The sequence below is a fragment of the Enterococcus sp. DIV1316a genome, from assembly GCF_050536915.1.
Classification (GTDB): domain Bacteria; phylum Bacillota; class Bacilli; order Lactobacillales; family Enterococcaceae; genus Enterococcus; species Enterococcus faecalis.
This window is the reverse complement of record NZ_CP172913.1, coordinates 977,229-1,034,899: the sequence shown is the minus strand read 5'-3', so window position 1 is coordinate 1,034,899 and position 57,671 is coordinate 977,229. Positions and strand designations below refer to the sequence as shown.

At 36.9% G+C, this 57,671-nt stretch carries 52 protein-coding genes and 1 pseudogene (2 of these 53 cut by a window edge); 11 read left to right on the top strand and 42 right to left on the bottom strand.

The annotated features are described in order from the left end of the window. The 3 genes from IGL56_RS05075 to IGL56_RS05065 all read right to left on the bottom strand — a co-directional run. Positions 1-87: the beginning of an ABC transporter permease gene (locus IGL56_RS05075; protein ID WP_065813898.1), read on the bottom strand. The gene continues 801 nt to the left of window position 1, outside the view; 87 of the gene's 888 nt are visible here — the first part of the coding sequence; the start codon lies at positions 85-87; its stop codon lies off the left edge, out of view. 24 nt (positions 88-111) lie between these two features. Then, complete coding sequence (gene trpX / locus IGL56_RS05070; RefSeq protein WP_002357880.1) at positions 112-1,101, bottom strand: tryptophan ABC transporter substrate-binding protein; 990 nt, start codon at positions 1,099-1,101, stop codon at positions 112-114. Between the two features lie 1,080 nt (positions 1,102-2,181). Then, on the bottom strand, positions 2,182-2,841 hold the full coding sequence (locus IGL56_RS05065; RefSeq protein ID WP_002386659.1) for a hypothetical protein: 660 nt from the start codon (positions 2,839-2,841) through the stop codon (positions 2,182-2,184). A gap of 219 nt (positions 2,842-3,060) precedes the next feature. Between IGL56_RS05065 and efbA the strand changes: the two genes are divergently transcribed. The 3 genes from efbA (at position 3,061) to IGL56_RS05050 (ending at position 5,607) form a co-directional block, all read left to right on the top strand. Beyond that, entirely contained in the window at positions 3,061-4,773 is a 1,713-nt protein-coding gene (efbA, locus tag IGL56_RS05060; protein ID WP_002357882.1) for a fibronectin-binding protein EfbA, read from the top strand. Between the two features lie 155 nt (positions 4,774-4,928). After that, positions 4,929-5,192, top strand: coding sequence for a hypothetical protein (locus tag IGL56_RS05055; protein ID WP_002381957.1), 264 nt, complete (start codon positions 4,929-4,931; stop codon positions 5,190-5,192). Between the two features lie 73 nt (positions 5,193-5,265). Beyond that, positions 5,266-5,607 carry an iron-sulfur cluster biosynthesis family protein gene (locus tag IGL56_RS05050; RefSeq protein ID WP_002388927.1) on the top strand — a complete coding sequence of 114 codons (342 nt, stop codon included), beginning with the start codon at positions 5,266-5,268 and terminating at the stop codon, positions 5,605-5,607. A 38-nt stretch (positions 5,608-5,645) separates the two neighbouring features. Here the strand turns inward: IGL56_RS05050 and IGL56_RS05045 are convergent, their stop codons facing one another. From IGL56_RS05045 to IGL56_RS05035, 3 genes are all read right to left on the bottom strand, one after another. After that, complete coding sequence (locus tag IGL56_RS05045) at positions 5,646-6,104, bottom strand: DUF441 domain-containing protein (protein WP_002357887.1); 459 nt, start codon at positions 6,102-6,104, stop codon at positions 5,646-5,648. Positions 6,105-6,577: 473 nt separating this feature from the next. Further along, positions 6,578-7,627: an oxidoreductase gene (locus IGL56_RS05040; RefSeq protein ID WP_002385973.1), complete on the bottom strand. Its 1,050-nt coding sequence runs from the start codon at positions 7,625-7,627 to the stop codon at positions 6,578-6,580. Positions 7,628-7,651: 24 nt separating this feature from the next. Then, positions 7,652-9,085, bottom strand: coding sequence for a glycoside hydrolase family 1 protein (locus tag IGL56_RS05035; protein ID WP_002357890.1), 1,434 nt, complete (start codon positions 9,083-9,085; stop codon positions 7,652-7,654). A 242-nt stretch (positions 9,086-9,327) separates the two neighbouring features. Here IGL56_RS05035 and IGL56_RS05030 point away from each other — a divergent pair, with 242 nt between their 5' ends. Further along, entirely contained in the window at positions 9,328-10,041 is a 714-nt protein-coding gene (locus IGL56_RS05030) for a GntR family transcriptional regulator (RefSeq protein ID WP_002366529.1), read from the top strand. A gap of 270 nt (positions 10,042-10,311) precedes the next feature. Continuing rightward, a complete protein-coding gene (locus IGL56_RS05025) occupies positions 10,312-10,842 on the top strand; it encodes a DUF5067 domain-containing protein (protein WP_429861330.1) in 531 nt (176 codons plus the stop codon). Positions 10,843-10,874: 32 nt separating this feature from the next. On the opposite strand, the gene IGL56_RS05020 is transcribed toward IGL56_RS05025, so the two are convergent. From IGL56_RS05020 to IGL56_RS04910, 23 genes and pseudogenes are all read right to left on the bottom strand, one after another. Then, positions 10,875-11,840: a LacI family DNA-binding transcriptional regulator gene (locus IGL56_RS05020; RefSeq protein ID WP_002357893.1), complete on the bottom strand. Its 966-nt coding sequence runs from the start codon at positions 11,838-11,840 to the stop codon at positions 10,875-10,877. 15 nt (positions 11,841-11,855) lie between these two features. After that, a complete protein-coding gene (locus IGL56_RS05015) occupies positions 11,856-15,131 on the bottom strand; it encodes a GH36-type glycosyl hydrolase domain-containing protein (RefSeq protein ID WP_002378227.1) in 3,276 nt (1,091 codons plus the stop codon). Between the two features lie 17 nt (positions 15,132-15,148). Further along, positions 15,149-17,299 carry a glycoside hydrolase family 3 N-terminal domain-containing protein gene (locus IGL56_RS05010; protein ID WP_002388949.1) on the bottom strand — a complete coding sequence of 717 codons (2,151 nt, stop codon included), beginning with the start codon at positions 17,297-17,299 and terminating at the stop codon, positions 15,149-15,151. Positions 17,300-17,303: 4 nt separating this feature from the next. Continuing rightward, the gene (locus tag IGL56_RS05005; protein WP_429861287.1) at positions 17,304-18,068 is read right to left on the bottom strand and encodes an endonuclease/exonuclease/phosphatase family protein; all 765 of its coding nucleotides are present in this window, start codon (positions 18,066-18,068) and stop codon (positions 17,304-17,306) included. After that, positions 18,049-18,966, bottom strand: coding sequence for an acetylxylan esterase (locus IGL56_RS05000; RefSeq protein WP_002385975.1), 918 nt, complete (start codon positions 18,964-18,966; stop codon positions 18,049-18,051). The genes IGL56_RS05005 and IGL56_RS05000 overlap by 20 nt, the downstream gene beginning before the upstream one ends. Continuing rightward, positions 18,959-19,552: a DUF624 domain-containing protein gene (locus IGL56_RS04995; RefSeq protein WP_002357898.1), complete on the bottom strand. Its 594-nt coding sequence runs from the start codon at positions 19,550-19,552 to the stop codon at positions 18,959-18,961. Before IGL56_RS04995 ends, IGL56_RS05000 begins: the two co-directional genes overlap by 8 nt. 56 nt (positions 19,553-19,608) lie before the next feature. Beyond that, positions 19,609-21,207: an ABC transporter substrate-binding protein gene (locus tag IGL56_RS04990; RefSeq protein ID WP_002357899.1), complete on the bottom strand. Its 1,599-nt coding sequence runs from the start codon at positions 21,205-21,207 to the stop codon at positions 19,609-19,611. A gap of 17 nt (positions 21,208-21,224) precedes the next feature. After that, the gene (locus IGL56_RS04985; RefSeq protein ID WP_010815963.1) at positions 21,225-22,106 is read right to left on the bottom strand and encodes a carbohydrate ABC transporter permease; all 882 of its coding nucleotides are present in this window, start codon (positions 22,104-22,106) and stop codon (positions 21,225-21,227) included. Positions 22,107-22,120: 14 nt separating this feature from the next. Further along, the gene (locus tag IGL56_RS04980) at positions 22,121-23,032 is read right to left on the bottom strand and encodes an ABC transporter permease (protein ID WP_002382199.1); all 912 of its coding nucleotides are present in this window, start codon (positions 23,030-23,032) and stop codon (positions 22,121-22,123) included. Positions 23,033-23,323: 291 nt separating this feature from the next. Beyond that, positions 23,324-24,214, bottom strand: a complete 891-nt coding sequence (locus IGL56_RS04975) for a metallophosphoesterase (protein WP_002384670.1) — start codon at positions 24,212-24,214, stop codon at positions 23,324-23,326. A gap of 257 nt (positions 24,215-24,471) precedes the next feature. Further along, the gene (locus IGL56_RS04970) at positions 24,472-25,146 is read right to left on the bottom strand and encodes an AP2 domain-containing protein (protein WP_002397195.1); all 675 of its coding nucleotides are present in this window, start codon (positions 25,144-25,146) and stop codon (positions 24,472-24,474) included. Continuing rightward, positions 25,097-26,587 (bottom strand): helix-turn-helix domain-containing protein, encoded by a 1,491-nt coding sequence (locus tag IGL56_RS04965; RefSeq protein ID WP_002357905.1) that lies wholly within the window; start codon positions 26,585-26,587, stop codon positions 25,097-25,099. Before IGL56_RS04965 ends, IGL56_RS04970 begins: the two co-directional genes overlap by 50 nt. 411 nt (positions 26,588-26,998) lie before the next feature. After that, positions 26,999-28,255, bottom strand: a complete 1,257-nt coding sequence (locus tag IGL56_RS04960; protein ID WP_002360528.1) for an NADPH-dependent oxidoreductase — start codon at positions 28,253-28,255, stop codon at positions 26,999-27,001. An 18-nt stretch (positions 28,256-28,273) separates the two neighbouring features. Next, positions 28,274-28,882: an NADPH-dependent FMN reductase gene (locus IGL56_RS04955; protein ID WP_002357907.1), complete on the bottom strand. Its 609-nt coding sequence runs from the start codon at positions 28,880-28,882 to the stop codon at positions 28,274-28,276. A 26-nt stretch (positions 28,883-28,908) separates the two neighbouring features. Next, positions 28,909-29,844 carry an FAD:protein FMN transferase gene (locus IGL56_RS04950; RefSeq protein WP_429861288.1) on the bottom strand — a complete coding sequence of 312 codons (936 nt, stop codon included), beginning with the start codon at positions 29,842-29,844 and terminating at the stop codon, positions 28,909-28,911. 222 nt (positions 29,845-30,066) lie between these two features. Next, positions 30,067-30,957, bottom strand: coding sequence for a helix-turn-helix domain-containing protein (locus tag IGL56_RS04945; protein ID WP_002382193.1), 891 nt, complete (start codon positions 30,955-30,957; stop codon positions 30,067-30,069). A 184-nt stretch (positions 30,958-31,141) separates the two neighbouring features. After that, on the bottom strand, positions 31,142-32,470 hold the full coding sequence (locus IGL56_RS04940; protein WP_002391613.1) for an amidohydrolase: 1,329 nt from the start codon (positions 32,468-32,470) through the stop codon (positions 31,142-31,144). Further along, positions 32,454-34,238 carry an adenine deaminase gene (locus IGL56_RS04935; RefSeq protein ID WP_002399327.1) on the bottom strand — a complete coding sequence of 595 codons (1,785 nt, stop codon included), beginning with the start codon at positions 34,236-34,238 and terminating at the stop codon, positions 32,454-32,456. Before IGL56_RS04935 ends, IGL56_RS04940 begins: the two co-directional genes overlap by 17 nt. Beyond that, complete coding sequence (locus tag IGL56_RS04930; protein ID WP_002357914.1) at positions 34,214-35,278, bottom strand: ABC transporter substrate-binding protein; 1,065 nt, start codon at positions 35,276-35,278, stop codon at positions 34,214-34,216. Before IGL56_RS04930 ends, IGL56_RS04935 begins: the two co-directional genes overlap by 25 nt. Positions 35,279-35,304: 26 nt before the next feature. After that, on the bottom strand, positions 35,305-36,345 hold the full coding sequence (locus tag IGL56_RS04925) for an ABC transporter ATP-binding protein (protein ID WP_002384674.1): 1,041 nt from the start codon (positions 36,343-36,345) through the stop codon (positions 35,305-35,307). A gap of 38 nt (positions 36,346-36,383) precedes the next feature. Next, positions 36,384-37,163 carry an ABC transporter permease gene (locus tag IGL56_RS04920; RefSeq protein ID WP_002357916.1) on the bottom strand — a complete coding sequence of 260 codons (780 nt, stop codon included), beginning with the start codon at positions 37,161-37,163 and terminating at the stop codon, positions 36,384-36,386. After that, positions 37,156-37,992, bottom strand: coding sequence for an ABC transporter permease (locus tag IGL56_RS04915; protein ID WP_002382189.1), 837 nt, complete (start codon positions 37,990-37,992; stop codon positions 37,156-37,158). The genes IGL56_RS04920 and IGL56_RS04915 overlap by 8 nt, the downstream gene beginning before the upstream one ends. A 207-nt stretch (positions 37,993-38,199) precedes the next feature. Beyond that, positions 38,200-38,581: pseudogene (locus IGL56_RS04910) on the bottom strand (hypothetical protein). A 230-nt stretch (positions 38,582-38,811) separates the two neighbouring features. Between IGL56_RS04910 and IGL56_RS04905 the strand changes: the two are divergent. Next, positions 38,812-39,573 carry a WxL domain-containing protein gene (locus tag IGL56_RS04905; RefSeq protein WP_002361651.1) on the top strand — a complete coding sequence of 254 codons (762 nt, stop codon included), beginning with the start codon at positions 38,812-38,814 and terminating at the stop codon, positions 39,571-39,573. Positions 39,574-39,686: 113 nt separating this feature from the next. On the opposite strand, the gene IGL56_RS04900 is transcribed toward IGL56_RS04905, so the two are convergent. The 3 genes from IGL56_RS04900 to alsS form a co-directional block, all read right to left on the bottom strand. After that, positions 39,687-40,769, bottom strand: coding sequence for a PA2928 family protein (locus tag IGL56_RS04900; protein ID WP_002357921.1), 1,083 nt, complete (start codon positions 40,767-40,769; stop codon positions 39,687-39,689). 157 nt (positions 40,770-40,926) lie between these two features. Next, positions 40,927-41,631: an acetolactate decarboxylase gene (gene budA / locus IGL56_RS04895; protein ID WP_002357922.1), complete on the bottom strand. Its 705-nt coding sequence runs from the start codon at positions 41,629-41,631 to the stop codon at positions 40,927-40,929. A gap of 11 nt (positions 41,632-41,642) precedes the next feature. Then, positions 41,643-43,295: an acetolactate synthase AlsS gene (alsS, locus tag IGL56_RS04890; RefSeq protein WP_010815960.1), complete on the bottom strand. Its 1,653-nt coding sequence runs from the start codon at positions 43,293-43,295 to the stop codon at positions 41,643-41,645. Positions 43,296-43,572: 277 nt separating this feature from the next. On the opposite strand from alsS, the gene IGL56_RS04885 reads away from it, so the two are divergent. Then, entirely contained in the window at positions 43,573-44,484 is a 912-nt protein-coding gene (locus IGL56_RS04885) for an LCP family protein (RefSeq protein ID WP_002385983.1), read from the top strand. Positions 44,485-44,536: 52 nt separating this feature from the next. On the opposite strand, the gene IGL56_RS04880 is transcribed toward IGL56_RS04885, so the two are convergent. From IGL56_RS04880 to IGL56_RS04870, 3 genes are all read right to left on the bottom strand, one after another. Continuing rightward, positions 44,537-45,880, bottom strand: a complete 1,344-nt coding sequence (locus tag IGL56_RS04880; protein WP_002357926.1) for an NADH peroxidase — start codon at positions 45,878-45,880, stop codon at positions 44,537-44,539. A 185-nt stretch (positions 45,881-46,065) separates the two neighbouring features. Beyond that, the gene (locus IGL56_RS04875) at positions 46,066-46,758 is read right to left on the bottom strand and encodes a response regulator (RefSeq protein WP_002357928.1); all 693 of its coding nucleotides are present in this window, start codon (positions 46,756-46,758) and stop codon (positions 46,066-46,068) included. Beyond that, positions 46,739-48,289 carry a Spo0B domain-containing protein gene (locus IGL56_RS04870; RefSeq protein ID WP_010815959.1) on the bottom strand — a complete coding sequence of 517 codons (1,551 nt, stop codon included), beginning with the start codon at positions 48,287-48,289 and terminating at the stop codon, positions 46,739-46,741. Before IGL56_RS04870 ends, IGL56_RS04875 begins: the two co-directional genes overlap by 20 nt. 147 nt (positions 48,290-48,436) lie before the next feature. On the opposite strand from IGL56_RS04870, the gene IGL56_RS04865 reads away from it, so the two are divergent. Both IGL56_RS04865 and IGL56_RS04860 read left to right on the top strand, forming a co-directional pair. Then, positions 48,437-49,762 carry a 2-hydroxycarboxylate transporter family protein gene (locus IGL56_RS04865; RefSeq protein ID WP_002357930.1) on the top strand — a complete coding sequence of 442 codons (1,326 nt, stop codon included), beginning with the start codon at positions 48,437-48,439 and terminating at the stop codon, positions 49,760-49,762. A 31-nt stretch (positions 49,763-49,793) separates the two neighbouring features. After that, positions 49,794-50,963 carry an NAD(P)-dependent malic enzyme gene (locus IGL56_RS04860; protein WP_002365520.1) on the top strand — a complete coding sequence of 390 codons (1,170 nt, stop codon included), beginning with the start codon at positions 49,794-49,796 and terminating at the stop codon, positions 50,961-50,963. A gap of 72 nt (positions 50,964-51,035) precedes the next feature. On the opposite strand, the gene IGL56_RS04855 is transcribed toward IGL56_RS04860, so the two are convergent. The 4 genes from IGL56_RS04855 to ireB all read right to left on the bottom strand — a co-directional run bounded on the left by IGL56_RS04855 (position 51,036) and on the right by ireB (position 53,416). Beyond that, positions 51,036-51,884, bottom strand: a complete 849-nt coding sequence (locus IGL56_RS04855; protein ID WP_002385984.1) for a helix-turn-helix domain-containing protein — start codon at positions 51,882-51,884, stop codon at positions 51,036-51,038. A gap of 500 nt (positions 51,885-52,384) precedes the next feature. Continuing rightward, positions 52,385-52,690, bottom strand: a complete 306-nt coding sequence (locus IGL56_RS04850; RefSeq protein WP_002357933.1) for a DUF1292 domain-containing protein — start codon at positions 52,688-52,690, stop codon at positions 52,385-52,387. A gap of 37 nt (positions 52,691-52,727) precedes the next feature. After that, positions 52,728-53,150, bottom strand: a complete 423-nt coding sequence (gene ruvX, locus IGL56_RS04845; protein WP_002357936.1) for a Holliday junction resolvase RuvX — start codon at positions 53,148-53,150, stop codon at positions 52,728-52,730. Beyond that, positions 53,147-53,416 carry a regulatory phosphoprotein IreB gene (gene ireB, locus IGL56_RS04840; RefSeq protein ID WP_002357937.1) on the bottom strand — a complete coding sequence of 90 codons (270 nt, stop codon included), beginning with the start codon at positions 53,414-53,416 and terminating at the stop codon, positions 53,147-53,149. Before ireB ends, ruvX begins: the two co-directional genes overlap by 4 nt. A 435-nt stretch (positions 53,417-53,851) precedes the next feature. Here ireB and IGL56_RS04835 point away from each other — a divergent pair, with 435 nt between their 5' ends. Both IGL56_RS04835 and IGL56_RS04830 read left to right on the top strand, forming a co-directional pair. Beyond that, positions 53,852-54,604 carry a threonine/serine exporter family protein gene (locus IGL56_RS04835; protein WP_002357938.1) on the top strand — a complete coding sequence of 251 codons (753 nt, stop codon included), beginning with the start codon at positions 53,852-53,854 and terminating at the stop codon, positions 54,602-54,604. Positions 54,605-54,609: 5 nt separating this feature from the next. After that, entirely contained in the window at positions 54,610-55,113 is a 504-nt protein-coding gene (locus tag IGL56_RS04830; RefSeq protein WP_065813835.1) for a threonine/serine exporter family protein, read from the top strand. Between the two features lie 51 nt (positions 55,114-55,164). On the opposite strand, the gene IGL56_RS04825 is transcribed toward IGL56_RS04830, so the two are convergent. From IGL56_RS04825 to IGL56_RS04815, 3 genes are all read right to left on the bottom strand, one after another. Next, positions 55,165-56,031: a TIGR03943 family putative permease subunit gene (locus IGL56_RS04825; RefSeq protein ID WP_002357940.1), complete on the bottom strand. Its 867-nt coding sequence runs from the start codon at positions 56,029-56,031 to the stop codon at positions 55,165-55,167. Positions 56,032-56,049: 18 nt separating this feature from the next. Next, on the bottom strand, positions 56,050-56,964 hold the full coding sequence (locus tag IGL56_RS04820; RefSeq protein ID WP_002357942.1) for a permease: 915 nt from the start codon (positions 56,962-56,964) through the stop codon (positions 56,050-56,052). A gap of 210 nt (positions 56,965-57,174) precedes the next feature. After that, a protein-coding gene (locus tag IGL56_RS04815) for an MBL fold metallo-hydrolase (RefSeq protein WP_002357943.1) crosses the window boundary here: on the bottom strand, positions 57,175-57,671 show its 3' portion. The gene runs 310 nt beyond the window's last position; 497 of the gene's 807 nt are visible here — the last part of the coding sequence; the start codon falls outside the window, past its right edge; its stop codon occupies positions 57,175-57,177.

Genomic DNA, 57,671 nt, shown 5'->3' with positions numbered 1-57,671 from the left:
TGGAAAATTTAAAATACGATAAGTCATAAAAATACCTAGTCCTAACAAGGCCCATAACATTCCTTGTCCAATTGCTGAAACAATCATCGCTTCTCCTACTTTCTTTGATAATTAGTTAATCAATTTCGATTTTTTTGCTAACTCTGCGGGAATCGTAATTCCTAACTTTTGAGCTTGTTTTTCATTGATAATTGTGTCGCCTGTATTAAAGGTATAAATGGGTGTAGTTGCTGGTTGACTTTTTCCAGACAGAACCTCTGCTGCCATTTTGCCGGCTTGTACCCCCAATGCATATTGATTAATCCCTACAGTTGCTAAACCGCCTTGTTCTACCATTGTATCCACCGAAGGAATAATCGGCGTCTTGGTTCGATTTGCTTCTCCGACTACCGTTTGCATGGCATTAGCAATCGTATTATCAGTTGGTATATAAATCACATCTGTTTCCTTAGTCATCACTTGAACCGTTTGTGCAATTTCATTACTTGATGGCACAGCATATGTTTTCACTGTCAATCCTTTGGCTTCAGCTGCTTTCTGCACTTCAGCTACTTGGTATCGAGAGTTTTCTTCTGAGGAAGCATAGAGAATACCTATTTTTTTGGCAGCTGGTATCAATTCTTTTAGTAAATCCATCTGGGCTGACAAAGGTGATTGATCACTAACACCCGTGATGTTACCGCCTGGCTTTTGATTGTCTTTCACCAATCCAGCACTAACAGGGTCCGTAATGGCGCCTAAAATGATCGGGATTTCTTGGGTAGTGTTGGCTAACGCTTGCGCAGCTGGCGTGGCGATACCAATTAAAACGTCTGCCTTTTTTTGTACTAATTGTTGACTCATGATTGCTAACTTACTCTGGTCGGCTTGACCATTTTGAAAAATAATTTCTAAGTTTTTGCCTTTGTCATAGCCATTTTCCTTTAACCCTTCCTCAACACCTTTATAAATTTCATCCAATGCGGGGTGACTGACAAACTGCAGAACCCCTACAGTAACTGTTTCTTTCTTTGAATTCGTCACTTTTTGATTCACAAAAAAAGCACCAATTAAATAAATAGCTAATAAAGACACGACAAACGTTAAACGTTTATTTTTCATTTTGCATTCTCCTAACTGCCCTTTTGTTTGGCAACTTTTTCTTTTTAATAATAAAACCATTATCTATAGGGCGTTTCTTCCGTTGAAAGTGAAACTGAGATTCGTAATCCTCTGCTTAGTCAAAATCCTAGGAACACTTTTTTACAAATGTCAGGATTTAGCTGCGACGAGGATCGCAACTTTGGTGAGAATCGCAGGAGCACTTTTTCTACGATTGGGACAACGTTCTCTTCGTTCACCTTGTACTACTCATCACTCTTGAAGGCCAAACTGCGGCGAGTATACGCAGCCTGCATCTACTCTGTCACTTTGTGCCAATCGTAGTGCTTGTCAGGATTTAACTGCGACGAGGATCGCAACTTTGGTGAGAATCGCAGGAGTACTTTTTCTACGAATGGGACAACGTTCTCTTCGTTCACCTTGTGCTACTCATCACTCTTGAAGGCCAAACTGCGGCGAGTATACGCAGCCTGCATCTACTCTGTCACTTCGTGCCAATCGTAGTGATTCGTAGCAAAAAAACAACGACTTATCCTAAGTGTTTAGGAGTGGTCGTTGTTTTTATGCAAAACAAAAACCACATAGATGGGTCCTCTATGTGGTCGTTTTTTCTTCTTGAATATAACCAGCATAGATACACTTTTTAGAATAAGTCTTCTAAAGTTGTATCTATGAAAGAATCATACATACAACTATCTACGCCAGTTTTGCCATGATTGGTGCATTTCTTTTACGTTAGATAATTGTGTCATGTATTTTCCCTCCTAGTTATGTTGTTAAAGGTAGTCTACACTATATTGATTTTGTTCGTCAAGAAAAAGTTTTTATTTTCTTGCATTTCTTTTACTTCTAAAAAACGAGCCACTCTTATGAGAGGCTCGTTTTTCTTTATTTCAGCATATTTACCACTTAATTGTTTCGGTTTCTTTCAATTTTCACGGGAACTTTAACTGCTTGTTTTTGCGATTGAATCAGCCATAAACTTACTAAAATCGTCATTGAAATTACTAATGCCATCGAAAATCCCCTCTTTCTAATTCCTTAAAACTTTCTACAGTCTAAGTTTAACATAGCTAGCTATTATTCACCAGTTTCTGGTACTGTATCAGTGCTTTCTGTCGTCGTTTCAGTAGATTGAGCAACGCCAGTCGTGCTGGTCGTCGTCTGTGTTTCAGCGGTCTTTGCTGCTTCTTTTTCAGCTTCTTGCGCCGCTTTTTGCTGGTCTTTCAAAACGCCAGCCATTGGTAATCGATTTAATTCTGGTATTAATTGTGTTTTTAAATCCATAGATTTTTCGACAACCGTCCGTGTCTTTTCTTTGCCGTTTTCAAAGAAAACAAGCGTAATCTCATCGCCGCTAACATTGTATTGCTCTTGTGCTTTGCCAGCATTATAAATTAACGGATAGATATACAGCGATCGATGAAATTCATTCATTTTATCTGAATTAAACAGCTTCACCATTTGATCGTATTGCTTGCCAGATGGTTTAGCAAACATGACTGACATGGCTCCTGTTTCTTGGATTTTCTTGTCTGCTGTTTTGTAATCTAAGACACTGACTTTCTCTGATTTGATGGGTCCTGCGACTAACGATTCAACTTGAGCAGCTCGAATATTTTTTTGCATCGTTGGAATAAAAATGATTGAGCCAATTATTAATACTAATGCTACAATAGCGGTAATCATTAACAGTTTTCTTTGTCTTAATTCATAAAGTGCCTCTTTTAGTTCTTCCATAAAATTATTCAACTTCTAATCGCTCCTCGCTTTTAGTTCTTATCTATTATACTAATCATTTTCTTTCTTGCCTACCCTTGCGCTTTAATTACTAAAAAAACCAGCAAACTTCCCCAGCTTTCTAAGGAAAACCCAACTCCTTTTTAACAAGCTTCTTTCTTAAATTCAAAAACTCCGCTATAATAAAGCTATTAGTCGGAAAGAAACGAGGGATTTATTATGTCATTTGATGGCGTATTTACTCATAGCATGGTTCATGAGTTGACAGAAACACTCGTAAGTGGCCGGATTTCAAAAATCCATCAGCCTTATGAAAACGAAGTCGTTTTAGTCATTCGTGCGAAAGGTAAAAACCATAAATTATTATTATCAGCACATCCTAGTTATGCGCGCATACAACTATCTACAATTACCTATAGCAATCCGGAAACACCTCCTAATTTTGTGATGATGTTACGAAAATTTCTGGACGGTGCCATTTTAGAAACGATTCAACAAATAGAAAATGATCGCGTGATTCACTTCACCTTTTCAAAAAGAGATGAACTAGGTGACTTACAAAATATTGTTTTGATTGTTGAATTAATGGGACGTCACAGTACAATCGTTTTAGTTAACCAATCTTCTGGAAAAATCTTAGATGCGATAAAACACATTGGAATGAGCCAAAATAGTTATCGTTCGTTGCTTCCTGGAGCAACTTATATTGAACCGCCAAAACCAATGGGGCTTAATCCGCTCACGGCCGCAAAAGAAGAAGTCTTTGCGCTTCTTTCTACAGCTCCTGAATTAAACGGACGCTATTTACAACAACATTTCCAAGGTCTAGGCAAAGATACAGCAGACGAATTAAGTGCCCGTTTACTTGCACAACCAAATGAAAAAATGGCCATCTGGACGGAATTTTGGTCCTCAGTCACTGAAGCTGTTGTACCGACATTAACAGTTACTGAAAAAAAAGAATATTTTACGCCCATTCCTTATCAATCATTAGTTGGTGAACAAACAACGTATGCGACACTCAGTGAATTACTAGATGCCTTTTATTCTGGTAAAGCAGAGAAAGACCGTGTCAAACAACAAGGCGGCGAACTAATTCGCAAAATTGAAAATGAACTAAAAAGAAATCAAAAGAAACTTAAAAAATTACAACAAACCTTAGCCGATACAGAAAACGCTGAAAATTACCGTCGCGACGGAGAACTATTAACAACCTTCATGGCACAAGTCCCAAAAGGAGCCACCGAGGTGGAATTACCAAATTATTATGAAGAAAATGCACCGTTGCGTATCTCGCTAAATCCTGCACTTTCACCTAATCAAAATGCACAAAAATATTTTCAAAAATATCAAAAATTGAAAAATGCTGTCCGAGTTGTTAAGACACAAATTCAGCAAACGCAACAAGAAATTTCTTATTTAGAGTCAGTTGTGGCACAACTTGAAATTGCGACACCAATGGACATTGAAGTGATTCGTGAAGAACTGATTGAGCAAGGCTATTTAAAACGTAAAAAAAATAAAAAACAAAAACAGCCGAAAAAAAGCCAACCCGATCTTTTTTATGCCACAGATAGCACACCTATTCTCGTTGGAAAAAACAATTTGCAAAATGATCAATTGACTTTACGAACCGCTAAAAAAACTGATTATTGGCTCCATGCCAAAGATATTCCTGGATCTCATGTAATTATTCGTGACGCACATCCTAGCGAAGAAACCCTTACTGAAGCCGCACTTCTAGCAGCTTATTTTTCAAAATATCGACTTTCTTCACAAGTGCCTGTCGACTATGTCCAAGTAAAACATGTGCACAAACCCAATGGAGCAAAACCAGGTTATGTGATTTATGAAAACCAACGAACGTTATATGTGACGCCAACAGAAGAATCGATCAAAAAAATCCAGCAAAATAAGGCTTCTGCTTCCTAATTATATTAAACTAAAAAACAACGTACTGCCGATTGATCGTACGTTGTTTTTTTGCATTGGCAAAGACATTTATCAAGTGATAAATAACACAAGTAAGCTCAATTAGTTTACAAACTAGCCATTTCTCTCTATACTGACTGTTGGAGGTGAAATTCATGGTCTTTTTACACATTATTTTTGGGATGTTTGCCTTTATTGGCGCTTTAGGTTTAGGTGTCGCCTTCCGCGATAGCTTTACAGAACTTTCAACACCAAAGAAAGCAGCGATTATTTTATCTTACGTAGGTGCGATTGGTTCAACAGTCCTAGGGTTCACATCAGCAACAAAAAATCCATTTGTTTTAGCTGCAACAGTTGTCTTAGTTGTCGCCTTTTCTATTGCTCTTTTCAAAAAAAGCAGTAAAGAAACAAGCAAATAATAAAACCTTTGAAGAGCGGCATAGCGACAAGCTACCCTCTTCCTTTTACATACTATTTAAAGGAGTGAGGCAAATGTCTCTGACTATTTCTGAAGAAGTAAAACAACGTTTAGCCCCTTTCTTAACTGAAACGAACACCTTCTTGTTGGTAGCAAATGACGGCTCTAATCCTTATTCTTCCGCAGAAGGTTGTTGTATGATTGGCGATCGTTTCATTATCGTTCCTGTTGATCAAGCAGAAGCGCCTTATACCAAAACAATTGCTAATGATTCTTTTCACGTCTATACTTCGACGTATGACCAAATGTTTTTAACAGGGCATTTACAGCTAGTGATTCATCCGAATGCGGGAACCATTACTTTAAAAAATGAAAGTGGCATATTAGATAGTAATGTGGACATTTATCAACACTAAAAAAGCAAACAAAACGTTTACGCGTTTTGTTTGCTTTTTTAGTGTTGAAAGGCTTGAAAGGTAGTAATGATTACGTACATCATCCCCGATGCAATAATCGGACCAGCTGCAATTCCTTTTAAAAAAACGACGCCAAGAATCGTTCCAAAAACTAAGGCCACCGTAATCTCTGGTGATTGATTAATTAAACCTACTCCTTTTGAGGATAAAACAGCTACCAGAATTCCACAAAGTATCCCCAGCCATCCCATCGGTGTTTTGAATGATTGGATTAAATCCTTTAAGCCAATTTGTCCTGTAGCAATCGGGACTAAAATGGTAATTGAAATAATTGTGACCCCTAAATTAATGCCTTTATCTGACAACCACGACATGATTTTCGCACTATTTGGTAAAGCTTTTAAAGCAAGCACAACAACTGACGCAATTAATAAACTTTGATTTTTTGCAACAAACGCAATCAAGGCAATCAGTAGTAAAAAAAGCCAACTTTCCACTGGTTGTCCTCCTTTCTGATTTGGTTCTTTCGTTAACCAAACTTTCTTGTCTTTCCTATTTTAGCAAAGAACCTCTTTAATTACCATTCAGCTTCAGTAATTATTGTCTTTTTCACACGAATCTTGCTTAGAAAAAACGAGTTAAAAATTAATTTTTTCTCATAACAAGCCTTTTTCTCTTTGAAAAATTATTTTATGAAGTATACTAATATTAACTATAAAGTAGTTTACTTGCATTTATACTGGATATTCGATATCCTATTTAAGGCTCTTCAATTGAGCGAGCATCACAAAAGACATTTTAGTAGCAATTCTTGGGGAAGTAGTGCTACTAAGATGTCTTTCCTTTTTTTATTTTCACTAACGATATACGTTTCTTATATTAAAATTCACAACTCTTTATAAATAAAAGCGCCTGCCCCACAGTTGTCTGGACTGTGGGGCAGGCGCTTTTCAAGTCATTTAAACAAGCTTTAGTTTTCTTTCAAGCGATAAATACTTGGACTTGGGTTAAGAAAACCTGCTTCTAAAATTTCGATGTTAGTTAATGCTTGCTCTTTAGTTACTAGTTGCGGTGCACCATTTTTCAACGTTTCATAGACGGCATCATAATAACGACCGTAATCACCTACAGGCGTTTTAATTTGTTTTTTAATCCAGTCGCCATTGCCATTACGGTAGGTCACTTCTCCATAATACATTGGTGAATCTTCTCCAAAGCCTGGTGCATCCGGCATGATTCCGGCTTTTAAATCATTTTCTTGTTGATCTTCGCCATATTTGATGAACGAGCCATTGCTGCCATGAACAATAAAACGTGGATACGGACTAGCGACAGAATGATTCGTTTTAACTTTTACTTTTAATTTTGAACCATAATGTAAATCAACGTCAAAATAATTATCGACTGCCTCGCTCACTTCATTATTACGAATATCATAAGTGACTTGATCTGGACGCCCGAAAAGAGCAATCATGCGATCCATTAAATGAATGCCTAGTCCGTAAAACGAACCATTTTCTTTAGGTCCTTGTTCCGTGATACTTCCTGGTCGATAATAATCAATATGCGTTTCCACTTCATTGATTTCTCCTAAAAAGCCTTGCTCTACTACTTGCTTCATCGCTAGGTAATCGCCGTCGAAACGTCGATTTTGATAAGGCATCACTACTACCCCTTTTTCTTGCCCTAAAGCAAATAATTCCTCTGCATGTTCTAACGTATCACAGAATGGTTTTTCCACAATCACTGATTTACCAGCTAAAATGGCTTGTTTGGCTAAATCATAATGTGTATGCGCAGGCGTACAGATTGTGACCAATTCAATTTCTGGATCCGTCAATAATTCATTAAGGTCAGTGGTAAAATTTACGCCTTTTTCTTTAAAGGGCGCTGCTGCTTTTTCATTAACATGTAAATCGAAAATCGTTTTCACTTCTAGTGTTTCTCGAATCATTACGTAAGGTAAATGGTAGCGGTTGGCACTTTTACCAAATCCAATAAACCCCATTTTTACTGTCATATTTTCCACACTCTTTTCTTATAATTAGATAAGTCCATTTGTTTCAATGACTTTTTGATACCAATAATAACTGTCTTTCGGGATTCTTTCTAAGGAACCTTTTTGTGTTTCATCTTGATCCACATAGACAAAACCATAACGCTTTTGATAGCCGTTGAGCCACGACAGTAAATCGGTGTAACTCCATGTACAATAACCAATAACTGAAACGCCATCCGTAATCGCCTCTTGAATCGCTTGGATATGGCTTCGCAAATAATCAATACGATACGTATCATGAATTTGTTTATCTTCTGTTAAGGTATCATATTCGCCTAACCCATTTTCAGTAATTAAAATAGGGACTTGATAGCGACTAGCTAATCGTCGTAAGGCAATTCTCAAACCTTGCGGGTCAATGGCCCAATCCCAGTTCGTTCGTTCAACATATGGATTATTTACTTTTTTAAATAAACCCGGTACCCCAGATTCCGTTTCAGACCCCTTTTCACCCGTTGTATTCATCTTCCCTATTCCAACGCCATCTAATGGATTAGCAGCAACCGTATCCGTCCGATAATAATTAATACCTAGAAAATCAGGTTTGGCTGAACGTAGTAACGCTAAATCGCCCTCTTTTATCGTTGGGGCCACACCTTGCTCCTTTAAGTAATTTAATGCGGCAATTGGGTATTCTCCCCAAAGATAGACATCTAACCAAAAATGCGACAGCAAATCTTCTGCATTTTCAGCCGCTAAAACATTGGCAGGATGCGCATCAACGGCATAAACAGGCGTATAAGCAAAGCTAGGGCCAATTTTGCCAGGCATTTCTAATTCATGAAACGCATTAATCACTGCTGCATTGGCTAAATTAGCAATATGATTGGCCTCATACATCCGTTTATTGTCTGTTACGCCGGGAGGATGCACGGCTAATTGATAACCTAACGAAGTAAACACATTTTGTTCGTTTAAACTAATCCAATAGCGAACTTTGCCACGGAAAGCGTCAAATAAAATTTTCGCATAGGCCACAAAATCAGCAATAATTTTTCTTGATTCCCAGCCACCATATTCTTTTTGCAAAACAGCTGGCAAATCCCAATGATATAAAGTTACCATTGGTTCAATTCCTGCCGCTAATAACTCATCAATTAAATCTGAATAAAATTTCAGTCCCGCTTGATTTACTTGACCACGCCCTTCAGGTAAAATTCGTGTCCATGCAATCGAGAAACGATATGCTTTTAAACCTTGTTGTTTCATTAAAGCCACATCTTCTTTGAAACGATGATAATGATCGACGGCTAAATCACCAGTTGTCTCTTTGAACGTTTTTCCTGGTAGCCGAACAAATTCATCCCAAACAGATGCGCCTTTGCCATCTTCATTCCAAGCACCTTCTACTTGATAAGCGGCCGAAGCAGAGCCCCATAAAAAATCTTGCGGAAATGCTTTTAGTTGGTGATGTTCCATTGTCATTCCTCCCTCTTTTCTGTGCTGCCCTTTTATTGTAAAAGGTTTTCACAAAAAGTACCAATCAGATCAATAAGTTCTTCTGTTTACTTTTAAAACTATATAGTTTTAAAAAGAATAAGTCAACTACTTTTATTTAAGTACTTGATTATTAAGTGGTTACGTTAAAAATAAATATATAGTTTCAACATGTTAAATTCATGGTATAATGAGAGAAATACTGGTGATAAAGGAGGACTCTGATGCGGACAAATACACGTTATAAAGAAATTTATGCAGCTATAAAACAGGATATTGAAGCAGGTGTTTATCCAATTAATCAAAAGTTACCCCAAGGTCGTCTTCTTGCAGAAAAATATCAAGTCAGCGAACTAACCATTACAAAAGCCTTACATTTGCTTGTGCAAGAAGGTTATGTTGTCAGACGACGTGGCTCGGGCAGCTTTGTTCAAGACTTTCAAAATCGAACCATTACTAAATTTTCTCCGTTAACCGGCACTTACTCAACCTACGATGGAAAAGTTGAATCCGTGGTTTTAGGCTTTGCAACAGAAGTACCTGAGCCTTGGGTGACTGAAAAATTAAGTATTACAGAAGAAGAGTTAGTCTACAAGATTATTCGCTTACGGATTATCGAAGATGTGCCCTCAATTATTGAATATACTTGGATGCCCGTTGCCCTAATTCCGAACTTGACAATGAAAGAATTGAAAGTCTCCATTTATCAATATATTTCGGAACAATTGCATCAAAAAATTCAAAGTGCGCGGGTCAGCATTTCTGGGATCCGTCCTTCTGCGTTGGAAAAAAAATATCTAAACTTAACCGATAATGATTTCCTGATGCGTGCAGAACAAATTGCTTACCTAGGCAATGGGCATATTTTTGAATACTCAATTGCGAATCATATTCCTAGTGAATTCACTTTTGAAACTGTCTTAATTGCAGAAAAATAGAAAACTTTTATGTTGCCATTTCTCATTTCTAACAAAACGATCTCTTTACTTTGAGCCAATACTTTTTGTTAGAAATGTTTTTCTACTAGTTAAAAATATTTTTCAAATTATATTTCCAAACATGAATTTTGATAAAAGTATTGCTATTTACTAGAACTACGATTAAAATATTGCTTGTAGCACTCTTTTTAATATAGATACAAGCAATTTGTTTTTTACATAGTCAATCAACCAAAGTGAGGACTTTATATGAGGAAACCCTACATTTTAATGAGCTTACTCGTTCTAAGTACCTTATTAAGTGCTTGTTCAACTGTAAGTGGCAGCCCAGCAAGTCAAAGTGCGCCCGCACCTGATGAAGTCTTGGCGACAAGTATTGGGACGTATGAAAATCGAACATTGTTGGTTCCAGATGGGCGTTTAGCCTTAACTGCCTTGCATAAAGGGAAAGATTATCAAGGCAAACCAATGTTTTATGTCCTGTTTGAATTAACCAATACAACCGAAAAAACACAAAATATTCAGCTAATGATTCAAAGTTTTATGGAAGTTAGTCAAACTGTCCACGGAAAAGCCCAAAATTTACAATATGCAGTCTTAACAGATTCACCTTTCCAAGACAAATTAGATCGTTTAGCAGATGAAATCAATCCTGGTGAAACAATCCAAGGCGCTTATCCGTATGAATTTATTAATGAGAACAAGCCGGTCAATTTTAAATTTAGAGATCGCCTTCTCAGTCTGGATGAACCCATTGCATCAGAAGAAATTACCATTACAGAAAAAAGTTTGGTCCGCTAGCTTAGCTAGCATTGGACCAAACTTTTTATTTATTATTCAGATGGAAAAGATTCTCCTTCTATAAAACGTGTGTAAATGTGTTCGCTCTCAGCAAGTTCTCCCCGCATTAAATGAATAATTTTCTCTGCAGCCACCATGCCCCATCGATGTTTAGAATAGGCAATTGTTGCTAATCGCGGTTGCACAAACGCACCTAGTTCAGAATTATCAAAACCAATAATCCGAATGTCTTTCCCCATTTGGTAATTTGTTTCTGCAACATATTTATAGACACCGATCGCCATTTCATCATTAAAAGCAAAAACATCGACTGGTTCTGTCTGTGGTTGACTCAAAATTTTTTTAGCAGCAGCATAACCAGAAGGTTCGGTAAAATCGCCTTGGATAATTTCATAAGGTATCCCAAAACGAGTTAATTCTCGTGTACTAACAGCCAATCGTTCTTGGCTATCATAACCTTTTTCTGGTCCAGAAAGCAGAAGAACCTTTTTTGAACCCACATTGACAAATTGCTCAATTGCCTGCGTGGCACCGCCACGATTATCCAAGAGAACTTGCCGAATATTCCTATGCTCAGTGGTTCGATCAAGGACAACGATCGAATGGCCACGTTCAGCAAACTTTTCAATTTCTTTTGTTGGAAATGTCCAATCTAAAATAATTGCCCCATCCACCATTTTTTCAGGAATGAAAAGATGTGACTTTTTACCGCTGCAGACAATCATCTCATAATCAAACAGTGCTAAGCCTTTCTTAATCCCCTCCAACAATTCACCATAAAAACTACCGCCATAATCGGCCAAATAGACACCAATAATATTGGTTTGACGGCGTTTTAATGTGCGAGCGGCCATGTTAGGAACATAGTTTAGCTCTTCAGCAATTGCTTGGATGCGCGTTCGTGTTTCTTCAGTTACCTTTGAACTACCATTCAATGCGTAAGAAACGGTCGAGATTGATACGCCTGCTTTTTTTGCAATATCTTTAATTCCTACCATGGACTACTCTCCTTTCTAATGGTAAATTTCAATAACACTTGCTTCATTTAATAATGAAAGCACCTCGTCTTTTTGAACTTCCATTCCCCCTTCTCGATAAGGGTTTTCTTCAAACTTAAACGGAACTTCTTGACCATCGATAACTATTTTCGCTGACTGATTTGGATAAAATTTATATGTGACAGGTTTATCAAACAATTGGTAAGTTAGTGTTAAACCAGACAATTTTTCTGGTAACATGGGATCAAAAACCACGCTTTGGGCCTTTTGCCGAATCCCTAAAACAGCTGTAATTAATTGATTTAAATAAATTCCCGGCCCGCTTGAATAAATTCGCCAACCACCTTTTACCCCAATACTTCCATCTTTTAGTTTACCAAAATTTTCTTGTGATTCATACCTTGTTTTAAAATCGCCATCGGAACTACTAAAATAGGCATTGGCTTGGCGTAACTCTGCATTGTGTACCACTTCTTTTAATTGAACTGGATTGATTTGCATTAATGCTTGCCAGGTTTTGTCTCGCTGACCAATTTTCGCCATCGCTTCTGTATAGCGAATGTGCGCATGAACATACTGTAAGCCAATTTCGCGACCAAAATTAGCCGCCTGTTCTGCTCGTTTAAAATTAGTGCTCACACCGCCTCGATAGTTCGCTGGTTTGTTCATTAAGCGCACGCCATCAGGAAACGTTAATTCTTTTTCAATAATTTCTAAATGATGACTTACTTGTTCCGGTGTTAATAATTCAGCTAACATACTACGAGTCATTGGCAATAATCGATATTGAATTCCTGTTTTTTGGTCATTTGGGTGAATCATTTGTTCAAAAGTTTCTGGTGTTTCCATATAAATAAACCCTGGAATCGTTTCATCCGCCAACATATATTTTTGAAAATCGTTCTTTATTCCTGCGACTAAAATTGCTAAGTGCTGACTATAAGTAGCATCGATTTCCGTAATTAAAGCCGCAAATTTTTTCAACACTTGATACGTTAAGGCAACGGTCCAACTACTAGCCATTTGCTCTTTAAGACGATTATCATAAGGTTGTAACGTGTCATCCCAATCGCCGTCACCGTAACAGGATAGAAAAGTTTCTGGTAAAAAATGTTGTTCAATATAATTTATTTCTTTTTTCAAATGTTCAAATAAAGATGCTGTTTCTTTTGTTTTGTGATTATCTTTGCGACTTGTATAAGGGATTTCCGTAGCTAAGATTGAATAATCTGCGGTTTGTTCCAAATAATCAGTCACTACTTTCAACGGCCAGACGATAATATCGCCATGGCTTTCACTGGCTTTTTGTTCTTCGTATCGGTCAAACATAAACCATTGCGGCCAGTTGCCATCGTCCTCAAATTGATTTTCAAATAGATGCTGAATAATGGAGGCCACGATCTTAGGCTGTTGCGTCGCAAAGAAAAATTCTGTCGGTCCTTGCGACACATCTCGTGTGCCCCAAGCTGCTCCACCATATTGTTCTAAGCCATGTGGCGACAAATAATGAACGAGCATATTATGAGTATACCAACGAGTTAATTGATTCATTTGCTGCACACTTGAGTCTGTGTGTGTTAACTCAAAATGATGCAACAAGCCATTAATGAATGCCAAATATTGACTTTCTGCTTTTTCAAAATCTAATGGTGTATTAACTAATGCTTGGTCCTCTATACTGCCCGTAATAAGTAGTGAAAATTTTTGGGTCTTTTCGATTGCCAAGACTAATAAGTCCGCTTCAGCTCCACCAAATAATGTGCTATCGGTTACTTGAAATGATTTATCAACTGTCAATGTATAGGTTAGTTCTGGGTAATAATTTTCTGTAGCAGAATGATTTCCCGTCACTCGAAGCGTTTTGCCAGTTTGTTCTAATTGATAGGTTGGGACTTCTTCCGGTCCTAATAACAAATGGTTAGAAACAGCCCACATATATGCATCCTTTTGACTGGTCACTTCCAATTGAATCACTCTTGAATCAGGCGAAGTGAAGGTGCGTACACGAATTGTGTCCTTTGGCAACTTATAATACCACGTAGCAGAGTTCAACCCCATTTCAAAAGCAGAAGGCATTGTTAGTAAGCGCCATAAGCCATTCTCTAAAATGTAGATTCGTTGACCAGAGCGTTTCATAACGTTTAAAGCGTTTCGGCTATTACTCATTAATTTGTTCATGGTCGTATTTCCTAAAACTACTTGTGAATTGAAAATGCCATACATATACACTGTCGTACTAAGCAAAGGTTCGTCAACCGTTAAGCCTTTACCACTTAATAAAATGTGGCCATGCGCTCTTTCCATGGCAATTTCTTTTTCTTGAAGAACAACATGATGGTAATTTTCCGTGAAAAAGGAATACGTCTGACCTGCTACTTTTTCAATTTGTGTCTGAAGGGGATAAAGTGCGGCCAACTCTTCTTCTGTTAATGGATTTCCTGTGATAGGTTCTCCTAAAAGTTTCGTAGGAGAGTCCTGTGTTTCTTCTAATGAATCGAATGTCACAGTTTCATAAATAGCTTGGAAGGCTTCTTTCGATAAAAAAGGTTCAGCTAATGCTTGCGGATGTGTTTCTGTTACCGCACCATAAAAAACAAATTCCTTACTTTCATTCGTTAATTGGACGGCTTCCGTTTGTAAAGCGGTGTAAGCAAATTCATATTGATAGACTTCATTTGCTAAATATCTTTTCCCCAATGCTTCTGGTGTGTTTGTTTGTTTAAATGAACGTCCGAAAAATTGATAGCCGTCCGTTGAGTAGCCTACTAATTTTTGAAAACTCCCTTGAATAAGGGCTGGAAACTTCTCATTTTGCGGTTGATTTTGTCTCGATAAAACAACAAGCTCTTCGCCCTCTTGCCAAATGTGATGATCAAGATACTGCGACACATACGCTTCATTTGACTGAACGGCTCCTTTGGTCGCTAAGCCAATATCTTGACCATAAACAATATCTACTAAGCCAGTTCCAGTGACATTAACCCGCCAGAACCATTGATTGCTTGGCCCCAAACGAAAGTCAACTTGGTAACGAACCGCTTCAAATTCGCCCCGCCATGTCAATTGGTTATCTGAAAGATAAAAATCACTTTGACTGTTGGAACCAATCATTGGTCGATAATTAATTGTGTCCCCTGTAATTATCCGCAAATAGAGTTGGTTCATACTGCCGTCTAAAGGATTACCTTCTAATTGATTAATCATCATGCCATAGCTATTCAATTCTTTTAAATCACCTGTCTCTAGAAATGTAGCAACTGTGTCTGCTTGCTTAAGCTTCTTTATCTGCATAACTTATCCTTCCCATCTTATTCATTTAACGTGACTGTTGCGGTTTGTACATCGCGACTATTTCCACCAATCATTACGATAAATTCACCTGCATCACTGGTTACCTGATTGTCTGAATGAACATAGCGCACCATATCCTCTGAAAGAAGAAACTGAACTTCTTTTTCTTCCTTTGGTTCCAGCCAAACTTTTTGAAAATCTTTTAACTCTTTAATTGGGCGAACCACTTGTCCCACCAAATCACGTACATAAAATTGCACGGTTTCCTCTCCAGCGATTGGACTGTCATTTCTTACTAAAACAGAGACCGTGACTGGTTGTTCTTTGGTAAATGTTAATGCACTTAGTTGAATTGGTTGATAAGAGAAATGACTATAACTTAAGCCAAATCCAAAGGGATATTTAGCGTAATTAGAGACATCTAAATATTTAGAAACATATTTTTCTTCTGGTGCTGACTCATAAGGACGCCCAGTATTGTCGACATTGTAAAAAATTGGCACTTGACCAACCGTTTCTGGAAACGACATACTTAAGCGACCACTTGGATTGTACTCTCCCCACAAAATTTCTGCTAGCGCATTGCCCCCTTCTGTTCCAGGTTGCCAAGCTTGCACAATTCCTTTTGCAACATCTATCCCTTGTAAATCTAAGGGCCGACCACTGTAGACCGTGACAACAACATTGGGATTTTTCTCAATAATTTGTGCCACTACTGCTAATTGTTTTTCGGGTAGACGAATATCACTGCGACTGGCAGCTTCCCCACTCATCCAATCTGTTTCGCCTAGTGCCACTACTACTTTATCTGCTTGACTAGCTAACGTTAAAGCCTCTTCAATGGCCGCCGCGGTCGGTTCAAAGTAATCAAAGGGTTCTTGGGCAACTAGAAGATTTGTAGTTAATTTTTGGGCACCAGCCACGAGGGAAATGGCTTCTTCTTTCTTTCCTTGCCATGACCAGGCCCCTAAAATATCTTGTGATTGGGCCCCTGGGCCGACAAGCGCGATTTTTTCTTGCGGTGTAAAAGGCAAAATATTTTCATTTTTTAAAAGAACCATTGATTTTTGAGCAATCTTTTTAGCTATTTCTCGATGTTCTTTGCTTAAAATCACTTCTGCTTCCGCTTGTTCATCCGCACCACGATAGGGATTTTCAAATAAGCCTAGCTCATTTTTTAGTTTTAAAATTCGCATAACTGCTTCATCAATAAGTGTTTCAGCAATCCGGCCTTCTTCAAGTAATTCTTTTAAATAATCTGGATAACACGTGGTCATCATTTCAATATCTACACCAGCTTTGATAGCCAATTCTGCTGCCTGTTTTTCATCTTTGGCAACGCCATGAGGAATTAATTCTTTAATCGCTCCCCAGTCTGAAATCACAACCCCTTCAAAGCCAAATTCATTTCGTAATACGTCTCTAAACAGCCATTGGTTGCCTGTAGCAGGAATCCCATCCACTGTATTGAAGGACGTCATGACAAGTTTTGCACCCGCATCTAATCCAGCTTTATAGCCAGGTAAATACATTTCTCTTAGCTGCCGTTCAGACATATCTACCGTATTATAATCCCGACCAGCTAAGGCACCACCATATGCCGCAAAGTGCTTCACGCACGCGGCTACTCGCCAATTGTCTTCTTTTAAATTTTCTCCTTGGTAACCTCTAACCATTGCAGCAGCTAAGCGGCTGTTGAGTAATGGATCTTCACCTGTTGACTCCATGACACGTCCCCAACGTGGATCGCGCACTAAATCAACCATTGGTGAAAAGGTTACATGTAATCCTGAAACAGCAGCTTCTTTTGCTGAAATCTCCGCCATTTTTTCAACCGCTGCTTCATCCCAAGTGCTTCCTAAAGCCAAAGGAATCGGAAAGATGGTTCTGAAACCATGAATAATATCCGCCATTAAAAGTGTTGGAATATTTAATCGATGATTTTGCATATATTCTTTTTGAACACGTTTTGCTTCGTTTGCACCGGAAACACCCAATGTTGTCCCCGCCGTATCAATCGTTTCTTGACTTAGTCCTAGCTCTGACATAGGGCCGGTCTTTTCTTCTGCTTTATCTGAATAAAACGCTGCTGCTAATTGTAATAATTGATTAATTTTCTCATCAATTGTCATTTCTTCGACTAATTGAATCAGTTGATTTTCTTTCATACTCTCACCTTTCTTCAATACATACTTCTGCTTCTAAAGGAAAATGGTCGGAGGGAAAACGTCCATCAATACTATCTGTTAAACTTGCGGTTTGCTGTACTTGCCAACCTTTTACATAAATATAATCAATTTCTTCTAATTCCGCCCAAGGTTTTGTGTAAGTAAAATTTTGAAATGTTCCTCTTGGGCCATAATGAGTAGCTAAATTTTTGCTATCTTGAAATTTTTTTTGAACAAGTTGATGAACCTCTTCCCCCGACTCTGCATTAAAATCGCCCATTAATAAAGTTGGATACTGTGCAATTTTGTCATGTAACTCCTCTAAGATAACGGTCATTCCTGCTAAACGAGCATGAGCTGAAATATGATCCAAGTGAACATTGATGACTAAAAAAGGCGTATTTTGAGTCGTTTCCTTAAATAGTCCCCACAAAGCAATTCTTGGACAGCCAGCTTCAGGATGGATACTTGGCTGCTGAGGTGTTTCAGATAACCAAAAATACCCTGTATCAATAGCCTGAATTTTTTGTTCGTTATAGAGAATCGCTAGTCCTTCTCCTTGACCATCCCCTTCTCTTTCCGCAGAAAGACAGGTCAATGTTGTATACGCCTTTAAATCCCTGACTTGATTCGGTCGTACTTCTTGAATACAACAAAGGCTCCAATCATGAAAATTGATTAACTGACAAACAGCCTCTTTACGAAAAGACCATTGCCAATCTTGGTCATACTCTGTATCTACCCGGACATTATACGTAGCTATTTTCATTTTTAACCTCCTGCAATAGTTGTTGAATTTGACGCATTTCACGACGGATCTGGGTTGTTTCACCGCCACCATGACCTTTTTTCCAATATACTCTGACTGCTTTTCTTGCCTTTATCTGATGATAAGAAGGGAAAAAATCTTTCATTGGACATATCGGATCGTGACTCCCAACAGAAGCAAAGACTGGATTTTTAATTTGCGAAACAAAGTGACGACTATCAAAATAAGGAAGAACCGCGGCAATTTTTTCATGCGCTTGAGGATGCTCTTGTAAGTACTGATGAATAATTTGATACGAACCCGTTCCTTCTGCTACTCGATTTTCTAAACAAGAATGACTTGGAACATCTGCAAAAGTAGCTAAAATCGGGAAGTCGACTAAACTGTTCACCATTAACACTACGCCACCCCCTTGGGAACCACCACGAAGAATGATTTGGTCCTGATTAATTTCAGTAAAGGTACGCACCACTTCTACGCTACGTAAATGGTCGGCAAACAAACGGCGTTGGTACCAATCTTCTTTGTCTAGAAATCCTCGTCCCATTGGTGCTTCATGCCAAATTGTTTGATATGGCACGCGATCTTTGGTTAATCCCCCTTGACCTCGATTATCAATGACAAAACAAGCACAACCAATTTGTGTCCAATGAGCAAATTGCCAAGGTTCTTGAATATGATTCATATAGCCTAAACAGTCAATCACTATTGGCTGTTTCCCCGCCGTTTTAGGAAGTAACAAATAGCCAAAGATGCGCTCACCTAGGAAACTTAAAAAGTCGACCTGTTCCACTTGAACATTTTCCAATGGATAGTCAATGACCCGCCGATGGATATCTAGCGGTATTTTTTGAAGTTCTTCCTTTGTCTTTTCCCAAAACTCAAAATACTCATTCATGTTCCACACCTAACACTTTCTGAAAAAACGCAACTTGAAGAAAAGCCGTTGTCCCGAATCCTAACGCAATATATAAAAACAAATTAAGCTTATAGAAAAAAACAAACGTTAAAAGAGGTAAAATAAACAAAATAATCGCATTTGCACTATTACTTAAGACCACATAAACCGTCTCACCTAGTGTCTTTTTAACGGACCAATTAAAAACGGAAAAGAGAAAAAGAAAACTCGTCAAAAATAATGCAACAAAACTTAATAGAAAAATAGCTAAGAAACCTAAACTAGTGGCTATTTTAAATAAACTTGTTACGACAATACCGCCCAGTAAAAAAGCAACGAACAAGACACCTGTTAAAATAAAACCTCGCATGATGTTATTTTTTAATGCTGTCCAAAACGTTCGCAAAACAGGAATATCTTTTTCACGATACAAACGATAGATCGTTCGATACAACGCAATTAAGCCGACACCGCTAAAGATGCCTGTTATACAGGTAATTAAAAAGAGAAAATTAATAATGATCAAGTTGGCAATAAAAGAAAAAATCCGATAATACCAACCTTCATATGCAAATAGCTTATTCATATTAAAAGAGAAAAGCGGATTTCTCGTTGCTTTATCCGCTTTTCTCTCCTCCTCTCTTACTTAAGTTTGTCTCTGTTTTCCGCCATTTTCTCAGATTTTATTTTTTCAATTGCATCCCATTTATTTGATTTTAAGAATGCTTTGTAGTCTTCTAAAGATTTGTCAAAGGCTTTATCATCTTTCGCACGAATCATTGAAATAACGGTTGTATTTAGTTTGGTTTCAATCGCTTCATTCGCCCGAGCTTCCGGCGTTCCCGCATCTGGATTAATATTTTCAATTACGAAATGTGGGACTAATTTTCCTTTGCCCCATTCTTGCATTTGCGTTAAGGCACTTTCCATTGGCACTTTTAGTTTATTAACACGGTCATTGTTAAAGTATAGGAAACGACTAATGCCATATTTTTTGTTGTAGGCATCATTGTCTGTTTGTTCTAATTTTTTCACTTCTGGTAAATAATCAATTTTTCCTTGATCATTGTACGCATAAGTAACTCCTTCAACACCATATTTTGTTAAAATTTGTCCTGGTTCATCAATTAAATATGTGAATAGTTGAGTGACTTTCGCTGGATCTTTCGCATCTTTCGTAATGTAATTACTTAACCAACCTGAAATGCCGGTTTGATTTAATGTTGGTTTTCGGCCAGAAGTGCTACTTGGTCCATCAATGGCTATATAACGTGTGCCAGATTTTTTCATAAATTCTGTAAAGTTCCCACCTTGACCGCTGGTTCCAGCAACGAGCATGGTTGCATAATTTCCTTGTTTCACTTTTTCATCAAACGTTGCCCCATCATCTGTGAAGCTATCATCACTAATATTTCCTGCTCGGTAAACATCATTAAATGTTTTTAACCATTCTAAATATTCTTTATCTAAATTTCGATCATAGTATTTACCATTTTTATCCTCTAAAGGAACACCTAAGAAGTCTTGTAATTTGTCTAAAAATGGTCCTGCACCATCGCCCACTGTGGTGAAGCCCATTGGGGTCATCTCAGGATATTTTTCTTTAATCTGTTGCATGACTTTTTCAAAATTTTCTGGTGTTGAAACGTCTGGCTTGCCTAATGCATTATAGACATCTTCACGAATAACAAAATTATCATTTACTGGGATATTTCCACTTTCATAATCCGCTTTTGTATTAGAGTAATTAGGGTAACCATATGTTTTTCCATCCTCTAAGGCATACCATTTAAACGTATCTTGGTTAACAACTTTCATTAAATAGGGGTCATATTTTTTAGCTAAATCGTTTAAAGAATAGGCCCAAGAATCTGCTTTCAATGCTGCTTGTCCAGTTTTTTCAGTTAATGTCACGATATCAGGCATATCTCCACTTGAAATCATGGCATTTAATTTTGAATCATCGCCGGAAATAAATTCAATATCCACATTTAAGTCTTTTTTAATCTGCGCAGTGGTCACGTCTTTTCCAAAAGGCAGCGCCGTCCAATCTGAGTTAATATACCATTTAATCTTGGTCGGTTCTTTCTTCTTATCTAACTTCCAAGCAGGCGTCTTTTCATCTAATTCATACCGATCCTTAATTGAGACATCTGAGCTAGCTTTCTTTTCCCCACCGCTACAGGCCGCTAAACTAACGACCGCCGTTGCCACCAATAAACCGCCTAAAACTTTTTTCATATTGTTCCCTACTTTCTTTATTCTTTTACTGCACCGGCCATCATACCGCCGATAAAGTGTTTTTGTAGTAATGGATAAATGATTAAAATTGGTATCGTTGTAATGACAATTGTTGCCAGCTGAACACCACGTGTCGTTGCCTGCACCGCCATATCTGTACTGCCGCTCTCTGTCATGGTACTCAAGTTGGATTGAACAATAATTTCATAAATTTTCATCTGCAATGGATACAGATATTCTTTGGTAATATATAATTTCGTGGTCATAAAGTCATTCCATTGACCAACCCCATTAAATAAAATAATGGTGGCTAATGCCGGTTTTGTTAAAGGTAAAAAGATTTTATAAAAAATTTGAAATTCACTGGCGCCGTCTATTTTGGCGGATTCTTCTAAAGATGGTGGAATTTCTCGGAAAAAGTTCATTAAGATGACTACATCATAATAGCTAAATAAAGCTGGAATGATATATACCCAGAAAGTATCTAAGAGTCCTAATGACTTAATCAAAAGATACGTGGGAATCATGCCCCCACCAAAGTACATTGTAATAACACCCATCGTTGTATAAATGTTACGCCCGACTAGTCTAGATTTACTAAGTCCATAGGCGACAATTGCACAGAACAGCGTATGCGTCGACGCACCGATGACTGTTTTTAAAACAGAAATCAAAAACGCTCGCGGAATGCTACTATCCGAAAAAACTTTCCGATAATTTTCTAGCGTAAATCCTTTCGGCCATAAAACCAAGCCTTTACCGGCTAAACCCGAACTTGACGAAACTGAGGAAACTAAAATATTCCAAATTGGCACGATAATTAATAAAGAAAACAACACAAGAATTAACGTATTGAAAAAGTAAAACCATTTGTTTTCTTTTGATTTTCTTTTAATCACAGCTGTTGCCTCCTTTATAAAATAACCGACCGACCATTGTTCATTTTTCTAGTAATGCGATCTGTAATGACTAATAAAACAATTGAAATAACAGAAATCCCTAAACCAACTGCCGTCGCATAAGAAAAGTCCCCTTGCGTTAGCCCCATACGATAAACAAATGAATTAATTACTTCTGATTTGTTTTGGTTTTGAGCATTCATTAAAACCAACGTTTGATCTAAGTTCGATCCCAATAAACCGCTAACATTTAGAATTAAGTTCAACGAAATAATCGGCGCTAATAAGGGCAAAGTAATCGTTCGGATTTGTGTTAATTTTGAAGCACCATCAATTCTCGCGGCTTCATAAAACGTTGGATCAATGCGAGACATACCAGCAAGATAGAGAATCGTGCCCCAACCTACTTCTTTCCACAAATCAGAAAGAACAGCAATCCACCAATACTTATCAGGATCTAACAAATGATTGACGCCCTGATTCATTAAGCCTAACGACATCATGACTTGGTTGATAAAGCCATTTGTTGAAAGCCACGAAATCAACATCCCGCCTAAAACGATCCAAGAAAAAAAGTGCGGAATATAAGAAATTGTCTGAATCACTTTTTTTAAATGTCCATCTCTCATTTCAAAAATCATTACCGCTAAGATAATCGGAATAGCGAATCCTAAAAAAAGTTTCATTAAACTAATCGCTAAGGTATTACGAACTGCTTCCCAAAAAAAACTATCTTCCATAATGATTCGAAAATTTTCAAGTCCAACCCATGGTGCAGAAGAAACCGTGTCAACAATCGTATAATTTTTAAAAGCAATGATAATTCCATAAATTGGAATGTAGTTAAAGACAATCATGAATGCTACACCCGGAAGTACCATCCAATGCAATTGCCGCTGATCATAAAACTTTTTTAGTTTTTTCATAAGCAGGGTTCCTTTCTTTTTAGTGAAACGTTTCTACAAACAGATTATACATTCACTTCAAACAGTTGTAAACCCTTACATTATGGTTTTATTTAAAAATAACAGCATTAAAAAGCGCTATAGACCATTTATAAAGAAATTGTTTTCCCTGCTTCTTTTTCCATAAAAATACTCTTTTCTAGATATTTTAAAGCATTTTATAGAAACGTTTCACCAAAATATGAACATCTTTTTCTTAAAAATAATTCTGTTAAATAACAGAAAAAAGTCTGGTCGGATTGACCAGACTTTTTAAATATAGATAGTAAAATGTGTAATTTCAGGGATCACCCCAAAACGGGCATGAATGGCGGTCGTTCCTAAGCCTGTATTAACATATAGTTGCGTTTCTTGGTCCAACTGATACAATCCTCTGGTATACTTTTCTGCTAAAACATTTGTGATTGGATAAAAAGGAATCCAAATTTGTCCGCCATGGCTATGTCCTGCTAAAACTAACTGTGTACCCGTACCAACAAATGCATCCGCGACATCTGGTTCATGGGTCATTAATAACGCATAGTCATACGTTTCTCGATAGGATAATGTTTCTGAAACGGAAGGATTTCCTAATAACGAGTCATCTAAACCACCAATAAAAAGACGGCGTCCATCTGCTAAGGTTACTGTTTCTCCTTGGTTTTTCATAACGGTAAAGCCACTGGCCTCCATGACTTCATCATACACCGCAGAAGCACCGCCACCATAATCATGATTTCCCCAAACTGCATATTTTCCAATTGTCGCTTGTAACTGTTTTAACTTTTCAATCATCGGTTCTTTTTGTTGCGGATTTTTGGCATAATTGTCAAATAAATCACCTGTAAAAACGATAATATCTGGTTTTTCACGATTGACTTTTTTTATGACTTTATCTAACCGCTTCGTCTCATAAAATTCTGAAACTTGTATATCCGAAAGTTGCACAACATTCAATGGTTCTCGTTGATTTTTCTTTCCCAAAGTCACCTGATTAACGTGAACTAAATTCGGCTCAATCTTCCACGCATAGATTGGGAGTGCGATAATTAAGAAAAAAAATAAGAGCATTATACTTAAACCAATTTTTTTAACCACATCACTCGCTCCTTTCTTTTCTTTGATTTCCGAAGACTTAGTATAGAGAAAAATCTTCTTAACCACAATCTAAAACAAAGGAAATTAAGGCTTTGTTAAACAACCTAAAGAATTTCCACAATCTCTTATCCTTTTCTTAGCTTTTTTATAAAAAAAGCTAGATAATTTCATCTGTCGATGAAATTATCTAGCTAGAACATTCTTCTCTTAATGATGATGTTTTCGAAACGTTTGATAACCAATTAAGCAAAATAAAATCCCCAATAAAATCATTCCAGTTACTGAAAATAAGCCTGCTAACATCTTTCGCATCCTCTCTGTTGCTAAACTTCCTTATTTGTAGTCACTATTTCTTGTTGTAAAATTGGTTGAAATAGACGACGTTCTGCTAATTTTCTTGCTAAAATTGCTTCACTTTTTTTCGTAAAGATACCTAAGTTATGGCGCTTGCCTTTCAAAGAGATATAAGCCAGCCATTTCCCAGAAGCGGTCTGGCTCACTCCTTTGTGTCCACTGCTATTATTTTTGGGGCGTTTACTTTGTAACTTCCCTGGAATTACGCCAGCAACTCTTTGTCGGTAATCCTTCTTTTTACGATGACCGCAACTTTTGGTATGGCCATTCAACAAATTTTCACAGCGAACCCAGCAAGATTGTCCGCACGAACACAGACAATACGCTTTCATTGTCTGTTGAATACTTTCAATCCGTACCACGACTAATTCATGATAGTTTTTTTTCAACATTGTTTGATAGCGATGGTGAGCACATTTCGTTCGATACCCACGAATTAGTTGTCTTCTTGAAGCTTCTGCATAGCTCCCACAAGAACAGCGACAGGCCCAAACAATCAGCCCTTCTTTTCTTTTTGCCGTTGGTGCTACTACTGTCAACTCACCAAACTTTTGACCAGTTAAGTCTTTATAGTTAACTGCTTGTCTCAATTGACTATCCTTCGTATTCTTGTTCTCGCCACATCTCGATTGGGTCTCTCTCATAGTGCTCATTTTTCTGAGTCTCTCCCTTTCTTAGTTCTCTGACTACCTCAGCAAATACTTGCCAATCTTTTGTTTCCGGCAAATGACGCCATGTCAATTGACGACACCGTACTTTCGAACTATAAAAATCGGACAAATACAAATCGGTTTCTAAGGTTAATTTGTGATCAATCATAACATCCATATAATTGAAAGAAGCAATAATTTTTGCAATAAAGCGGTTATAATCCTCCCCACCAGAAAAATCAACAAATACATGAATCGTTTTTTCAATTGCGCAAAAAGAACGATCATTTAACAAACAAAACATAAAATCATAGTATAGATGCACGCGTTCATACATTAAAAATCGTTTTTGATGCAGCGACTCTGTCTTTTGTATAAAACCATCTAAGGCGCGATGAATTTGAGGAAACCGCTCTTCAAAGAAACTGCTCTGCTTGGCGGGAATAAATGCAGCCACTGAAAAGTATAGGCGGTCCCAGCGATAACAAATCAACTTTAATTTTTCTTTTGTTTCCACCGTAATTCGCTTTTCAAAGAAAGGAATAACACTATTCATATGATCAATAAATTCGTCTAACATGGTTAACTTATCTGGAAAAACAATCGGACTATCAATGTATTCATTTAAACTTAAAAAAAGAAAAATATATGAAGTCTCTTTGCCAAAATCCTCTTTAAAAAGAGGGGTTTCGCTTGTATAAATTTTTTCAAACGCATGCTGTAAACAGCTAGGCACATGAACTTCCGTAAAAGAGTCCACTACATGATCAGAAAATACACGAAAACGTTGGATCGTTAAAAGAATAAATAGTTGTGCGCTTTGATTAAGACTAAACGTTCTTTGATACATCAGTTGTAAATCGTTTATAAATCGTTTAATGCCAGGACTATTTTCCATCAAAATGTTAGGCAGCCTTTCTTGATTACTTCCATAAAAATAATACAAGCATTGAAAACAAAAACTTCGGATATTTTTCTCTTCTCCAACCAAGCCTGTTGACTTTAATTTAATATGCCAATTAGCTAAAATCAGATTTAGTTTATACGAGAAGGCATAAATTTTGCTTTTGCTCATAAAATGAATTTGAGAAAATTCTTGAATCGTGTGCTTTTGATAGAGGCCCACATCAAGAAGCAACTTGGCCATTAGTGATTGATCAAAATAATATTTTCTTAAGGCTTGATAATCAATTTGCGATAATTTTTGCGCACTAATCAGTCCTTTAGCTGGAAAAAGAATTTGACTCCTTGAAGAAATCTGTGTACATTCATAATTTATTTGACGGCACAACGATTCTAACTTTTGAGTGGATAAATCAAAATATCCATAAAATTCTTCTTTTAATAATGGACCTTCACTATTCATAAAAGTTTGATAAATAAGTAATTTATCTCGGAATTCTTGGTCTAATAATTCATCTAACAAAGTAGTCACATTTTCAACTCCAAACTATCACGCCTTAAGTATCTATTTTTTTAACAAGACGTGAGTGTCAATCTTGCTTATTTTTTCCACAAATTTAAAAATGATTCTTTCAATATTTAGGAATCTTCATAGAAAAGTATTATTTTAACCAAAAAAAGCCCCCTTGCGTCACCAAGGAGGCTTTTTTTGTTATTTTTTTACTTTAAATTTAAAGAAAAGCTGATTTGTTTGACTAATTTTCTGTTTCTTTTCTAGCCTATTCGTCAAAAATGATTGAAACTTTTGGTTCGTCTTCTATACTATCTTCCTATAAAGTTCTTACTCTTTTAAGTATCAGCTTCTGTCAATAAAAGTCCTCATTTGGCATTGCTAATCTGAATACAGTATGACTACTTGTTGCCGCTATTTTTTGCTGTTATTTTACTCTTTAATTGAAGCGCTAGAAACGCTGTCAACTGTTGGCTTTTCGGTCGCTGACTCTTCTTCATGGACTGATGCACTTGAGACACTATCTGCCGTTTCTGGCGCTTCTTTTTTGGAGGCACCACTGACTGCATCGACGTTTTTTCCACCGACTAATTCTTGCCCAGTTTGTTTTAAATACCAATCAACAATTGGTTTAAAGTCTAAAATATACTCATTAATTCCCGCGTAATTTCCATTATCATCATACATCGCTTGATAGTTATGCACTACATAGGTATCTGGTCCGTGCATTGGAACATGAACGCGAATAGCATCTGTTTTTCCTGACCGTAATTGTTGAATCACCCATTCTACATTTTTCAATGCTTTTGGCGGATGGCAATTCGCTAATGGATTACCAACTTGTCCTGGTTGCCGTTTAGCAAACATTTCTTCAGCAGCCATTTTTTTATTGTAATATAAAAATTGATTGTTACTGTCTGCATAAGTCAATTCCATTGGCATTGATTTTAAGAAATAATTTAGCTGATCTACGGTTAAAATGCCTCGATCTAATTTTACATATGTGTCGCCTTCCACAGCCTGAACCGCTTCTGCTGCTTGTTCTACCCAATCATCTGCTGCCATATCAACCCCTTCGATCGTTGTTTCAATGGTTCCTTTTGCATGTAAATCCTCAGGTAAGTCTTTTGGCTTAGCTCCTTCTAATTTTGAAATCACATCAATGAATTCCACGAATTTTTGTAATGTGCTTTCTAAAAATTGACGTGTTCCCTCCGCAATTAAGTTGCCGTTTTCATCAAATGCTTCTTTAGCTTTCCCTAATAAAAACTCGTTCCCAGGCATCACGATTGCATTGACACCAGGTGCATCAAGAATTTGACGGAGATGTAATTGCGCACGCGAGGTTCCTTGATCATAATAAGAGCAACCAACAATCATTACTGGTTTATTTTCCAGCGGATGAATTTTGAATGATAACCATTCTAACACACTTTTCAAACCGGCAGGAATGGTATGGTTATGTTCGGGCGTCGCAATAATTACGCCGTCTGCTTGTAAAATTTTGCGATTCATATTCTGAATCAAGACACTGTTCGTTTGATCCTTACTTTGATTAAACATTGGAATATCTTTAATTTCTAAAATTTCCAAGTCGAACATTTTATAAAACTCTTTGCCAATATATTGCAGTAGTAACCGATTATAAGAAGAATCAGCGTTTGATCCGACGATCCCAATTAATTTCATTTTATTCACTCCATTTCGTTAAATCGTTTCCCATGAGAAATTTTCTGCTTCTTTTTTATTTTGCGCATGCGCATGTTTCAGCTGTTCTGTAATTTCAATAAATACACAAAAATCTGCAAACAGACCAGCTAGTTTATCTATTTGTTCTGAATCTTTTAACGCATTGTTTTCATCAAAAGCTTGTAAGGAATGCGCTAATAGAAATTCAGAGCTTGGCATAATTCGTGCTTTCAATTCAGGAGCATCTAAAATTTGACGCAGATGCGCTTGTGCTCTAGAGGAACCTAACGTGCCATAGGATGCACCAGTAATCATAACTGGTTTATCAACAAACGGAAAAATCCCGTAAGATAACCAACTTAGGGCATTCATCAAAGAAGCCGGCACCGCATGGTCATATTCAGGCGTACTGATAATGACGCCATCTGCTGCTTCAATTTTTTCAGCAACCGTTTTAACTATTTCTGGCAAAACTTTGTCTTCTGGCTTGTTAAACATAGGAAAGTCAACAATTTCAACTAGTTCAATGTCAGCCTCCTGCGCAAAATAGTGTTGCATAAATTGCAAAAGTTGACGATTGGTTGATTGCTCTGAGTTCGTTCCTACTAAGCCGATAATTTTTTTCATAATGAGCTGTCCTTTCTTTTTCGGTTCTATGAATGGATAATGTGAAGAGTATCTGCTAATCCGCTGCTATATAAAATTTGCTGGTCTTGTGTAATGATGACTCCTTCAATCCCATCTAGTTGATTGAGGATTTCAAGCGCTTCTGGAATTGGATAACCAAATAAACGCGTTGTCCAAATCTCACCATCCACTGAAGCATCCGAGATAATTGTGATGCTGGCCATTTCAGTTTCCAATGGGTATCCGGTTGTCGGATCCAACAGATGGTGATAGACTCGCCCAGCTTCGGTTAAACTTCTTTCATAAATGCCCGACGTCACAACCGATTGATTAGCCACTTCGACAAGTAAGCTGATTGTTTCTCTGGATTCTTGCGGATTGCGAATACCAATTCGCCATTTTTTGTTTTGATGCGTAGAGGGCCCCAACGTCACAATATTGCCGCCCAGATTAATCAAAGCAGACGTCACATGGACTTCTTTCAAATAGGCAATTAGTAAATCAGCGATATAGCCTTTTGCTAAAGCCCCCAGATCTAATTTCATTCCTTCTTCTTCCAAAAAAACCGTTTGTTTTAAGGGATTTAAGTGAATCTTTTCTGGATTAATTTTTTTCAAACAGGCTTTAATTTCCTCGTCTGACGGGACACGGGCATCTTTAAAACCGATTCGCCACGTTTGAACTAACGGGCCAATGGTAACATTCAAATGACTAGCTGGATCACAACTATGTTTTTTCCCTACTGCAATTAATTGATACAACTCTGGATGAACGCTGACTGGTTTTTGCCCAGCCTGTTGATTGACAGCCATCAGTTCCGAAGTTGAATCATTTGCACTAAAACGTTGTTCATAAGTGATCAATCGTTGATGCACTTCTTCTAGAATTTTTTCAGGTTCTTCATGGTCTACAAATACATCTATTACTGTGCCCATCAAATAAATAGTTTGACTTTGTTGCACCTCAAGACTTCCTCTCCACGAAAGATTGTGTTTTATTTCACATTTATTCACAAATGAATCATACGCCTTTATTTGATGCCAGTCAAGTCGTTTATATATTTTTTTATATAAAATAACGACCTTAAAATTTTCATTTAAGGTCGTAACGCGTCTTGAACTCTTTTAAAAAAACGCTTTTTTTATTATATTTTGAAAATAAATATATATAATTTTCTATATAAACTAATTATTCTTAGATAAAATTGTTTCTTTCAATGTTTGAATTGCTTCCAACAAGATGCGGTTTTTATTGATTTTTGCATACGCGCGGGCATCTTGTAGTAGTTCTAAAATTTGCTCTTGCGGCTTTTCTTCAGCTAAGGCATTTTTCGCAAGCTGGAAAGCTGCTCTTGCCAAGTAATACGTGACGTGATTATCAGAACAGATGGAAATCGCATACTCTAACAAAGCATCACTTGTTTCTAAATCGCCTTTTTCTGCATAAAAAACACCACAGTGAAAGACAACATTTAATACTCGCCAAGTATCTTCCATTGATTGAATAGTATAAAGATAAATTTCCTTGAAGACCTTATTGAAATAAAATTCGGCTTTCTCAATTTCGCCTTCTTTGGCATAGGCCATGCCAATTCCAGTAAAAGCTAACAAACGGTAAATATCGCTCGTGTATTTTTGCTCTTCAAACAGAAGTTTTTCAAAGGTAAATAAGCAATCCATCAACGAAGCATTTTGAAAAATCATGACAAAGCCTTGTAAATAATAATATTCTAATAACAGTTGGGAATCTTTGATTTCATCAAAAGGAATATTTTTTAAAATTGTTTGCAATTGGTCATGTTCGCTGGTAATCAAGAAGAATTCTGCTTCTTCCATTTTTTCAAGAATTTCAGGTTGTTTAATTCCTACACGCGGGAAGAGTTCCCCCAAAGGTAGCTCTAAACGATTGCATAGTTGGATCAATATTTTTAAAGTTGGGACTTGACCATTCTTTTCAAAGCGACTAACCGTAACTTGCGTACAAATCCCTTTAGCCAATTCACTTTGCGACAAACCACGTGCTTTGCGTTTTTCTATAAACCGTTGTATATTCATTGCTTTTCCTCTCATTCTCATCTTCTCAAACTTACTATAATACAACTTACCTTAAAAATATATATAGAAAAAGAAAAATGTTTATAACAAAAAAGAACACAGACAACTCTTTCATTAAAAGTTTGTCTGAGCTCTATTAGAACCTGAATCACTAAACGTCAATTCAGCGTTATTTAATCAATCCGATACGTCATACTTGCTTTGTTTAGAGAGCAGCTCTTTTTTTAGCTTCTTTCACAAACGTATTCATGGCCTGATATAATTTTTCCTTGATTTCTTTGAGATTAGCTTGTTGTAATTCTTTATTGGCAACTAACTGTTGACCGTTCACCCAAACGGCTTCAACATTGCTAGCATTTGCTGAATAAACCAACGCTGAATAGGCATCAAAAATCGGAAACATATTAACTGATTGCGTTTCAATTAATGTTATATCCGCTTTTTTGCCCACTTCCAATGAGCCGACTTGCTCCGCCAAACCTAATGTTTTAGCGCCCCCCATCGTTGCCAGATAAACAATTTCTTTCGCAGGAAACAAGGAGCGATCTTGGTGTGCTGTCTTATGAAAATTCGCAACCATGCGCATTTGGGTGAATAAATCTAATGTATTCCCACTACTAGGTCCATCCGTGCCTAAACCGACAATAATCCCTTGATCAAGCATTTGCTTAATTGGCGCTACGCCTTTGGCTGATTTAGTATTCGCACCGATACAATGAGCGACACGCGCTTTTCCATTAGTAGCAGCTAAACTCGCAAGATCTTCATCTGTTGCCAAAATACAATGCGCTAAAATAAACGGCTCGCTCAAATAACCCAGTTCTTCTAAGAAAGCAATTGGTGTTTTTTGATAGGCTTTTTCAAACTCAGCCATTTCATAAGTCATTTCAGCAACGTGCATGGTCATAGGAACTTGGTATCGCCGACTAAGTTCAATAATTTTTGCTAACACTTCTGGTGAGTTGGTATTCGGTGCATGCGGCGCAAGCATAGGCGTAATCAACGGATGACCTTGCCACTTGCGAATAAAGGTTTCCGCGTAAAAAAGACCGCCTGAAGGTTCTGGACTATCACAAGTGGGCATATCAATGATCGTCTCTCCGAGCAAAGCACGAACACTCATTTTTTCACAACTTTTAGCAATTTCATCTTCAAAATAATACATATCACAAAAGCTCGTAATACCACTCAGTAACATTTCAGCAATTGCATAATCACTACTGCATCCTACTAATTCTTTTGTCATGAATTGTTCTAATGGAAAAAGAAAACGCCGGAGTCGATCTGGCACATCGTCTCCTAACGAACGAAACGGAATCATGCCTACATGGGTATGGGTGTTAATCATCCCAGGTATTAAAATTCCATTTTGACCATCGATTACTTGATTTGCAGCCATTTGCTTTTCATCAAGTGTGGTCATTGGTGCTAATTCCACAATTGTGTCTTCTTCAATCACTAAATAGCCGGCTTTGATTTCTGAAAATTGCTCATCCATTGTTAGTATATGCACATTTTTAATGAGTGTTTTCATGCAAAAGAACTCCATCCTCTGGAAAAACTAATGGATAGAAACGTTGTGACTTCGTATCCATCATCCCAAAATCTGTCACTTTAATGGCTGGCGAGACAGGCAATGATAGTGTGGAAAAGGACATGATTTCATTCATATTTTGATAGCCTAACGCTTGCATAGCTTGTCGAACTTTTTGTAAAGAAGCGCCTAATTGTTCAATCGGTGCTTGCGATAAAATCCCACCAATTGGTAAAGGACAAGTTGCCATCACTTGCTGATCCGAAGCAACCAAATAGCCGCCTTGCATCGCTAATAATTCATTCTGCGCTAACAGAATATCCTCAATCGTATTACCCATCACCATTAAATTATGATGATCATGGGCCCAGGTTGTCGCAATGGCTCCTTTCTCGGAAAGGGGTTGATCCATTAAAGAAAAAGAAATATTACCATTTTTTCCGTAACGTTCCATCACAATTAATAAGGCACAGTTGGCTTTTTGCCATTGCAACAATCCATTTTCAACAGGAATTTCTTTTGTAATTCGCTCTGTAAATGTGCCAATTTCTTGTTTTTGAATCACATTACAACGAACTGTTTCTTTTGTTGTAGCCACCTTTAAAAGTAAATCTTCTTCTGTTAACCTTTTACATTGGATGGTTTGTTGATAAGTGGCTGGAAACTCTTCGATTTTTTCTGGATAATGGAAGGGCTCACCTTTTTCAAAAACGACCTTTCCAGATTTATAAACCGTATTAATATCAAAACTTTCTAAGTCATTTAATAACAAAAAGTCAGCTTTTTTACCAGGTGCAATTTCGCCACGATCATGGAGACCCATTCGTTTGGCCGGCGTATAAGTTGCCATATAAATGGCTTTTTCGATAGGCAACCCTGCTTGAACGGCTTTTTTGACATTTTCATTTAGATGACCTTTTAGCAAATCATCAGCCATCACGTCATCCGTGATAATACTTGCATAATTGTAGAAGTTATTGTCTACTATCACCTGAATATTTTCAGGAGTGATTGATTTATTTTGAAATTGAATAAAGACGCCCGCTTCAATCTTTTCTTTTAACGTTTTAGGAAATTGATGGGTATGATCTGAAGTGATACCGCTATATAGAAAATCTGCTAACTCTTGATCTTCGATTTTAGGACAGTGGCCTTCTAAAGGCATGGTTGGTCGTTGTTTTTGACACAAATCGATAATTTGACGAATTAAAGAATCTGGCTCATAGGAAATCCCTTTAAAATTCATGGCTTCCCCTAAACAAATCACTTTTGGTTCTTTGAGTAATTCTGCTACTTCTGCTAAGCCGATAATCCCACCAGTTGTTTCTAATTCGGGAGTGGTCGAAGGAACCGAAGAAGGAATTGCGTGAAAGATATCTAGTTCTGTTTCAGCGGCCATAAAAGCTTTTAAGCCTTCTAAGCCAAATACATTAGCCATTTCATGGGCATCGGCAATCACCGTTGTCACACCGTAACGCACTACTGCTTTGGAAAAAATAGTAGGTGTCGTCATGGAACTTTCAATATGCATGTGTGCATCAATTAAGCCGGGAATCATCCATTGATTCTCGGCATTAATTGTTTTTTGGGGCTGCAAATTGACGTTCTCTTCTTCATAAATGTAATAAAATTTATCATTTTTAATCGCAACATTTCGTTGAACGAATGTTTGAGTGACTGTTTGATACAGCCACACATTTTTTAGTAATACATCGACGTTCATTTTGTCCCTCTTTTCTAAAACTATTGATTCATCGTCCGATTCCATTGATCAATCCAATCCGCTAGTTGACTATTAATAAAATTAAAATCGACTGTTTTGGCACGTTCGGCAATGGCACCATATGTTTTATTTTTCGCTTCTTTTTCGCTTAGCGTTACTTGTTGATTAGTAGGTCCTTCATTTAACGAAATCGCTTTGGCCTTTTGTGATTCTTCACTAATCCGTGCGTTAACAAATTTAAAGGCGGTTTCTTTGTTTTGTGCTTTTTTAGGAATATTGACTGTATTATAGTTGGCATACGTGCCGCTTTCTGGGACGACATACGTCACGTTTTCTGCTGCGCCTTGAATAATATCAACCGCAAAATCAGCAACTACAGCTGCTTCAATTTCACCAGATTGGAACATATTAGCTAAGTCTGACGATTTTGAATACGTTTTAACAACGTTTGGTTTTAATTCTTTCATCGCTTCAAAAGCGGCCTTCCCGTTATCTTTTGTAATATCTTGACCAGCATGTTCACTGGCAACGTATAACATTAAAGGACCTGCCGTCGTGGCAACGTCTGGAACAGAAATTTTACCTTTCAAATCAGCTGACCATAAGTCATCCCAGTTTTTAATTTCTTTGCCTAATTTTTCTTTGTTGTAAACAATCCCGATACTGTTTACAGCGATTGGTACGCCAGCACCACTTTCAAAAACCTCTTTTGCTCCTGGTGTTAACTGACTTAAATTAGGTACTTCTTTTTCTGTAATTTTTTCAAATAACCCTTCTTTTCCACCTTGTGCTGCATTTGCTTGTGCTAATTCAATGACATCAATTCCCGCATTGGGATTATTTTTTAATTTCGTAAAGCGGTCTGCGCTATTGCCTACTTCTAAGGTAACTTTCGCTTCATTCTCTTTTTCAAACGGAGCGATGATGTCTTTTTTGACAATATCTTCACTTAATCCGAAAGTTGAAACGACTAAAGCATTACTTCCACCTTTGCTCTCGCTTTTCGTAGTTGCTTCGCTGTTTCCACAAGCAGTCATTAATAACGTTGCAGCGACTAATGTCCCTAAAATTACGCGTTTTTTCATTTTTAAATCTTCCTCCAAAATGGTTTTTATTTTTCTAAAATAACTAATTTCTCAGCTGGAAAAGCCAAGTGAATGGTTTCGTTTGTTTCATATAACTGTTCACTTGTTCCATTAACCAGCAATGTACCTAACGCTGTTTCCACTTCATATTGATAGCTTTTCCCTAAAAATGTTCGGACAGCGACAGTACCTGCGACAGTATTAGTAGCAGCTTCTGAAACAATCTCAATGTCCTCTGGACGAATCGTTGCCACCGTCGTTGTAACATTTGGTTCAGGATTAGTCGTTTTCACTATTTGATTTGTTTGTGTCCGATAATGACCGGCTTCCATTTTTTCGACAGAGAAAAAGTTTTCAAAACCGATAAATTCTGCAACAAACTTAGTACGAGGCAAACGATAAATCGTTTCTGGTGAATCATATTGTTCAATCACGCCATTATTCATAATGGCCACTTTATCTGAAATAGAAAAACATTCTTCTTGGTCATGTGTGACAAAAACTGTCGTAATGCCTAATTGTTGTTGAATCCGTTTGATTTCAATCCGCATTGCCACTCGCAATTTTGCATCTAAATTACTCAACGGTTCATCTAGTAGTAATAGTTTAGGTTCAATAATCAGAGCACGTGCTAGCGCAACCCGCTGTCTTTGACCACCAGATAATTGTTTTGGATAACGGTCGCCCAAGCTTTCTAAACCACATACTTTTAGCATTTCCGTGACTTTTTGGTCCATGGTTTGTTTGCTTTCTTTGCGTAATTTCAACCCAAAAGCGACATTTTCTGCAATCGTTAAATGGGGAAATAACGCATAGCTTTGAAAAACCATCCCGAAGTTTCTTTTATGGACAGGAACCTTTGTTAGTTCTTCTTGGTCAACGAAAAACTGTCCGTCGTTTGGCTTAATTAATCCAGCAATCACTCTTAGCGTAGTCGTTTTACCACAACCACTCGGTCCTAATAAAGAAACTAATTCTCCTTTTTCCATTGAAATATTTAAATCTTTTAAAATATCTTGTTTTCCGTCATAGCTGACGCGAATATCTTTTAAATCCACAAAAGTCAAAATTTTCTCCTCTTTCTATCTCGTGCTTCTTCCATGTTTTAGGCAATGGAAGCTAGTCCCAACGTTTTTTCAATTAAAAACATTAAGCCCATTGTTAGTAGCATCAACAATACAGAAATTGCTGAAACAGTTGGATCATAATTGTATTCCATATAACTTAATAAAGAAGTAGGCAGCATCGTCACACCGGGACCTGATAAAAACATCGATACAGGAACATTGTTAAACGAATTGACAAATGCTAACATAAAGGCTGCAAAAATTCCTGAAGACACATTGGGTAAAACAATTTGAATAAAAGCTCGCAATCTTGTACAACCTAATGTCCAAGCTACTTCTTCCATTGAATAATCTAGTTGTTCCATACTTGACCCAACCACTCGAATAATATAAGGCAAACTAATTAAAAAATGCCCCATTAATAATCCTTGAAAGACAGGCAAACCTAATTTAATAACAATATATTGAAATAACGTATACCCGACCACAATTCCTGGAATCACAGTTGGGGATAAGAAAAAGCTTTTAATAAAGTTGCGCCCGCGAACGGAATAACGTGCCAGCGCATAGGAAGCCGGAATCCCTACTATTAATGCTAAAACAGTTGCTAATACCCCAATCAACAAGCTTAACTTAAAACTGTCCATAAACGTTTCCGATTGTAAGGCTTTGGCGTACCAATCTAAAGTAAATCCTTTAATCGGAAATTGAATCGCTGCGGCTGTTCCAAAAGAAGTCACCACAATCAAACATAATGGTAAAAATAAAAACAGAAAAACTAGAATTGCAATAACAGATAGTCCTTTTTGCTTACGCATGATTTGCTTCTCTCCGATCTACTTTCTTAGCGACCATGTCTAGGCCTTTCATCACAATTAATGTTGTTAAAATCATAATAAATGCAAGAACACTCGCCGATTGCCAATCACCTAAAGTATTAGCCTTTTGATATAAGAAGGTCGACATCATCATTTTTTGGTTACCACCTAACAGCTGTGGCGTCGTATAAGCCGTTAAAGTTCCTGTAAACACTAATATACTTCCTACGATGGTGCCTGGAATTGATAAAGGTAAAACAATTTTCCGAAAAGCCGTCATTGGATTGGCGCCTAGCGTCTCAGCCGCTTCTAGCATTTCTCCTTCAATGTTTTCCATAACCCCAACTAAGGTCATAATCATTGTTGGTAAAAATAAATACACTGAACCGATAATAATTGCAAATTCTGTATACAATAAATTCAGCGGTTGCTCAATTAAGCCTGTTTTTAATAACAACGTATTCACTACACCGTTTTTTCCTAAAATGTTAATCCAAGCAAAACTTCGAATAACTGAATTGGTTAATAATGGAAACAAGGTCATAGCCATTAAAAAGCCACGCCATTTTTTGGAAACTCCAGCAATAAAGTATGCCGTTGGAATGCCCAACACGATTGAAATACCCGTCACAATTAACGAAACTCTTATCGTTCGCCAGAAAATTGAAACATTATAGTCATCTTTAAAAAAAGTAACATACTGATTTAGTGTCAAGCCATGATCAGTAAAAATGGTTGGCAAAATGCTAGTAATTAATGGAATCATTAAGAAAAATAATAATAGTACTAGCCCCGGTGCCACAATTAAATAAGGAACTTTCTTGTTCATTCGTACACTCCTCGTTCGTTTTTTCACTTCATCAGTATACGCAAGGAAAACGTATATTTCAACACATTTTCATCTTTTTGTTCGTTTTTAAACCCGAACGTTCGTATATTTTTTCGAAAAAGGTTATTAAAAAATAAAACACGAACATTAAACAAAAAAACACAAACAAGACTGTTTGTGTTTTTTGTCAACTTTTTTATTTATCACTTAATTTTCTTGGAACGTTTGATCCTTTTCCATCATTTTCACTATAATACCATCTTGATACACCTGATAATATCCGAACAATTCATTCTCTTTTGAGACACTATTCTTTTCAGATATAATTTGAACAACATAACTTCCTTTATTTGACTGCTTAAACGTATAATGAAACGCCGAGTCATTCGTTGGTATCCCTAAACCATTTTGTAAAAATTCAATCGCTTCCTGTTTAGTATAAGATTCTGCTTCTAATTGCGTTCCTAAATGCGGATTTTTTTTGATCAACAAATTGTCTTGCTTTGTCATTATTAGCAGACTTTTCTATAACGACTTCCTGTTGCGAATTCCTACTTCCTGAACAGCCAGATAATACAAATAAAATCATCAACAACCCGAAACACTTACTCAAAGTTTTCTCCTCCTCTCCATTTTGATTAGTAATACTTGATGATTTCTTTTATATTTTAGCATGCTTGATATAACGAATTGTGCTCAAAAAAGACAGAATCAACAAGTAAAAATTGTCGACTCACCTTTCTCAACTAATATTAAAAACTATTTGTCTCAATATTTTCGAATTCCCTGTAAATTACTGATAAATAAAAACAGCTCCTTTTGCGTATACTTATATTATCAGCACCTAAAGGAGGAACTTTCTTGAAGCAAAAAAATCTACTCACTTATCAATCACTTACAGCCTTGTTGCTAGTATTCAGTCTCTTTAGTTTTGACCCATCGGTTTCTTTTGCCACCCGTTCTGGAAAAACGCCTGTTTCAGTTGAACTAGAACTTGGAGGGCTGCCTGGTGATGAATCGGTTGACGATGCCATTGATCCTGATTTAGAAAATCCTAACACTAGTTTTGACTTGCTCTTTATTCCGAAAGAATTTACTTTTGAAACCCAAGCGATTTCTGGTGATTTAACGGCAGTTCCTATACGACCTTCTGAAGGCAATACTCATACAATGAGACACTTCGGGATGGGGGATGTTCGCGGAGCCTTAACTGGTTGGCATGTCACTGCTGAAATCCCACACATGCGAAACGAAGCTCATTCTTTACTAGGCATCATTACGTTTCAATTAACAGGCGGCTATGCTCGCTATGACAAAACGTTAAGGCGTTTCTTTATGACAAATACAATGTATGGACTGGATTTTTCAGAAGATCCTGCTGCACCCGACTTCCCGACCAACCCAATTATTATCGGTAACGGTGCGACTTTAATGAGTAACGCTGGTGATAGAAAAGGACAAGGAATGTGGAGCGGCCGCATGACCGATATTTCTCTTGCAATCCAAACCCCTGTTTCACAATTATTTCCTGGCGCATATACAGGTTCGATTATCTGGAATTTAATCTCTGGACCTGCATAAAATAAAAAAACGCTTAGAAAACTAGCGGAATCACTACTCTTCTAAGCGTTTTTTTATATCATAAGGACTATTTGCTCCTTCTATTTGTCTAAGCATGCTTTACCACTTTTCGTTTAACGAATCACTTGGCCCCAACGGTAATCAAACTGATACTCTTGATTACCATTATTCAGGTTAATTTTGTATAAATAACGCGGGACTTTAATGAATAACGCATCCTCTACTTGAAAAGCTTCAATAGGTACATTTTCTTTAGTTAAAAGCAACGGTGTTTGCCACTCGTATGTTTTTTTCTGCCAATTGTATAAGCCAACTATCGCTTGATTACTTTGTCTTTTCTTGTATGACAGAACATAATAATTTGCTTCATCTTTCTTGCCTAATAAAACTGGTGCTATTAGTTGCTCTTCTAGTTTTCCTTGCACTGTTGTACGCTCTTCCGATGACAGCTCTTGACCAATTTGACTCTCATTTGAATCTACCGTCCATTTAGGCGCTTCTTGTGTTTGAAAGACTTCTTTGAAAGTTGGGTCTTGTTTTAACTGCCAATTTTTCAAATCTAATTGATAATATCGATTGTTTAATCCATAAATATAGAGATAGCGATTATCCATAAAACGATAATCAACGAAATCAGAGCTTAAATAGTCTTTTAATTCAGGGAATTTCTTCACTAAATCTGCTTCAGAAAACTGTTTTTTCCCTGTTTTTGTATCTAGTAAGTAAATGGCCTCGTTATCAGCATTATTCAAAACCACATATTGATCTGTTTGACCAATTAAATAATCACGCCAACCTAAACGTTTACTCCACATTCGTTCGCCCGTCTGACTATTAACAGAAATCACTTGGAACAATGAGTTACTGGTGCTAATGCCATTCGTTCGTCCATTTGGAATAATCATTCGCTCGATTGAAGTTAAGCCTTTCGTTTTTTCAGAATAAAACGTCGCACTTTTCTCTTCAATCGTTACTGAACGAAACATTCCGAAAAAGATTAAACCAGCAAAATGTACCACTGCAAGATAAACCAATAAAATTAACGCATAGGGAACCAGTCTCCTTGTACTCCGCCTTCTTATTAAGGAAATAACCAAAATACCACTAATTACTATAAAAATAATTGCTACAATGATAACAAAAATATCATGATAGAGCCAACCAGACAATTGCCAACTTCTATAAAGTGTGTCCATTACGCCATCCTTTCCAATTGTTATTTGCTTATTATAAAAAGGATACTATTTTTTTTTGAAAAATAACAACAAAAAGCGACGAACAGCAATAAGCCCATTCAAGTTGACCTAGTTAGTCAACTTGAATGGGCGTGGAGAAATGTGCCTTGTTATTCAGTTATTCCGCTTCTTCAATTGCGGACAAAGCTTTTGCAATATCAATTTCTTTATTCCGATAATCAGCATCATGAACTGGAAAATGCTGCCGCAATTCTGCTGTTTCCATCCACGAAACAGTCCCTTGTTTAATGCCAAAATCAAGAATGTGCCCACCAAATTGGTGATCCTCACTGATAAAGTGCAAATGAAACCCTGCGGCAGAAGCACCATGAAATAATTTAGGTGTAAAGAACCCTACAACTGTTCCCTGAATATTCTCCGCTGTAAATTCAGGTTGATTGCGTGCGGCTTCTACAAATGGTGGATACGGTTTTTCTTGTTTAGGTGCCACACGGACATGCATCTTCGCAAAAAGACCGCTAATTTTAATTGCCGCAAAAAAATTAGGACTAATTTTTTCTAAAATTTGTGCTTTAATATTTTCATCGGTTTCCGTTGATACAGGGAATGCGCCATCTTCTTGAAAACGAGTAACTGCGGCATATGGCGTTAATTCTTCGCCTTCTAGAATAGTAATTTCGCCAGTTTGATTTGCATGATACAATGTACCGTCCAATAAAATAATTTCGCCATTTGAGCCTTCTAATGTCCCAATTCCAAAATCACCTTGCGTGAGTAACGTACCAATTTCTGCCGTTCCTGCCATCAAACTTTCCATTAAACCGCCTAGCGTACCATGTTGATAAACATATTGTTCGCTCATTTTTCCATCTCCTAATAAAGTTGATCTGGTAACAATGTTTTACCTAATTCTTGATTATCTGAATAATCCACAGGAACATCAATAATCACTGGGCCTTCTGTTTGCATTCCTTCTTCTAAAGCTGCGGCAAATTCTGCTTGTGAATGTACTCGAACCCCTTTGGCTCCAAAAGCTTCAGCATATTTCACAAAATCAACTGGACCAAAATCTACGCCAGAGGATCGATTATATTTCATTTCTTCTTGGAATTTAACCATATCATAACTACCATCATTCCAAATAATATGCACGATATTTTGCTTTAACCGAACCGCTGTTTCTAATTCTTGCGCTGAAAATAGGAAACCGCCGTCCCCAGAAACAGAGATAATTTGTGTATTTGGACGAACTAGTGCAGCTGAGATTGCCCAAGGCAAAGCGACACCTAATGTTTGCATACCGTTACTAAATAATAAATGACGCGGTTCATAACTTCTAAAGTGGCGAGCCATCCAAATGTAGTGGCTCCCTACATCAACAGTAACTGTCATTTCATTCGTGGTTTTTTCTTGAAGCGTTTGAACAATTTCTAATGGATGTAATCGATTTTCAATTGTACTTGTTTTTACTTCTTTAATCGTTAATTTTTCTTGAAGCGTTTCTAAATAATCTTGCGCATCTTCTGTTAATATTGGTTCACTAAATGCTTCTGATAATTTCAAAATATTTTTAGACATATCACCAATTAGCTCTTCTTCCGGTTGCATATATTGATCAATTTCCATTTGAACTTCATCAATAACAATAACGCGCGCATCTTTTTCTGCGTTCCAATTACGTGCCTCATATTCAATTGGGTCATAACCAATCGCAATCACTAAATCACTTCTTTTTAACAAACGGTCCCCAGGTTGGTTTCGAAATAAACCAACACGCCCAAAGAAATGTTCTTCTAATTCTTTTGAAATAATGCCTGCTCCTTGGAACGTTTCCACGACTGGCAAACCAGTTATAGCAACCAATTCACGAATGGCTGCGGTAACTTTTCGTGCAGAGGCCCGCATTCCTAAAAGTAAAACAGGTAATTTCGCTTGCTTGATTCGTTCAGATAAAGCTGCGATTGTTTCTGCTGATGCATGGCCCAGTTTCGGAGCCGACAAAGGCTTAATCGCTTCGCCTGTCACCGGACTATCTGTGACATCTTGTGGGATCGATAAGAATGTTGCGCCTTTTTTCGCTGTTTTGGCGATACGGTAAGCATTGGCAATATTTTCAGATAATGTTTCTGGATCTTGAATTTCTGTACTGAATTTTGTTATTGGACTAAATAATGCAGCATTATTCATGCTTTGGTGAGTTAATTTTGACAAATCGGACCGTTTCACCTGTCCAGCCAATGCTAAAACAGGGTCCCCTTCTGCAGTCGCAGTTACTAACCCAGTTGCTAAATTGCTGGCACCAGGTCCACTAGTTGCAATAACTAAGCCAGGCTCTCCCGTCAAACGACCAATCCCTTGTGCCATAAAGGCTGCATTTTGTTCATGTCGAGCTAAAATTAATTCTGGACCTTTGTCAACTAATGCATCAAAAACTCCATCAATTTTTGCACCGGGAATCCCAAAAATATAGGGCACTTCGTGATTGATTAAACTTTCTACTATGATATCTGATCCTTTTTTACTCACTGTTATACCTCCGATTAAAATCTGTACTAATTACAAATACAAAAATACCACTAAAATTCTAATTAATCAACAATGAAACACCTTGAAAACGTGTAATATACTAATTCGCATATTTTAATAGAATTGAGATATTTCAAAAGATTAAGCAAAAATAATGCAAAATACCTTAAAGTTTTATAGTCTTTCAACAATTATTATATACTTCTTCACTAAAAATTAGTAAGATTAACCTATAAGAAAAAAATCACAACCTGTGATAAATTATTGGAGGAAAAATATGTCAAAAGGGAAGAAAATTTTTGCCATTATCTTTGGAATTATCTTGGTTCTATTTCTTGCAGTTGTTGGAATGGGAGCAAAACTTTATTGGGATGTTTCTAAATCAATGGATAAAACCTATGAAACAGTAGAACGATCTAAAAAAAGTCAGGTCAATTTAAACAATAAGGAGCCTTTTTCTGTTTTATTATTAGGGATCGATACAGGCGATGATGGGCGTGTCGAGCAAGGTCGTTCGGATACAACAATTGTTGCAACAGTTAATCCTCGTGACAAGCAAACAACCTTAGTCAGTCTTGCTCGCGATACCTATGTTGATATTCCAGGTCAAGGAAAACAAGATAAATTGAATCACGCCTATGCTTTTGGTGGCGCATCTTTAGCAATGGACACAGTTGAAAACTATTTAAACATACCTATTAATCATTATGTTTCAATTAATATGGCTGGTTTAAAAGAATTAGTCAACGCGGTTGGCGGAATCGAAGTGAACAATAATCTGACTTTTTCTCAAGACGGGTATGATTTTACGATTGGTAAAATTTCATTGGATGGTGAACAAGCACTCTCCTATTCAAGAATGCGTTACGAAGATCCTAATGGTGACTACGGCCGCCAAGAACGTCAAAGAAAAGTGATTGAAGGCATCGTCCAAAAAGTCTTAAGTCTTAATAGCGTGAGCAACTATCAAGAAATTTTAACAGCTGTTTCTGATAATATGAAGACAGATTTAAGTTTTGATGACATGAAAAAAATTGCCTTAGATTATCGCAGTGCCTTTGGTAAAGTGAAACAAGACCAACTTCAAGGTACTGGTTTTATGCAAGATGGTGTTTCCTATCAACGTGTGGATGAACAAGAATTAACTCGTGTCCAACAAGAGTTGAAAAATCAATTGAATACAAAATAAAAATAAAACCCACGAGTACTATAAATACTCATGGGTTTTATTTTCTCTTCTATTAACGTTCTTGTTTCACCGCTTCTAAAGCCGCTGTATTAATAATATTCCAAGGTTTGTCAAACGCTGGTTGGAAGAAGAAATCCGCATAGGCTAAGTCTTCAATCGTCATTTTGGCTTGAATCGCTAATGAAATAGCATTAATGTTTGCAGTTAAATCTGCTTTCGACATTAATTGAGCGCCTAAAATTTGTGTTGTTTCAGGATCATACACTAATTTAAACCAAGCTTTTTGTTTGTCTGGATTAAAGTCCATCAAGTAGTCTTCTACTACTGTCACCGCTTTTGTTTCTTTTCCTAATTTTTGAGCCATGACTTCGTTAATCCCTGTTGAAGCAAATTTATAATCAAAGACGGCCAAGCCAGAAGATCCTTGAACACCAGGGAAAGGTTTAACTGGTTCCTCTAGGTTTTTCACAGCAAAGCGACCTTGTTTACGAGCATTCGTTGCTAAGGCAATATTTACTTCTGTGTCTGCAGGATTGTATTTAATTAACGTAGCATCCCCTACTGCAAATACATCTGGCTCACTTGTCCGCATGTATTCATCCGTCTTGATTAGGCCATTCGGATGTAATTCTAAGGTACCTTTTAACCAAGCAGTGTTTGGACGGACACCAACCGCTACAACGACCAAATCAGCATCGTACGCATTTTTATCTGTAACGACTTTTTGCACACGACCGTCGCCTTCGTAACGTTCAACTGTTTCACCAGTTGCAATGGTAATGTTATTGGCTTCCATCTCTTCTGTTAAAACATCTGTAAATTCTTTATCTAGATACACCCCTAATGGACGATCTAAAATATCAATAACGGTAACCTTTTTACCGGCTTTTGCAAATGCTTCGGCAGCTTCAATCCCAATATAACCACTACCAATCACAACCACATTATTGACTTCTGGATCTACTGTTTTTTGTTTTAATTTAATGGCCCATTGACGACCACGCATCAAGTAAATATTATCCAAATCTTTACCTGGAATATCTAATTCAAATGGGACAGCTCCGGGACTGATGATTAATTTATCATAATTTTCAACACGTTCTTCACCTGACACTAAATCTTTCACTGTCACTTGATGTTCTTTTGGTTGAATCGCTGTAATTTCAGTATTAGAAAAGACATTCACACCACGACTCTCCATTTTTTCGCCAGTCATATAGCGAACAGAATTAACATCTTTCACTTTTCCTTCTAGGTACAACTGCATGCCACAAGACAAGAATGAGATAAAATCACCTTTCTCATACCATTGAATTTCTGCATCAGGATGAAGATTTAGTAATTCCTCTACCGCTTCATAACCTCCATGTGATGATCCTAAAACAATAACTTTCATCGCTCGTTCCTCCCATATAATATTATTTCTTACATAATAAAGAATATCATATATTCTCAAAAAATAACAAATAATATCCTCTTTTCCATTCTCAATTAAGTTCTTTAAATGAGAATAAAAAGGAGTATCCTCTGTATTTCGCCACTTTTCAATTACTTTTTTTATTTACTAAAAAATAAAAAATACTAAATTCTCCGATACGATTGATAGGGACGCCCCACTTTTAAATAGCTATTTTTACTTTCTAAAAGGTTATTCTTTTCTAGAAACAACACATATTTGCGAACAGAAACATGTGAAAGCTGACTTGCTTCTGATAATTCTTGAATCGTAAAATAGTCGGTAAATTCGTCTATTTTTTTTAACAATAATTGTAATGTTGCTTGTGTTAGTCCTTTTTCTAAGGACAGGTTTTGAAGAGCTTGTTCATTTTTACGTGCGTTTGTCTGTGAAGAATGAAACAATTGGTCCACTTTTGTTTGCGAAAGCTCCTTCGTTTCCAGCGTGAATTGAGCAGCTTTTTTCTGATAGTTTTCGATACTTTGTTGAAATCGCTCAAAAGAAAAGGGTTTAACTAAATAGTCTAAAACGCCTAAATGTAAGCTTCGTTTAACGTTTTCCAACTCATTGGCAGCCGTAATCAGGATAACTTCTGTATCAATTTTTTCATCTCTAATTGTTGCCAGATAGGTCAAGCCATTGCCATCTTTTAAATGAACATCTAATAAAACAAGTGCTGGTTGTTTTTCTTTCGTTAGTTGTAGACCTTCAGCAATTGTTGCCGCCGTAAAAATAGTCGGTTGGTGAATTAATTTTTCAAGATATTTTTGATGTATATATGCAACCATAGGATCGTCTTCAATAATCAATAGGTTCATTTTCCTCTGCTCCTTCGTAATGAACATTTATGCGAAGGACAAGCCAATTGTTTTGTTGGTTTTCCCAAGTCAATGTCGCTTCCGCATTCTCTAATAATCTTGCCAAATAAGAAGTGAAAAACTCTTGCTCAAAGCGTTCCAGTTGTTCTTTTGGATAAGCAAACGAATAAGTCGTCGTCAAACTTCCTGGCTGATAATCAATGGTTTCAATGATCTCTTCTGGTAACGTTTGCTCCATCAGGAAACGATGAATATAACGGTAGATAGCAATCAAATTTTGCGTATCTTCATCTCGTTTATTTGGTGGAATTTCTGGATAAATTTCAATAGCTAATTGTGTTTTAATTTCTGCAAACTTGATTCTTTCCCCACTTAAAAAACCTGCTAGAATAGGATTTCTGACCAAAATAGCTAAGCGCTGTGCAAATTCCTTTTCTGGTTTCAATAAATCGGCTAGATAATGTTTTAGCGCCTCATAATCTTCTAAATCGACTAAGCCATAAATGACATGCATCTTATTCATAAATTCGTGTGATTGACTTTGTAATGCCGAAGCATATGTTGTTGTGCTGACAAGCTGTTCTGCGACAATAAACGTTTCCGTCGCATTTTTCAGAAAGATAACATGCCCAATTGTTTTTTTATGGACATTAATCGGGGCGATTGAGACGAAATAATCCTGGCCATTTTGGCGATAGAATTGCTCTGTTTTTGAATGTACGATTAATTTTTTAGGAGATAAAACCAATGCTGAAAGTTTCTTTCCTAGTAAATTTTCTTCACTATTTGTTATATTATGATACATTTTAGTCGCCTCAATATTTGCTAATAAAATATTTTGATCGGTATCAATCACAAGGATTGCGTCTTTCGTTTCCTCAAGCATGGCGTTTCGCTCTTCTAATAAACGAGCAATTTCTCTTGGCTCTAAATCGTGAAGTTGTTTTTTTAAATAATAAGAAACTACGATGGCTAATATAAAGCCAAAACCAACACTTAAAAGGACACTCACTGTGTAATCATTTTTTGTTCGTTCAATCAATTGTGAAAGCGAGGTCATTTTAATGCCCATTGCCACAACCCCAATTTGTTTTCCTTGATCATAGACTGGGACAAAACCTCGTAATGATTCTCCTAAACTCCCTTGACTAACAGACAAATGTTCCTCCCCTTTTAATGCTCGCACTTCATCGCCACCTTCAAAATGCTTACCTATTTTTTGGCGATCAGGATGTGTTAAACGAATCCCCTGCATATTCATAATCACGATAAAATCCAACTGATGGATTTCACCTAAACGAACCGTATACGCTTCCAATTCATCTGAATAGTGATCATTCTTTAAGGCTTCAATAACATTCGGTTCAATAGCCAACTGTTCCCCGACGGCTAAAAGTGCTTGCTCTTGGTTTTTACGAACTTCTTTAATTGTTTGGACCGTCGTTACTCCATAAAAGAAAGTAATCATAATAATTAATGTTGCAATAAAAATCACTGATAAGAAGCACCATAATTTCCCGCCACGCTTCATTCCATCCCTCTTTTCTCTTCAAATAAAGTATAGCATAGGAAGATTTGGTTAAAAAACTTTTCTTTAGTTAAATTAATTAAATAATCTACTCTACAGAAAACGTTTACATTATGATGAATATAGATTAAAGTTATAGGAGGAAATAGCATGGAAAAGAAATTGCACGCAACAGCTGCTAATGAAACAGATTGGCGCAACAAATTAACCAAAACGAGGATTGGTTCGGTTACGTTACCTGTTTATCTTGTAACAGCTAGCATTATTCTTGTTACGGCTCTATTAGAACAACTACCAGTCAATATGTTAGGTGGTTTTGCCGTAATTTTAACAATGGGTTGGTTACTTGGAACAATTGGTGGAAATATTCCTATTTTGAAACATTTTGGCGGTCCCGCAATTTTATCTTTATTAGTACCATCAATTATGGTCTTTTTCAATTTACTCAACCAAAATGTCTTAGACTCAACAGATATTTTAATGAAACAAGCAAACTTTCTCTATTTCTATATTGCATGTTTGGTCTGTGGAAGTATCCTTGGAATGAACCGCAAAATTTTAGTCCAAGGTTTAATGCGCATGATTGTCCCGATGGCATTAGGAATGATTTTAGCAATGGGTGTTGGGACCCTAGTTGGAACGCTGTTAGGTCTCGGTTGGAAACATAGCCTTTTCTATATTGTCACTCCTGTTTTAGCTGGTGGAATTGGTGAAGGCATTCTTCCTTTATCCCTTGGTTATAGTGCCATTACTGGATTGCCAAGTGAACAATTAGTGGGGCAATTAATTCCCGCAACCATTATTGGTAATTTTTTTGCTATTATGTGTTCTGGTTTACTTAGTCGTTTAGGAGAAAAACGCCCTGAACTTTCTGGACAAGGTCAGTTGATTAAAATTACCAATTCAGATGATTTAAGTGATGCTTTAGAAGAAGACAAAGCACCAATTGATGTAAAATTAATGGGCGCTGGTGTTTTAATTGCGTGTACCTTATTTATTACAGGCGGTTTATTGCAACACTTAACAGGCTTTCCTGGTCCTGTTTTGATGATTGTTGTCGCAGCCTTTTTAAAATACTTAAACGTAGTACCGAAAGAAACCCAACGCGGATCAAAACAGCTTTATAAATTTATCTCTGGCAATTTTACGTTCCCGTTAATGGTCGGCTTAGGTATGTTATATATTCCTTTAAAAGATGTCGTAGGAATGCTTAGCTGGCAATATTTTGTTGTGGTAATTAGTGTCGTTTTCACTGTTATTGCTACAGGATTTTTCGTTTCACGCTTCATGAATATGAATCCCGTTGAGGCTGCCATTGTCTCCGCTTGCCAGAGTGGTATGGGTGGGACTGGCGATGTGGCTATTTTAAGTACAGCCAATCGAATGAACTTAATGCCGTTTGCACAAGTTGCGACACGATTAGGCGGTGCCATTACAGTAATAACAATGACTGCTATTTTTAGAATGCTTTTTTAACTATAAGTGAATTATTTAGGAGGAAAATGATATGTCAACAAAAGATGTAAAAGAATTAGCGATTGAGCAAGCAAAAAAATTTGGGGGGAAATTAGAAGTCTGCCCTAAAGTTCCGATTGAAACAAAAGCAGATTTAGGAATTGCCTACACACCAGGTGTTGCGGCTGTTTCTTCTGCCATACATGAAAAAAAAGAACGCGCTTACGAATTAACAACAAAGAAAAACACCGTCGCCGTTATCAGTGATGGTTCAGCAGTTTTAGGTTTAGGTAACATTGGTCCTGAAGCAGCGATGCCTGTCATGGAAGGAAAAGCTGCATTGTTTAAACGCTTTGCTGGTGTGGATTCGATTCCCCTTGTTTTAGATACACAAGATACCGAAGAAATTATTCAAACGGTGAAATTTTTGGCTCCAACCTTTGGGGGAATTAACTTGGAAGATATCAGCGCTCCTCGTTGTTTTGAAATTGAACAGCGTTTAATCGATGAACTAGATATTCCCGTTTTCCATGATGATCAACACGGGACAGCGATTGTTGTTCTAGCGGCTTTGTACAACAGCTTAAAATTAATCAACAAGAAAATAGAGGACATTCATGTGGTAATCAACGGCGGTGGCTCCGCTGGTCTTTCGATCACAAGAAAATTTTTATCTGCTGGTGTAAAACATATTATCATTGTTGACCGTGCAGGGATTCTGAGCGAAACAGATACAGCTCTGCCACCACACCACGCAGAAATTGCGAAGCTAACCAATCGGGAACATCGTACTGGTGATTTAGCTACTGCTCTTGAAGGCGCTGATGTCTTTGTTGGTGTTTCGGCACCAGGTGTTTTAAAACCCGAGTGGATTCAACAGATGAATGAGCAGCCAGTTATTTTTGCAATGGCTAACCCAGTTCCTGAAATTTTTCCTGATGAAGCTTTAGCGGCAGGCGCTTATATTGTCGGAACTGGTCGTAGTGACTTTCCGAATCAAATTAATAATGTGTTAGCCTTCCCTGGTATCTTCCGTGGTGCCTTAGATGCTCGGGCGAAAAAGATTACGATTGAAATGCAAATTGCCGCTGCCAAAGGTATTGCAAAATTGATTCCCGATAATGAACTCACGCCGACCAATATTATTCCCGATCCATTCCAAGAAGGAGTCGCAAAAGTCGTCGCCGAAAGCGTCCGTAACGCTGTCAAAGAAACAAATTAAAAAGAGAAAAAAAGAACAACCTAACTCCTCTTGAGTTAGGTTGTTCTTTTTAAAATCTGAAACGATAATTCATTATTTAAAACTGATGTTAAACTCTTGCATATCTTTTTCAATATAAGTAAGTAATTTTTTATTTTCAAAGAAACGTGTAAAGTAGTACGCAATACGATAATCTTCAACAGCATCTAGTCCTAGCATTTGTTTATTAAACGCTTTTTCGTATAATAAGCAATCTAAAGAGTAAATAGAACTGTGTGTCCGATTAATTTCGATTCCTTTATCACTTAATTCAATACTCTTTGCATAGTCTTTAATTAATGAATAGAATTTTGCGGTATTATAATAAATACGGCATTGCTCTAATGGATAATCTAATTTGAATTCGCTTAGCAATTGTAAAGATTTATCGTAATAAACTTTTGCTTTTTCAATATCATCTTCTAATTCATATAAAATACCGATCGCATTCATACTCAAAATATTATAAATATTAATATCACGACTAATTTCAGAACCACGATGTAAATAGAACAATGCTTCGCTATTATTTTTCTTACCTAATAAACTCGTAATTCCTTTATAATAGAAAAATTTTGTTTCTAAAATTCTGTTTGAACTTTCGATATCATCTGGATAGTCTTTCAACAAATCATAGGCTTCATCGTGCTTAAAGTAAAAGCATAATTCTTCTACTTTATTTAATAAGCTTTCGAGTTTTTTCTCACTAGAACCTTCGATACATTCTTCTACTTGTAAGTCTAAACGTAGACATACAGATGAGAAAATGTCTAAACTGTCACACACATTTTTGTTTTCAATGTTACTAATTGTTGCTTGTGTACAAATTCCTTTTGCCAATTCAGCTTGCGATAATTTTTTCTTTTTACGCGCTGTTTTGATTTTTTCTCCCGCTACTCTCACAGTCAAAACTCCAATCTTTCTATTTTTTTTGTATTAAACATACCATCATTTTACAGATAATGTTATAATGAAGCTATCATAATAAAGGAGGTGAAATATATGTTTGATTTACTTGCTTTATTAACTGGAATTTCAGTTCGTGGCAATGCACCACACCAATAATTACGTGTTTGTTTAACTGAATTTCTGACGGCTCTACCTATGCCAGTAGGTGGAGCCATTTTTTTATTTAATATTATAAAATTAACAGTATTTCCAAAACCTCATACTTAGTATAACACAAATTATAAATTATGCTAGATAGTTACCAAATTAACGTCATTACAAGGATGTTACGTTTTTACAACATCTTGTAAAACTAGACAATGCTGTCCTTCTTTATCCACCACACTCAATGATAGTGATAGTATCTTATGATAGAAACAACATGTACATTATAACAATTATTATTAAGAAAGCTACTTCTCAATAGGAGAAGTAGCGCTTCTCTCGTTACAGTTTTACTCTTCTTCTTCAGCCATGAATGTATTGAAAACTTCTTCAATCATATCCCATTCAGCGTCTGTTTCGATTTGCTGTAAATCGCCTTCTGTACCTTCTGCGTTTTCCACATAGGAGTAAGCTTGCAATTCAACATCTTCATCCTCAGGAATTCCTGCTGGATATAATAAAACATAATTTTTACCGAATTCTTCTTGACCGTCAACAGTTAGTAAGATCTCGTATAATGTTTCATTTCCTTGTTCGTCTACTAAAGTAATGTGTTCATGTCCTTCGTGATCATGATCGTGGTTGTGTTCTGTCATTCTTCTTCTCTCCCTTGATGTATTCAAAGCTCGATAATTATCGGCTATGTGCATCTAAATAATTTTGTAGAATCATTACTGCCGCTAGTTTATCAATGACTTTTTTTCTTTTGGCTCTTGAAGCATCTGCTTGCTCCACCAAGAAACGCTCTGCTTGGACAGTTGTTAATCGTTCATCTTGATAGTCAACAGGTAATTGAAATAATTCTTGAATCTTATCACCATATGCCATGGATGCTTCAGCTCTAGGACCGATGGAATTATTCATGTTTTTCGGTAAACCTACGACAAATTTCGTGACTTCGTATTCTTTCACCAATTCACCTAATCGCTCAAAACCGAAGTTCTCTTCCTCTTCATTGATGCGAATAATTTCGATGCCTTGTGCTGTCCAACCTAATAAATCACTAACAGCCACACCGACTGTCCGTGAACCTACATCTAGCCCCATGATCCTCATTTGATATCGATTCCGTGGTTCGCTAAGTAATATTTGGTTAATTCTTCCATGATTTCATCACGTTCATGACGACGAATTAAGTTTCGAGCATCTTGATAACGAGGAATGTAAGCCGGGTCCCCAGAAAGTAAATACCCTACTATTTGGTTAATAGGATTGTATCCCTTTTCTTCTAATGCCCGATATACGGTTTCTAACGTTTCACTGATTGCTTTTTTTCGATTATCATCAAAATCAAAGCGTACTGTTTCGTCTGTAAAACCCATTTTACTACACCTCACTTCTACTTTTATACAATTTCATTTTACTAGAAAAGAACCGAAACTACAAACAAAATTTCTTCTCCTTCTCTCTTTTTTGTTATTTCTTAGTCTTTTATTAATAAAGGCTTCGTAAAAAAATGACAGCCATCGATAATTTTAAAATTATAAAAACAAATACACAACTTTATAAAACAAGAATAAAACTCTGCTAAATCGCCAGAATATCACCTTTCCCTCCAATTCATTTTGCGAAAAAATCGACGTTTTTCTTTTAAAAACTTTTAAATATCTATGATTAAATAATATCAGCCTTTTAATGTTACAATTCGCTAACAATCTGTTTACGATGTAAATTTTCGATTGCAGCTGTTATTTATTTCCTCTTTTTGGTTCGTTTGTAGTACACTAGAAGAAAATACATAAAGTGAGGCTTGCTCAATGACTCCTGCTCATTTGGATTTACTTTTAGAAACCTGTTTGTTAGCTGGTAAAATTATGATAGAAAGCGATGCAGAAATGTACCGTGTTGAAGATACAATGAGCCGAATTGCGCTTGCTTCTGGCAACTATCGAATGGTTAGCTATGTGACACAAACCGGGTTATTTGTTGGCATAGATGGAACCTCCACGATTCGTATGGTTCAAGTAATGAAACGTGGCATTGATTTAGAAAAAATCTCTCGTGTGAATCAGCTGTCTCGTGCTTATGTGGCTGGTGATTTTTCTTTAGAGGAATTACTGAATAAACTAAAAGTGATAGATAGTGAACACCGACATTTTCCAATTAGCGCACGCATTGTTAGTGCGGCCGTTGTCAGCGCTACAATTATGATTCTTTTTGGTGGTGTCTGGTCCGATTTATTCTTGACTTTTCTGATTGGTGGTTGCGGCTATAGTCTTTATTATTTTAGTTTAAAGTTTCTCAAGATTAAATTTTTATCTGAATTTTTAGCTTCGCTGTTTATTGGTGCAGCCGCTATTCTTTCAGTCAAATTGGGACTCGGACAATCACAAGATTTAATCATCATTGGTTGTGTCATGCCTTTAGTGCCTGGTGTGCAAATTACCAATGCTCTTCGCGATTTGCTAGCTGGACACTACTTATCGGGTGTTTCTCGTGGGACTGAAGCATTAATGACTTCAGGAATGATTGGTTTTGGCATTGCTTTTGTCTTTCAACTTTTCTATTAAAAGGAGTGACTTACTTGCTAGGAATCGTTTTGGTACAATTTATCTTTAGTTTTTTAGCTTCTGCGGCGTTTGCAGTTATTATTAATGTTCCTCGACGATCACTGGTGGCTTGTGGTCTAACTGGTAGTGTAAGCTGGATGCTTTATTGGGTAATCGTTGAAGTTTTTAGTGGGAATGCGGCATTAGGTTCCCTCATCGGTGCTGTCGGTGTTGCGGCAGTAAGCTATCTATTCTCAAAAATATTAAAAATGCCTGTCACGATTTTTAATATTCCTGGTATTGTTCCATTGGTACCTGGTGGCTTAGCCTATCAAGCTGTTCGGAATATCGTAATTGGCAATTATGAAAAAGGCGCCTATTTTACCGTGCAAGCTGTAATGATTGCTGCTGGGGCAATTGCGTTAGGCTTAGTCGCTTCTGAGGTTTTCAATCAGAATATCCGCAGCTTTCGAGAAAAAAGAGAATCTTTGGGTTTTATTCGTCGTAAGCGCAACAAAATTAAAAAATAGACAGCAAAAAAGTTGGTTGCTTCCATTTGATAAGGAAGCAACCAACTTTTTTTAAAAGGAACGATAGACATATTGATTTTTTGGTGCTTGATCTGCTTTGACTTTCTCCACTTGCACAGTTGGTATTTGCCGTTTAAACGGTGGATAATAGGACAACTCAACGGTTCCGGTAATCGTTACCCAATCATTGTTTTGAAATTGAGTATGTTCAGGAAAATGAACCAACAAGCCAAAAACGCCAGAATCAGCGACACAATGAATAATCCCAAAACGGAAGACAAACTGGTCAACACTTTCTTCTCGTTTTGAATTATAGACAAAGCCTTTATAAGAAATCCTTTTCCCTGCAAATTGACTTGGATAATTATAGATTAGTTCCATAATTTCCAAATAGTTTTCATCCGTAATTGAAATCACAGATTGGCCATCATATTGTTTCATGGCTTTTGCCATCTGCTTGTCATAATCCGTCTTATTGAAATACATACTTGTATCAGGTTTCAAATATTGCGTTTGCATATCAGGATCCCCTACTGATTCTTTACTTACTGGAAAGTTAAAGCCTTTTGCTTCAACAATTGTTGTGTCTAAACTAACTGTCGGAAATAATAAGCCAACAATCAACGGTAAAGAAAGTAGTAAATAGGCAAGCCCTCTTTGGCTGGGTTTTTCCAAATTATGCTGATGGCCATGATGTTCATGTCCCCCATGTTGGTGCATGTCTTCATGTTTTTTTTGCATTGATGGATCTGCTTGGTTCCACAAAATCAATTGGACAATCGCCATAATAAAAGCTAAAACCATTGATAAAACAGCTAAGTAATTATAATGAATATTGATATATTGGTTCAGTTCACCTGAAATTTGAAGATACATCATCAACCCCATATATCCAATTAAAATAATAAATCGTATCATCGATTGTAGGCCTCCTTTCTAAACTACTGCCGCATAAATAGTTACGACAAGCGCCACTATCAAAACAAATTGTACAATGAATGACATCTTAAAATAACGTTTCATCATCAATAAATTTTTAATATCTACCATTGGACCAAAAACTAGGAAGGCGACAATTGGTCCTGTTCCAAACAAACTCAAAAGAGAAGAACCAATAAATGCATCTGCTTCTGAACAAAGTGATAGAGTGGCAGCGATGACTAACATGACTAGAATCGCTAAAATCTTTGAATGGCCCAATTGCATAAGCGCACCAGTTGGGATATAGGTTTGCATGATTGCTGCTAACAAAGAACCAAAAATTAAATAACGACCCGTATCAAAAAATTCATCAATACTATGGGTTAACGCTGACCAGCCGTTTTTCCAAAATGAACGAGCTTCATCAACGTGTTCATGCGTATGAGCAACCTGCTCTTCTTTAATCTGCGCCAACTCTTTTTCTGTTAAAATTGATTCTTTTCGAAAATAAGCTAACCAAATGCCGATAACCCACGCGACAATCATACTGCCTAAAACTCGCCAAATCACAAATTTTGTTGCGCCACTAAAAGCTACGTATGTTGAGAATAGCACAATTGGATTAATGATTGGTGCCGTTAACATAAAAGCAAAAGCGGTATGTGTTGGTACATCTTTTTTAACAAATTGATGCACAATGGGTACGATCCCGCATTCACAAGAAGGGAAGAAAAACCCTAGGAAACTACCTACACAAATTGATAAAAATTTATTTTTAGGTAACACTTTTTTTACTCGTTCTGGTGTTAAAAAAACATGTAAAGCGCCTGAAATCAAGCAACCTAACATGACAAAAGGCAATGCTTCGATAATAATCGAAAGAAAAATAGTGCTCATCTGTAAAACAGAGTTTGGTAAAAATTGAAACATTATAGACCTCCCACTAGTAAAAATCTAGTTAACTATACTCCTAACACCAGACAAACACAAGTATTTGTCAAAAAATTAACTAAGAGTTTAAAAGTATTATCACCGATGTCTCTGTCAAACCAGCTGGATAAAAGAACAAAAAATGAGCATGGGACAAAAATCACTTTGGATTTTTGCTCCACGCTCAAAAACTGATAAACCACCATTATTCTAAATTTGAAATAACTCTGAGGCTGAATCGGGGTCTGTATCATATACCTTAAATGCTTCACCGACGCCTAAATCCTTTTGCTTCAAAGTAGACTCCATTGCCATTCGCGCATGAAGTTTTGTATTATTTTCTTTGCTAAGATGACCTAAATAAATGCGTTTTGTTTTATCACCTAACACATCCGCCATCACAAGAGCACCATCATCATTGGATAAATGGCCTTTATCTCCTAAAATCCGTTGTTTAAGACTCCATGGATAAGGTCCTGCTCGCAAAATTTCAATTTCATGATTGCTTTCGACTAAATAAGCATCCGCATTTTCAATCGTACCACGAATATGATCGCTACAATAACCTGTATCCGTTAGAACAACAAAGGAACGATTATTGCGATGAAAACGATAAAATTGAGGCGCAATCGCATCATGTGAGACACCAAAACTTTCAATGTCCATATCTCCCAAGGTCAAAACTTTGCCCATTTCAAAAATATGTT

Excerpts from the sequence above, each read along its gene's own strand:
- IGL56_RS04955 (WP_002357907.1), bottom strand. The coding sequence starts at position 28,882 with ATGAAAAAAATTATCGGCTTAGTAGGAACGAACTCAGAGCAATCAACC.
- IGL56_RS05020 (WP_002357893.1), bottom strand. The coding sequence starts at position 11,840 with ATGGTAGGAATTAAAGATATTGCAAAAAAAGCAGGCGTATCAATCTCG.
- IGL56_RS04900 (WP_002357921.1), bottom strand. The coding sequence starts at position 40,769 with ATGGACACACTTTATAGAAGTTGGCAATTGTCTGGTTGGCTCTATCAT.
- IGL56_RS04980 (WP_002382199.1), bottom strand. The coding sequence starts at position 23,032 with ATGAAAAAACTAAAAAAGTTTTATGATCAGCGGCAATTGCATTGGATG.
- IGL56_RS05010 (WP_002388949.1), bottom strand. The coding sequence starts at position 17,299 with ATGAAAGAAAATCAACTGATTCAATTAGTCGAAGAAATGACAATTGAT.
- trpX (WP_002357880.1), bottom strand. The coding sequence starts at position 1,101 with ATGAAAAATAAACGTTTAACGTTTGTCGTGTCTTTATTAGCTATTTAT.
- IGL56_RS04940 (WP_002391613.1), bottom strand. The coding sequence starts at position 32,470 with ATGAAAACACTCATTAAAAATGTGCATATACTAACAATGGATGAGCAA.
- IGL56_RS05035 (WP_002357890.1), bottom strand. The coding sequence starts at position 9,085 with ATGGAACATCACCAACTAAAAGCATTTCCGCAAGATTTTTTATGGGGC.
- IGL56_RS04960 (WP_002360528.1), bottom strand. The coding sequence starts at position 28,255 with ATGAAATTAATTGGGATCGTCGGATCAAACGCTGATTCTTCTTATAAT.
- IGL56_RS05030 (WP_002366529.1), top strand. The coding sequence starts at position 9,328 with ATGCGGACAAATACACGTTATAAAGAAATTTATGCAGCTATAAAACAG.
- IGL56_RS05065 (WP_002386659.1), bottom strand. The coding sequence starts at position 2,841 with ATGGAAGAACTAAAAGAGGCACTTTATGAATTAAGACAAAGAAAACTG.
- IGL56_RS05000 (WP_002385975.1), bottom strand. The coding sequence starts at position 18,966 with ATGAATGAGTATTTTGAGTTTTGGGAAAAGACAAAGGAAGAACTTCAA.
- IGL56_RS04995 (WP_002357898.1), bottom strand. The coding sequence starts at position 19,552 with ATGAATAAGCTATTTGCATATGAAGGTTGGTATTATCGGATTTTTTCT.
- IGL56_RS04865 (WP_002357930.1), top strand. The coding sequence starts at position 48,437 with ATGGAAAAGAAATTGCACGCAACAGCTGCTAATGAAACAGATTGGCGC.
- IGL56_RS04930 (WP_002357914.1), bottom strand. The coding sequence starts at position 35,278 with ATGAAAAAACGCGTAATTTTAGGGACATTAGTCGCTGCAACGTTATTA.
- IGL56_RS04915 (WP_002382189.1), bottom strand. The coding sequence starts at position 37,992 with ATGAACAAGAAAGTTCCTTATTTAATTGTGGCACCGGGGCTAGTACTA.
- ireB (WP_002357937.1), bottom strand. The coding sequence starts at position 53,416 with ATGGGTTTTACAGACGAAACAGTACGCTTTGATTTTGATGATAATCGA.
- IGL56_RS05015 (WP_002378227.1), bottom strand. The coding sequence starts at position 15,131 with ATGCAGATAAAGAAGCTTAAGCAAGCAGACACAGTTGCTACATTTCTA.
- IGL56_RS04885 (WP_002385983.1), top strand. The coding sequence starts at position 43,573 with ATGTCAAAAGGGAAGAAAATTTTTGCCATTATCTTTGGAATTATCTTG.
- IGL56_RS04935 (WP_002399327.1), bottom strand. The coding sequence starts at position 34,238 with ATGGAATCGGACGATGAATCAATAGTTTTAGAAAAGAGGGACAAAATG.
- IGL56_RS04835 (WP_002357938.1), top strand. The coding sequence starts at position 53,852 with ATGACTCCTGCTCATTTGGATTTACTTTTAGAAACCTGTTTGTTAGCT.
- IGL56_RS05040 (WP_002385973.1), bottom strand. The coding sequence starts at position 7,627 with ATGACAGTAAAAATGGGGTTTATTGGATTTGGTAAAAGTGCCAACCGC.
- IGL56_RS05005 (WP_429861287.1), bottom strand. The coding sequence starts at position 18,068 with ATGAAAATAGCTACGTATAATGTCCGGGTAGATACAGAGTATGACCAA.
- IGL56_RS05050 (WP_002388927.1), top strand. The coding sequence starts at position 5,266 with ATGTCTCTGACTATTTCTGAAGAAGTAAAACAACGTTTAGCCCCTTTC.
- IGL56_RS04870 (WP_010815959.1), bottom strand. The coding sequence starts at position 48,289 with ATGAAGCGTGGCGGGAAATTATGGTGCTTCTTATCAGTGATTTTTATT.
- IGL56_RS04825 (WP_002357940.1), bottom strand. The coding sequence starts at position 56,031 with ATGATACGATTTATTATTTTAATTGGATATATGGGGTTGATGATGTAT.
- IGL56_RS05025 (WP_429861330.1), top strand. The coding sequence starts at position 10,312 with ATGAGCTTACTCGTTCTAAGTACCTTATTAAGTGCTTGTTCAACTGTA.
- IGL56_RS04875 (WP_002357928.1), bottom strand. The coding sequence starts at position 46,758 with ATGAACCTATTGATTATTGAAGACGATCCTATGGTTGCATATATACAT.
- IGL56_RS05055 (WP_002381957.1), top strand. The coding sequence starts at position 4,929 with ATGGTCTTTTTACACATTATTTTTGGGATGTTTGCCTTTATTGGCGCT.
- IGL56_RS04970 (WP_002397195.1), bottom strand. The coding sequence starts at position 25,146 with ATGAGAGAGACCCAATCGAGATGTGGCGAGAACAAGAATACGAAGGAT.
- budA (WP_002357922.1), bottom strand. The coding sequence starts at position 41,631 with ATGAGCGAACAATATGTTTATCAACATGGTACGCTAGGCGGTTTAATG.
- ruvX (WP_002357936.1), bottom strand. The coding sequence starts at position 53,150 with ATGAGGATCATGGGGCTAGATGTAGGTTCACGGACAGTCGGTGTGGCT.
- IGL56_RS04990 (WP_002357899.1), bottom strand. The coding sequence starts at position 21,207 with ATGAAAAAAGTTTTAGGCGGTTTATTGGTGGCAACGGCGGTCGTTAGT.
- IGL56_RS04920 (WP_002357916.1), bottom strand. The coding sequence starts at position 37,163 with ATGCGTAAGCAAAAAGGACTATCTGTTATTGCAATTCTAGTTTTTCTG.
- IGL56_RS04860 (WP_002365520.1), top strand. The coding sequence starts at position 49,794 with ATGTCAACAAAAGATGTAAAAGAATTAGCGATTGAGCAAGCAAAAAAA.
- IGL56_RS04850 (WP_002357933.1), bottom strand. The coding sequence starts at position 52,690 with ATGACAGAACACAACCACGATCATGATCACGAAGGACATGAACACATT.
- IGL56_RS04945 (WP_002382193.1), bottom strand. The coding sequence starts at position 30,957 with ATGAGAATGAGAGGAAAAGCAATGAATATACAACGGTTTATAGAAAAA.
- IGL56_RS04880 (WP_002357926.1), bottom strand. The coding sequence starts at position 45,880 with ATGAAAGTTATTGTTTTAGGATCATCACATGGAGGTTATGAAGCGGTA.
- efbA (WP_002357882.1), top strand. The coding sequence starts at position 3,061 with ATGTCATTTGATGGCGTATTTACTCATAGCATGGTTCATGAGTTGACA.
- IGL56_RS04820 (WP_002357942.1), bottom strand. The coding sequence starts at position 56,964 with ATGTTTCAATTTTTACCAAACTCTGTTTTACAGATGAGCACTATTTTT.